Below are 53,306 nucleotides of genomic sequence, written 5' to 3'. Positions count from 1 at the left end.
GGACGACACCGCAGGGTGCCAGGACTGCGCCGCGAAGAGCTCGCACAGCTCGCCGGGGTCTCCGTCGCGTACTACACACGCCTCGAACAGGGCAACGGCCGCAACGTCTCCGCCGAGGTGCTCGACGCCATCGCGCGCGCCCTGCGGCTGACCGACGCCGAGCAGGCCCACCTGACGCGCCTCGCGAAGCCGAAGGCCCTCAAGAAGAAGCGGGCGACGCGCCAGCAGCACATGCGTCCCGCGCTCCAGCAGCTCCTCGACACCGTCGTGACCGTGCCCGCGTACGTGGTCGGCCGCCGCTCCGACATCCTCGGCTGGAACGCGCTCGCCGCGGCGCTCTTCGGCGACTGGGGCGAGCTCGCGCCCGCCGAGCGGAACTGGGCGCGCATCTGCTTCCTCGACCCGCGCTCGCGCGAGCTCTTCATGGACTGGGACAAGAAGGCGTCGGACATCGTCAGCTACCTCCGCATGGACGCGGGCTGCTACCCCAACGACCCGGAGCTGTCCTCCCTGGTCGGCGAACTCTCCGTGAAGAGCGAGGAGTTCAGGAGCCTGTGGGCCACGCACGACGTCCGCGAGAAGGGCCACGGCGTCAAGCGCCTGCGGCATCCGCTGGTGGGCGAACTGACGCTCTCGTTCGAGACGCTGCGGCTGCCGGACGACTGCGACCAGTCGCTGCTGATGTACCACGCGGAGCCGGACTCGGCGTCGGCGCAGGCGCTGCGGCTGCTCGCCAGCTGGGGCCGGGACGCGTCGTCGGTGGGCGCGGCGAGGAAGTGAACCGCCGGACAGGCCCGGGGAGGTCCGTGATTTCGCGGGGGGCGGAACCCCGCACGCTGCGCGGACGGCTGTCCCGCTCCTAGGCTGAGGAAGTGAGCAGCCAAGAGCGCCAGAAGGCGAACGAAGCCCGCGTCATCCACCTGCGCCCGCTCAAGGCGGCGCCGAACCCCGCACAGCCGGGCCGGTCCGGAGAGGCCAAGGAGCCCCTGTGGCGCGACGTCGTCGGAGACGTCCTGCGCACCGAGCGCCTCGCACAGGAGCGCACCCTCAAGGACGTGTCAGACGCCGCCCGGATCTCCATGCCCTACCTCTCCGAGGTGGAGCGCGGCCGCAAGGAGGCCTCGTCCGAGGTCCTCGCGGCCGCCGCCCAGGCACTCGGCCTCGGCCTGTCCGACGTGCTGTCCCTCGCCCAGACGCGCCTGGCCGGCCTTCCCCGCGCGAGGCCGGCCAGGGCGTCGTACCAGGCCGAAGTGCGCCTGGCCGCTTGACGGCGGGGCCCTGCCCGCCGCCGCTCAGGCCGCGACGGGCAGGGCGCGCCTGCTGAGCACCTGATCGGCGAGCCCGTACGCGACCGCCTCCTGCGCGGTGAACACCTTGTCGCGGTCCATGTCGGCGCGCAGCGTGGCGACGTCGTGGTGCGTGTGGTGGGCGAGGACCTCCTCGACCTGCGAGCGGATGCGGAGCATCTCCTTCGCCTCCAGGGCGAGGTCGGACACCGTGCCCTGCCGCCCGCGGCTCGCGGGCTGCCCGAGCAGCACGCGCGCGTGGTCGAGGACGAACCGCCGCCCCGGGTCGCCGCCGGCGAGCAGCACGGCGGCCGTCGACGCGGCCTGGCCGACGCAGAACGTCGAGATCGGCGCGGAGATGAAGCTCATGGTGTCGTAGATGGCCATGAGCGAAGTGAAGGAACCCCCCGGCGAGTTGATGTAGACGGCGACCTCGCGCTCGGGGGCGGAGGACTCGAGGTGCAGCAGCTGCGCGATGACGACGTTGGCGACGCCGTCGTCGATCTCGGTCCCAAGGAAGATGATCCGTTCCGACAGCAGTCGGCTGTAGACGTCGTACGCCCGCTCGCCCCCCTGCGGAGTGCGCTCGATGACGGTGGGAATGGTGTACTGACTCATTTCTGTCTCCCCCTCAGATCCCGAGCCCGATACGCCGCTTGCTGCCCGCGGGCCGGACGTCCTCCAGTGACGCGACCACGTGGTCGACCATCCCGTACTCCTTGGCCTGCTCGGCCGTGAACCAGCGGTCCCGGTCGCCGTCCCGCGAGATCGTCTCCTCGCTCTGCCCGGTGTGCTCGGCGGTGAGCCGCTCGATGGTCCGCTTCGTGAACTCCAGGTTCTCCGCCTGGATGGCGATGTCGGCGGTGGTGCCGCCGATGCCGGCGGACGGCTGGTGCATCATGATCCGCGCGTTGGGCAGCGCGAACCGCTTCCCCGCGGTGCCGACGCTGAGCAGGAACTGACCCATGCTGGCGGCGAATCCCATGGCGAGCGTGGCCACGTCGTTCGGGATGAGCCGCATGGTGTCGTAGATGGCGAGCCCCGCGGTCACGGACCCGCCCGGACTGTTGATGTAGAGGGAGATGTCGGTCTTCGAATCCTCCGCCGACAGCAACAGCATCTGCGCGCACACGCGGTTGGCGGACACCTCGTCGACCTGCGTCCCGAGGAACACGATCCGCTGGTTGAGCAGTTGCGCGGCGAGATGGTCGTCGAACCGCGACGGAGCGGTCTCCCCGTCCTCACCCCGCGGCCGCGCCCCCGAGTCCCAGCCGCTGTCGAGCCCTGTCATCGCGCCTCCTTGAAGTCCCGCGGCCGTCAAGACCGCGCCATGGCTTCACTGTTGCCCGACGCAGGCACGGCTGTCCGAAATCTCGGCCGACAGCAGATTCGCTGCGGGCAGAGGGGGCCCGGGGTGGGGGCGGCTCTTGAGGGGGCGGGCATTGTCAGTGGGCCTGAGTACGCTGCCGACGCGGTGCGCAGGGGCAGGTGAACGCCGTGCACGGGGTGGACGCGGGCAGGAGCCCGTGACGCGAGGGGAGAGACACATGATGATCGCCGTCATCGCGGCTGTCGCCGCTGTCGCCGCGGCGGCCATCGCGGCCTGGGCGACGCTCCGGGCCAGGAGGAAGCCCGCCGGCAGGCTCAGGGTGGACGTCATGGTGACCGACGCGTCAGCTGTCCTCACGGACCAGGAGGCCGGGGTGAGAGTCCTCGACGAGCTGGTCCCCGACCGCCCTGTCCTCGATGTGGCCGTGCACAACGACGGGGGCCAGAGCTGCCTCGTGCGCCGGCTGTCCTTGGAGGTGGAGGGGCTCGTCCACGTGCCGGCGCTGGACCCGCCCCTGGTGGTCGACCTGCCGGGCGGACCGCTCACCGAGCCGCTGCCCGTCCGGGAGCGCAGACTCGGTCCCAGCGGCTCCTACCGTTTCGGTTTCCCTTTGCGGGAGGGCCACCATGCGCGGGGCGTCAGCCAGCAGGTGGCGGCCGGCGAGGACGACAGGTTCCTGGTGTGCCTGGTGGCGCAGGAGGCGGTGCGGGGCCAGGACTTCTACCGGGTGACGCTCTCCCTCGACTGCGGCAGGACCAGGCGGGGGAGGAAGCGGCAACCGGTTACGTGGGGCCCGCTCGTGGTCGCGGCGCACGGCCTGCCGGACTTCGAGACGCCGGAGGCGGTCAGAGAGCGCCTGAACCGCATCACCGACCGCGCCCGGGAACTGGCGCCGGGCGGCGGCGACGGCGTATGCGTGATCTTCAACGCCATGGCCCATCCGCTGCGGACGGCGATGGAGGACTACGTCGCCTTGTACGAGGCCAAGCTGAAGCTCCTGGAAGCGGTGCTCGGGCAGTGCCGGGAGCACATGACGGACAGGACGCCGGTCGAGACCCGGCTCACCGCCATCGGGACCGCCCTCAGCGAGGTGCAGGGCCTGTACGGGCACGCCGCCACGCTCAGGGCCTCAGCGGGTCATCCCTGAGGCCGAGCGCGGCGGGCCCCAGCCGTACCGGAGCGGAATCGGACCCTCAGTCACCGGCAGGAGCGATCCCCGTCGGGCACGCCCGCCCCCAGTTCGTCTCCGACGGGGCGTCGAGCGTCGCGCCCGTGCCGCCGATGCCGCAGTAGCCGTCGGGGTTCTTGTCCAGGTACTGCTGGTGGTACGGCTCGGCCGGCCAGAACGGGCGGGGGTCGGCCGGGAGGACCGTCGTCGTGATCCTGTCGTAGCCGGCGGCCGTCAGGACCTGCTGGTAAGCCGCAAGGGACGCGGTCGCCGTCTCCTCCTGCGCGGGGGAGTGCGTGTAGATCGCCGAGCGGTACTGCGTGCCGACGTCGTTGCCCTGGCGGAAGCCCTGCGTGGGGTTGTGGGACTCCCAGAACAGCTTGAGGAGCTCGGCGTACGTGACCTTGGACGGGTCGAAGACGACGCGGACCGCCTCCGTGTGACCGGTCAGGCCGGAGCACACCTCTTCGTAGGAGGGGTTTTCCGTGAAGCCGCCCTGGTAGCCGACGTACGTCGTCCAGACGCCCTCGGTCTGCCAGAACTTGCGCTCCGCGCCCCAGAAGCAGCCGAGCGCGAAGTCCGCGGTCTCCAGACCGTCGGGGTAGGGGCCGAGCAGCGGGTTGCCGAGGACCGTGTGGCGGGAGGGGACCTCGAATTCCGGGGTGGCCCGGCCCTTCAGGGCCTGCTCGGGGGTGGGGAGCTCGGGCGTGCGGCCGAAGATCATGCGGGTCTCCTCGTGGGTGACAGGGGTCTACGGGGGCAACGTAGGGGCGGGGCGTCGCATTCCGGCCGGTCCCATTCAGGCCGGTCCCAGCGCTTCCGTCAGTGCGGGAGCGTCGCCGGGCTGCCGCCGTTCGCCTCGTAGCCCGCGACGGCCAGGGCGCGGTACACCGCGTAGTCCGAGGCGGGGTCCGCGGACAGGGTCCAGGGCAGCGCGCCGACGTGGCCGTCCACGTGCACCAGCTGGTTCATGGCCTCCGCCCAGCGCTCGCAGCGGACCAGGAAGAAGACCAGGAGGTGGCGGACGTGCGCCAGCATCGGGTCGTCCGCGCGCGCGGCGTGCACCGCGAACATCGCGCCCTCGACGGCCTTGGTGACGACCTCGCTCTCGTAGAACCCCCGCACGAGGTTGACCTCGGGCAGGTGCTCGTAGACCGCGAAGAGGGGGAGCGCCGCGAGCAGGGAGCCGCGGGGGGCGCGGGCGGCCGCGGCCTCCGCGAAGTCGTACGCGAGGTCGCGGGAGCCGTGCCACTTCTCGCACCAGTAGTGCAGCGCCGCCAGATGCGCGCCCATGTGCGCGGGCGCGCGGTCCAGGATCTTCAGCCACAGCTGCTCGAACTCCTCGCGGGGGTACGCGAGTCCGCGCGCGATGGAGAGCTCGATGATGTACGGCACCGGGTCGCCGGGGGAGAGCAGCGCGGCCTGCGCGCACGTCTCCTTCGCCTCCTCCAGGATGATCCGGAACTCGTCCGTCCCCTGCACCGCCGTGCGCCACGCCTGCTGGACGAGGAACTCCGCGTGCACCGCGGCGCCGCCCGCGTCCTTGGGCGCCTCGGCACGCCACACCCGCAGCCACTGCCCGCCCGGGTTGTCGCTGACCCCGCCGGGCCGCTGCTGGAGCTCCAGCGAGGCCGCGCCCGCGAAGGCCTGCACGCGCTGCCAGCGCCGCTCGCCGTGCGTCTCCGTGCCGACGAGGAGCTGCGAGGCGGCCTTCCACTCCTGTGTGCGCTGCACGAGGTCGAGCACTTCGAGGAGATCGGTGTCCGGTCCCGGCATGCGGATGTCCAGCTCCTCCTGGCGCAGGAAGCCGTAGTTCGCCGGGTCCGCGGCGTCCGGCGAGCCGGGGGCCACCTGCCGGATTCCGCCGCGCCTGCGCAGCAGTACGGGCCCCAGGACCGCACCGATCATGATCACCGCGAACAGGAACCAGAGAATCTCCATGACACAAGCGAACCAGACGCGTCGGACAATTGGCCAACCTGCCGGGACGTACCCGGACCGACCCGGCAGAAGGGCGCCCGCGCGGACTACGCTCAGGCCGCATGAGTGACTCGCACAGCACGCAGAGCTTCGAGACCGTGGCGATCCACGCGGGCAACACCGCCGACCCCCTCACCGGCGCCGTCGTCCCGCCCATCTACCAGGTCTCGACCTACAAGCAGGACGGCGTCGGGGGCCTGCGCGGCGGCTATGAGTACAGCCGCAGCGCCAACCCGACGAGGACCGCCCTCGAAGAGAACCTGGCCGCGCTGGAGGGCGGCCGGCGCGGACTCGCCTTCGCGTCCGGACTGGCGGCCGAGGACTGCCTGCTCCGCACGCTGCTCAGCCCGGGTGACCACGTCGTCATCCCCAACGACGCGTACGGCGGCACCTTCCGCCTGTTCGCCAAGGTCGTGTCGCGGTGGGGTGTGGAGTGGTCGGTGGCCGACACCTCCGACCCGGAGGCCGTGCGGGCCGCGCTGACCGACCGTACGAAGGCGATCTGGGTGGAGACCCCCTCCAACCCGCTGCTCGGCATCACGGACATCGCCGCCGTCGCGCAGATCGCCCGCGAGGCCGGCGTGCGCCTCGTCGTCGACAACACCTTCGCGAGCCCCTACCTCCAGCAGCCGCTGGCGCTCGGCGCGGACGTCGTCGTGCACTCCATGACGAAGTACATGGGCGGCCACTCGGACGTCGTCGGCGGCGCGCTCGTCGTCGACGACGCGGAGCTGGGTGAGGAGCTGGCGTACCACCAGAACGCGATGGGTGCCGTCGCCGGGCCGTTCGACGCCTGGCTGGTGCTGCGCGGCATCAAGACCCTCGCGGTCCGCATGGACCGGCACAGCGAGAACGCCACCAAGGTCACCGAGATGCTGACCCGGCACGCGCGCGTGAGCCGCGTTCTCTACCCGGGCCTTCCGGAGCACCCCGGTCACGAGATCGCCGCCAAGCAGATGCGGTCCTTCGGCGGCATGGTGTCGTTCCGGGTCGAGGGCGGCGAGGAGGCGGCCGTCGAGGTCTGCAACCGCGCCAAGCTGTTCACCCTCGGCGAGTCCCTCGGCGGCGTCGAGTCGCTGATCGAGCACCCGGGCCGCATGACGCACGCCTCGGTGGCGGGCTCGGCCCTGGAGGTCCCGGCGGACCTCGTGCGTCTCTCCGTGGGCATCGAGTCGGCGGACGACCTCATCGCCGACCTCCAGCAGGCGCTGGGCTAGAGCCCCGGCAGGCCCGCCGTCACCAGCGGGTCAGGGGTGGAGTCGTGTCCGACGGCGGCTCCACCCACGGCTGGGCGAGCGACGCCCACACGGCGAACGCGACCACGGCGGCGAACAACAGGGTCCACAGGACCCGTCGTGCCGCCCTGCGCCGCCGCAGGGCCCGCCCGCCCCGCCGTACCGCGTCGTCGTGGAGCTCGGGCGGCACGGCGGGCGTCGGGCCCTCCAGAAGGCGCCGGATCGCCTGCTCCTTGCGTTCGTACTGACTCATGAGGGCGCCGCCCCGATCGGCGCCCCGGCCGGCGCGGGACCGCGCGGCGGGTGCAGGACCGTCGCCGTCGCGCGGGCGCAGATCGCCGCGACCCGGTCGGCGGGCAGGCCGAGGAGCGCCGCCGTCTGCTCCTCGGCGACGCCCTCGTACACCCGCAGGACGAGAATCAGCCGCTCCTGGGGGCTGAGCCGGGCCAGGACCCCGCCGTGGCCGCGATGGCGGCGCCAGGCGGCGCGGCCGAAGCGGAGGGCGACCTGCTGGCGGGTGCGGTCGTACGGGTCCTCGCCGCGCAGCCGGTCCCACGACGCGTAGGTGTGCGCGAGGGCGGCGGTCAGCAGGGCACGCGCGCGTGGGTTGCCGTCCGGGGGTTCGGCGGTGAGCAGTGTCGCGGCATGCAGGAGCCGCCCTGCCGCGCCCGCGACGAACGCCTCGAACTCCCGGGCACGGCGGGCGTTCCGCAACGCCTGCCGCTCTCGCACCGCGCCTCCCGGCCGGAGGCCACGAGCAAGGGGCCTCCGGTCTCATATGAGGCCAGACGCGGGGCCGGGGTCAAGACTCCGGAGTGGCCGGAACTTCTCCCCCGGATGCAGGCTGCGACGTCTGCCGCGCCGAAAGGGCGGAATTGAAGCGTGTGAGGAGCGCGCAGAAGCTCTCGCGCTCCTCCGGGTCCCAGTCCTGCGTCAGCTCGGCCATCAGCTCGCGCCGCGAGGAGCGCACCTCGTCGAGCCTGGCCTGGCCGCGCGGAGAGAGCTGGAGCACCACGGCGCGGCCGTCCTCGGGGTGCGAGGTGCGCTTGACGAGCCCGGTGTCGACCAGCGGGGCGACCTGCCGTGTGACGGTCGAGGAGTCGATGCCCATGCTCGCCGCGAGCGCCTTGACGCCCATCGGCCCTTCCTTGTCGAGACGGTTGAGCAGCAGATACGCGGCGCGGTCCATGGAATTGCGGACCTGTCCTACGCCGCCGAGGCGTGTCTGCTCCGCACGGCGGGCGAAGACCGCCACCTGGTGCTGGAGGCTGTCCAGGAGGCCGGGGTCGCTGGCGGTCGTCATGTCCGGAGTTGTGGGCATGGCCGGGGGCTCACTTCATGCGAGGGCAGTGGGTTGGGGGACAGGGTACGCGGCCGCGGCGCGTACCGTACCTGCGCTGCGCAAACCCACGCACATAACGGTCTCGTCCCTTGGTCGTCGCAGGAGGACTCGGGCGCCGGCTGCAAGACTTGCCGTCATGAGCTACCGCACGCCTGACTCCTTGCCGACGGTCACCCTCGACGACGTGCGCGGCGCGCAGAAGATGCTCTCCGGAGTGGCCCGGATGACGGCGATGGAGGGCAGCAGGCACCTGTCCCACCTGGTCGGGGCGCCGGTGCACCTCAAGTGCGAGAACCTCCAGCGGACCGGGTCCTTCAAGCTCCGCGGCGCGTACGTGCGGATCGCGGGCCTGCTCCCCGAGGAGCGCGCCGCAGGTGTCGTCGCCGCGAGCGCGGGCAATCACGCGCAGGGCGTGGCGCTGGCCTCCTCGCTCCTCGGCGTGCGCTCCACGGTCTTCATGCCGGCCGGTGCGCCGCTGCCCAAGGTCGCGGCGACGCGGGACTACGGAGCGGAGGTGCGGCTGCACGGCCAGGTGGTCGACGAGACGCTGGCCGCCGCGCAGGAGTACGCGCGGGAGACGGGCGCCGTCTTCATTCACCCCTTCGATCACCCGGACATCATCGCGGGGCAGGGCACGGTCGGCCTGGAGGTCCTGGAGCAGTGCCCGGAGGTGCGCACCCTCGTCGTCGGTGTCGGGGGAGGCGGTCTCGCGGCGGGCGTCGCGGTCGCGGTGAAGGCGCTGCGCCCGGACGTGCAGGTGATCGGCGTGCAGGCGGCGGGGTCCGCGGCCTATCCGCCCTCGCTGGCCGCCGGGCACCCGGTGTCGGTCCAGAGCCCCGCGACGATGGCCGACGGAATCAAGGTCGGCCGCCCCGGCGACGTACCGTTCCAGCTGATCGAGGACCTGGTCGACGATGTCGTCACGGTCTCCGAGGACGAGCTCTCCAGTGCCCTGCTGCTGTGCCTGGAGCGGGCCAAGATGGTCGTGGAACCGGCCGGCGCCAGTCCGGTCGCGGCGCTCCTGAGCGACCCGAAGGCGTTCGAGGGGCCGGTGGTGGCGCTGCTGTCCGGTGGCAATGTGGACCCGCTCCTGATGCAGCGCATCCTGCGGCAGGGCATGGCGGCGGCCGGGCGCTACCTGTCGTTGCGGCTGCGCCTGACGGACCGTCCCGGTGCGCTGGCCACGCTCCTCGGCGTGCTGTCGGAGGTGGACGCCAACGTCCTCGACATCAGCCACGTGCGCACCGATCCCCGGCTCGGGATCACGGAGGCGGAGGTGGAGCTGCACCTGGAGACGAAGGGCCCCGAGCACTGTGCCGAGGTGGGGGCGGCGCTGCGGACGGCGGGGTACACGGTCATCGGCTGAGGTGCCGGCGCCCGTCGGATGACGCCTGCGGGAGCGGTCCGGGACCGTCTTTGGAAAATCAGGTGAGCCGACGCGATGTATCGCGTTAGGGTGTGGTCCGCGTCACCTGCCGCCGGGCGAGTGAAGTCCGGCAAATCTAAGCTTTCCGTAGGAAGTCACCGGAAGTAACCCACCCAGGGGAGAACCCACATGCCAGGCGCCATCTACGCCGAAGGTCTGGTGAAGACCTTCGGTGACGTACGGGCTCTGGACGGCGTCGATCTGGATGTCCCGGAAGGTACCGTGCTCGGCCTCCTGGGGCCGAACGGCGCGGGCAAGACCACGGCGGTCCGCTGCCTGACCACGCTGCTCACACCGGACAGCGGCAAGGCGGTCGTCGCGGGCATCGACGTCCTCAAGCACCCCAACGAAGTGCGGCGCTCGATCGGCCTCTCCGGCCAGTTCGCCGCCGTGGACGAGTATCTGACGGGCCGTGAGAACCTCCAGATGGTCGGCCAGCTCTACCAGATGCGGGCCAAGGAGGCGAAGGCCAGGGCGGGCGAACTGCTCGACCGGTTCAACCTCGCCGACGCCGCCGACCGCCCCTCCAAGACGTACTCGGGAGGCATGCGCCGCCGGCTCGACCTCGCCGCGGCGCTCGTCGTCTCGCCGCCCGTGATGTTCATGGACGAGCCGACCACCGGCCTCGACCCGCGCAACCGCCAGCAGCTGTGGGAGGTCATCCAGGAACTCGTCTCGGGGGGTACGACGCTGCTCCTCACCACCCAGTACCTCGAAGAGGCCGACCACCTGGCGCACGACATCTGCGTCGTCGACCACGGCCGCGTCATCGCCCGCGGCACCTCCGACCAGCTCAAGGCGCAGACCGGCGGCGAGCGCGTCGAGGTCGTGGTGCACGACCGCGAGCACATCGCCACCGCCTCCGAGGTGCTGCACGGCTTCGGCAAGGGCGAGGTCGCCGTCGCCGACCACACCCGCAAGCTGACGGTCCCCGTCGCGGGCGGCGCCAAGCTGCTCGCGGAGGTCATCCGCGAGCTGGACACCCGCGGCATCGAGATCGACGACATCGGCCTGCGCCGCCCGACCCTGGACGACGTCTTCATCTCCCTCACCGGACACGTCGCCGAGCTGGCCGACGAGGGCAACGGAAAGGAGACCGGCAAGTGAGCACCGTCACCGACGCCGTGCGCACGACGGCACCCCGGCCCGCAGGCGGCATCGGCCAGTCCGTCAGGGACTCCCTGGTCGTCGCCAAGCGCAACCTGATCCGGATGTCACGCATCCCGGAGATGGTCATCTTCGGCCTGATCCAGCCGATCATGTTCGTGGTGCTGTTCAGCTATGTGTTCGGCGGCTCCATGATGATCGGCAACAGCACCGATCCGGCGGACTACCGCAACTTCCTGATGGCCGGCATCTTCGCGCAGACCGTCACCTTCGCCACCGCGGGCGCGGGCGCCGGCATCGCCGACGACATGCACAAGGGCCTCATCGACCGCTTCCGGTCGCTGCCCATGGCGCGCGGCGCGGTCCTCACCGGCCGCACCATCGCCGACCTCGTACAGACCGCGCTGACCCTGCTGGTCCTCGCGATCGTGGCGCTCCTCGTCGGCTGGCGCATCCACGAGGGGATCGGCAAGGCCCTCGGCGCGTTCGGCCTGCTGCTCCTCCTCGGCTATGCCTTCACCTGGGTCGGCGCGCTCATCGGCCTCTCGGTCCGCACCCCGGAGGCGGCCACTTCGGGTGGCCTGATCTGGCTCTTCCCGGTCACGTTCATCTCGAACGCGTTCGTGGACTCCAGCAAGATGACGCCCTGGCTGCGGCACGTCGCCGACTGGAACCCCTTCAGCGCGACCGTCCAGGCCTGCCGCGAGCTCTTCGGCAACCCCGGGGTGTCCCCGTCCGACGCCTGGCCCATGCAGCACCCCGTCTGGGCCTCGGTGATCTACTCGGTCCTGATCATCCTGATCTTCCGCACCCTCTCGGTCCGCAAGTACCGCTCGGCGACGGCCTGATCGGACATGACGGAGCCCCCGGCACTCAGGGTGCCGGGGGCTCGGTCGTGGCCGGAGCTCCGAGAGAGCGCTAGGCCGCGTACGGCTTGGCCGCGAGGATCTTCACGGAGGCGAACTTGCCGTTCGGCAGTTCGTACTCCGCGTCCTCGCCGATCTTCTTGCCGTGCACGCCGGTGCCCAGCGGGGACTGCGGCGAGTACGTCTCGATGTCGCCGCTCGCGTACTCACGGGAGGCGAGAAGGAAGGTGAGGGTGTCGTCCTCGTCGCCGTCGAAGGCGATGGTGACGACCATGCCCGGCTCCACGACACCGTCGTCGGCCGGCGCCTCGCCGACCCGCGCGGTCTCCAGGAGCTGGGTCAGCTGGCGGACGCGGAGCTCCTGCTTGCCCTGCTCCTCCTTGGCCGCGTGGTACCCGCCGTTCTCCCGCAGGTCGCCCTCTTCGCGCGCCGCGGCGATCTTGGCCGCGATCTCGGTGCGCGCAGGACCAGACAGGTACTCCAGCTCGGCCCTGAGCTGGTTGTACGCCTCCTGGGTCAGCCAGGTGACGTTCTCGCTGGTCTGGGTCACAGGTGCTCCTCGTAGGTACTGGGAATACAAAGCATCGCCCTACCCAGAAGGATGTTCCTTCACGGGTGGGCGAAACCACGAGCCTAACAATTCAGGCGCCCAAGGGGGAGGACATAAGCCATCAGATTTGCGTCAACGCAGGTGGGCGCGGTAAACGCGGAAAACCCGGGCGACGTCAGTCGGAGTGGCAGCCCAGCAGCTCGACGCTGGTGGCCTTGCTTGTCGTACGCAGAGTGACGACCTGGTCGATACGGTCCGTGCGCTGGTCGAACCGGAAGTCCTTCCGGCCCACCTCTTCGCCGGACTCGGCCTGGGAGCGCAGGGTGCAGTAGCCCCGGGCGTCGGCGTCCTTGCGGACTTCCAGGTGGGCCTCGACGGCCGTGGCCGAGACGACGTCGAACTTGATGACCTCGCCGCTGACCTTCGTACCGTCGATGTAGTCGTAGCCGAACCAGCCGACGACGCCGAGCAGCAGTACGCCGAGCACCGAACCGACGATCTTCAGCTTGCGGTCCGCGGCCTCGTCGGCCGTGCGGGTGCGGCCGTACCGGCCTTCGGGAAGACCCTTGGAGGAGCCTTCGGAAGGCCCCTCGGGGAGCTTCGAGCCCACCGCCGCCATGATCGTCCTCCAGGAACAGGGGATGCCGGAATTTTCCGCCCCCCGGTTCCGTCACTATAGAAGCCGCCCGTTGCGCCGGATGACCGAGGGCGCCCAGAACCTGAGGATCGAGTCTTGACTGAGCAGTTGCGACTGATGGCCGTTCACGCCCACCCCGACGACGAGTCGAGCAAGGGCGCGGCCACCATGGCCAAGTACGTGTCCGAGGGGGTTGACGTGCATGTCGTGACCTGCACGGGCGGGGAGCGCGGCGACATCCTCAACCCCAAGCTCCAGGGTGACAAGTACATCCAGGAGAACATCCACGAGGTGCGCAGGAAGGAGATGGACGAGGCCCGCGAGATCCTCGGCGTCAAGCAGGACTGGCTCGGCTTCGTCGACTCGGGCCTGCCCGAGGGCGACCCGCTGCCGCCGCTGCCCGAGGGCTGCTTCGCCCTGGAGGACGTCGACAAGGCGGCCGGTGAGCTGGTCCGGCAGATCCGCTCCTTCCGCCCGCAGGTCATCACGACGTACGACGAGAACGGCGGCTATCCGCACCCCGACCACATCATGACCCACAAGATCACGATGGTGGCGTTCGACGGTGCGGCGGACGCCGAGAAGTACCCGGAGAGCGAGTACGGCCCGGTCTTCCAGCCGCAGAAGCTCTACTACAACCAGGGCTTCAACCGCCCCCGCACCGAGGCGCTGCACCAGGCGATGCTCGACCGCGGCCTGGAGTCGCCGTACGGGGACTGGCTGAAGCGCTGGGACGAGTTCGAGCGGGTCGAGCGCACGCTGACCACGCACGTTCCGTGTGCCGACTTCTTCGAGGTCCGTGACAGGGCGTTGATCGCGCACGCCACGCAGATCGACCCCGACGGCGGGTGGTTCCGGGTGCCGATGGAGATCCAGAAGAAGGTCTGGCCCACGGAGGAGTACGAGCTCGCGAAGTCGCTCGTCGATACTTCCCTCCCCGAGGACGACCTCTTTGCGGGCATCCGCGACAATGCCTAGCGTGAACGCACATCTGGCAATGACGCATCTCGTCCCTCTTGCCAAGGAGGTCGACGACGACAAGGTGACCCCGGGTGTTCTCGGCTTCATCGTCTTCGCGGTGATGGCTCTCGCCGTCTGGGGTCTGATGAAGTCGATGAGCAAGCACATGCGGAAGGTCGACTTCAAGGAACCCGCGGAGAAGGAGCCGGTCGGCGCGGCGGCGGGCGAGGACGCGGGGTCCTCGAAGCCGAAGTCCGACGGCGGGAAGTAGGCGCCCCGGCGGGCGGGCGCGTCGCGGTCGCCCTACTGGGACGGGCAGGCGTTGCCGGCCGCGGAGTTGAGGAGGCCGACGACGCTCACGGTGTTGCCGCACACATTGGCGGCCACGTCGACGGGCACCTGGATGACGTTGCCGCTGAGGACGCCGGGGGAGTTCGTCGACTTCCCCGTGGCGTCCGCGCCGGGGCCGGGGCCGGAGTCGGCGGTGGCGGTGGCGGCGCCCGCGCCGCCGATGACGGCGGCCGTGACGAGGGCGGCGACGGCGAGGATCGAGCGTGTGCGCATGGGGTGCCTCTCTGCGGTGAACGAACAGACACTGCGGTGAAGAACGGACCTCTCAGGTCTCACCGGTCCCATAGGCGGATAAAACGAGTGTGGGCCGTCTGTCGGAACAGAGCCCCCCGTCCGTGGGCACCGGCGGCGCCCGGTCCCCCGCGTCCGTAGTGATCACATAGGTGTCGCCAGGCGGTTTCTCCAGTGGCGAGGCGTAGGAAGCGTGCATAGAACGGGATACACGCCACCCACGCGCGGGGCGAGGACGTCCCGCTGAAATGGAGAAGAGAAGATGGCCGCTGAGTCATTCTCTGCCGCTGGGGATACTTCCGGGACCGGCGAACCTCTGCTTGCGACATCGGTCCACTGGGGCACCGCGCAGTTCGGCGCCCCACCTCGCGACCAGCCCGTCCCATGGCCGCAGACAGCAGACCCCACACCGGACCCGACACCGGACCCGACGGTCGACCCGGCCGTCGCCGGAGCCATCGGGATCGACACCCGCGTCGCTCCCCCGGAGGGGCCCGCGCACGACGCCGCCGCCGACGAAGCGGCCCCGGCAGAGGCGGTGCCGGAGGACGACGAGGGCGCGGTGGCGGAGCTCATACGCGTCGCCGTCGTGTCCAGGCCCCTGGACGACGTCGTCGACCTCGTCACCCTCCTGGAGCAGTCGCCCGCCGGCATGCCGACCGCCGCCTCGGTGCTCCGCCTGGCCGCCGTGGCCCGGTCCGTCGACGACGTGACCCGGCTGGTGGAGCTGCTGGGCCCGCCGGAGCACCCCGCCGAGAACATGGAACAGGCCATCCGGCACGCCGCCGAGGAGCGTCCCATCCCGGAGGTGAGCCGGCTCGTCCACCTGCTGTCCCGGCCCCCGCACGACCCGCACAACGGCGCCGAGGTGGTGCACGCCGCCGGTACGACCAGGTCCGTCGAGGAGCTGATGCAGCTGATCGGCAGCCTGAAGGAGTACAGGGACGCCGACGCCGAAGCCGATGCCGCGGCGGCCGCCGAAGCCGCGGCCACCGGAACCGCGGCCACCGGAACCGCGGCCGCCGGAACCGCGAACGCGGCGCTCACGCCGAACGGCGAAGCCGTCAGGCCCTCGCCCGCCGCGGCCACCGGTGCGGTTCCGCAGGCACAGGCGCAGGCGCAGGTGCAGGACAGGGCGCACCTCGTGTGGCTGCGCCGCGTGGCGGGCGTACTCCTGCTGCTCTGCGCGGCGGCTCATGCCCCGCTGAACTGGTCGGACGCGCCGAGCCTCGGTCTCCCCGCCGCGATCGGTGCGGCCGCCGTCTGCGCCCTGGCGGGCGTGGCACTGTGCCTGAGCCGGTCGCCGTTCGTGGCCGTGGTGGGCGCCCTGGCCGCGGGTGCGCTGACGATCGGCCACCTCGTGGACGGCCGCCTCGATTCCACGACCCTCGCCTACGTGCTGCGGCCCGGCGGGGTGGCGGCACCGCTCCCGGCCCTGTCGGCGGTGGCCGCGACGCTGACCGCACTGCTGGTCGTGGCACTCACGGTCGCCGCTCTCAGGGCCGTCGGCGGCAGGTACCCGGCACCGCGCCGGTAGACGGCACGCGACACACACAGCGCGCGACACACCGCACGCGACAGGAACGAAGGAAGGCCCCGCACCGGCGGGGCCTTCCTCGTGTCATGTGCCGACTGTCAGTCGGTCTTGCACTTGTTGTTGCTCGCCGGGTTGAGCAGTCCGAGGACGTCGACCGTGTTGCCGCAGAGGTTGAGACCGAGGTCGACCGGGACCTGGAGCGCGTTGCCGCTGAGGACGCCGGGGGAGTTGGCGACCTCGGCGTTGACCGGGTCCGGGTCGGCGGCGGCCGCGCCGGCACCGCCGAGCACGGTGGCGAAGGTGAGGGCGGCCGTGGTGAGGATGGTGCGAGTACGCATGGATACCTCTTCATAGGAGGAGAAGGCGGTCCCTGCGAGCGTCACCCCGGCCGGTGCCCGGCGACAGCGGTCATAGGCCGACAGTAGGAAAAATGCGCCCATTCGTGTCATTCAGTGCTTAGTCGGGCTGCGGTACGTCCACCCCCATCACCTCCCGCGCATGCCGGCTCGGCACCATGCCGAGCCGCCACGCCTGCCACCCCGTCTCCAGGTCGGCGCCCCGCTCCAGGAGCAGGCCGTACGCCTGGACGTACTCGGTGAGCTTGCCGTCACGGGTCGGATGGCCGGCCCGTGAGAGCTGGCTGAGCTCCTCCTGCGCGACCGCCGTGCCGATCTCCCAGCCGCCCGGCGACGCGTACGGCAGCAGGGTGCAGCGCAGGAAGCGGGCCCAGTCGCCGCCGCGCCGGTCGCCGTAGGAGGCGAAGAGCTCGATGGCCTCGTCGCAGAGGGCGAGCGCCTGCTGGCTGCGGTTGTTGCCCGCGTCGACGACCACCAGCTCCAGGCACGTCCAGGCCTCGCCGTGCGCGACACCGATGCGATGGAAGTCGGCGCGGGCGTCCACCAGGAGCTGGCGGGCGAAACCGGAGTTGCGCAGCGAGCCGGTCTGGGCGGCCCGCTGGTCGCGGGTGACGCGCGCCGAGTGGTGCCGCGCGCATGCCAGGCCGTACACGTCCCGCATCCGGGAGAACATCGTGCGGGCCCGCTCCAGGTCCCGGACCGCCTGGTCGAGGCTGCCGGTCTCCTCCAGGGCCTGGCCGAGGTAGTAAAGCGACCAGGCCTCGCCGCGCGCGTCGTCGTTGTCGCGGTGCCGGGACACCGCCTGGCGCAGCCCGTCGACGGCGGGCGAGGGGTCGCCGTCCACGAGGCGGGCCCGCGCCAGCTGTGTCATCGCCCAGGCCTCGCCGCGCGCATCGCGGGTGCGGCCGTACAGGTCGAGGGCGTCGCGCAGCTCGCTCTCCGCGCGCGGTACGTCCCCCATGCGCAGGCGGAGCTGGCCGAGCTGGAAGTGCGTCCAGGCCTCGCCGTGCACCGAGCCGCTGCCGCGGTGCAGGGCCAGCGCCGTCTCCAGCATGCCGAGGGCGTGCGCCAGGTGGGCGCGGTCCCGCTCGACGGCGGCGAGCGCGTGCAGCGTCCAGGCGCGGTCGCCGGCCAGCTCGTCGGCGGCCTGCAGATCGAGCGCCTCCGTCAGCCGGGCCGCGGCCTCCGTCAGGTTGCCCTGGTGGTGCAGGGTGATGCCGAGGGAGCCGAGGGCGCGGGCGGCGGCCGCGTCCTGGTGGGCCTCGAAGTACAGGTCGACGACGGAGTTCAGCGTCGTACGCGACTGGTCGAGCTCGCCGAGCTGGCGGGCCGCGATGCCCGTGCGCCACTGCACGCTGCGACCGAGCAGACCCTGGTCGATGGCCTGCGTGAGTTCGTTGATCTCGCCCAGGCGGTAGAGGTCGCCGCGCAGCAGGCAGTAGTCGCACAGGGCGCCCAGGAGGTTGAGCACGGCCTGCTGGTCGACGCCCTCCGCGTGGCGCAGGGCATCCGTGATGAACGTCGACTCGTCGTCGAGCCAGCGCAGGGCCGCGTCCAGGGAGGCGAAACCGTGCTGCCCAAACTGGTCGGCGCGTGTCGACGTCTTGCCGTCGACCAGGCGGATCACCGTGTCGGCCAGCTCTCCGTAGCTGGCGATGAGGCGTTCCTGCGCGGCGGTGCGTTCGGCGGGCTCCTCCTCGTCGAGGAGGCGGGCCCGGGCGAAGGAGCGCACGAGGTCGTGCAGGCGGTAGCGTCCTGCCGGGGCCGCGGTGCCCTCGCCGGTGCCGCTCCGGGGCCGGGGCCGGTCGACCAGGCCCGCGCGGGACAGCGCGGTCAGCTGCCGGGCCGCCGCCTGCTCGTCCGTGCCGAGCAGCGCCGCCGCGGCGGACGTGCCGAGTGAGGCGCGTCCGGCGAGCGCGAGGCGGCGCAGCAGCCGCCGGGCCGGCTCCGACTGGTCGGAGTAGCGCAGCCACAGGACGCGCTCGACCGGCGCGACCTTCTCGGCGGGACCGTACGCCGACAGATCGGAGGCCAGCCCGCGCGGTGTACGCGGACCGAGCGAGGAGCCCGCGGCGCGCAGGGCGAGCGGCAGCCCGCCGCACAACTCCCGTACGGCGTCGGCGGATTCGGCGTCGTAGGGCCCGGAGAGGTCTTCGGCGGATGCGCGGAGCAGCTCCTCGGTGGCCGCCTCGTCCAGCGCCTCGACCGGCAGCCGGTGCACCCAGGCGGGCAGGTCGTCGGGCAGCTCGAGCGGCTCACGGGTGGTGACCAGGACGAGGCTGTCCGAGCGCTCGGGGACCAGGGTGCGGACCTGCTCGGCGTCGCTGGCGTCGTCGAGCACGACCGTCACCGCGACGCCCGTCAGATACTGGTGGTAGAGCTCGCTGAGCCGCTTGAGCTGCTGCTCCTGCGAGGAGCGCTCGCGGAAGAGCAGCTGCTCCCGCGGGGCGCCCAATCGATTCAGCAGGTGCAGCAGGGCGTCGCGGGTGGACAGCGGGGACTCCTGCGGGTTGTCGCCGCGCAGGTCCACCACGCACGCGCCGCGGAACTGGTCCCGCAGATCGTGCGCGGCCCGCACCGCCAGCGAGGTCCGCCCCGAGCCCGGCACACCGTGCAGCATGACGACGGTGGGCCGGGTGTCCGTGCTGGCGCGCGCCGCGTGCACCCACTGGGCTATCCGCCCCAGCTCGGCCCTGCGGCCCACGAAGGGCGCGGCGGTCTCCGGGAGTTGGGTGAAGGACTGCTGCAGCACGTTGCGCCGCCGGGCCGCCGCGCTCTTGTCCGTGCCGCGCAGCTGGGGCGTCTGCTTCTTCGCCGTGTGCGCGCCGGTCGAGGCGGCGAGGACCCGCTGCTGGTCGAGGAAGGGCCGGATGCCGCGCACCTCGAGGGCTGTCAGCCACTGCAGCCGCAGCTGCTCGGGCCCGCCCGGCCTGCTGAGTTCGCCCGCGCGGCGGCTGGCCGCGGGGACGTGGGAGGCCGTCACCTTCACGACGGTCGCCGCCGCGCCGGCCACGGCGACGACCGCGCCGGTCCCGAGCGCCGTGCCGACACTCGTACCGAAGGACAGGTCGGAGACCCCGGCCGCGAGCGCCGCAACCACCGCCACCAGCAGGGGCGTTCCCGCGCCCTCGCGTGCGTACCGCTGCCCGAAGGTGAGCCGCCCGGCGTCCGCCTCGTCGAGCGCGCCGGTGTACGACGCGTACTCCTCGGCGGCCGTCTGCGCCATGGCGTCCAGCGCGCCGCGCGCACGCGAGAGCAGGACGCTCCCGTCGACGCGCCCGCCCGAACGCCGGACCTCTTCCTCCACGGCCCGTACCAACAGCCGCTCGGCCTCGGCCCGATGGCTGTCCCGCATATGGGTTCCCCCTCCGAGAGCAACAGTTGCCTGCGGTCACAAGTGTCCTGTGTACGGGGCGCGGGCGACAGGGCGTCCGCGGATCAGTGCCCCGGATGATCGGTGAGGGCTGAGACGGGCGACGGCGATGAAGGACCTGGCTGCCGGCGACCGCGTACGCCTCGACGACTTCCACGAGGGCAGGTCGGTCCAGGTCCTGCACATCGGCCCCTACAGCCAGGAGGGGCCGACGATCGCGCGGATGCACGACGAGTACATGCCCCAGCACGCACTCGAACCGCGTGGCGACCACCACGAGATCTACCTCTCCGACGCGCGACGCGTCGACCCGGCACGGCTGCGCACCATCCTGCGCCAGCCCGTCGAAGCCACTGGAGGCTGAGGCCCGGCCCGGCGGTGCGAGCCGGTCCGGGCCCGCGACGGCATCCGGGGCATCGGCCAGGCACTGTGAGAGGCTGGATCGCATGAACCGGTTGGCTGGTGTGACCTCGCCTTATCTGCTTCAGCATGCCGACAATCCCGTCGACTGGTGGCCCTGGACGCCGGAGGCGTTCGAGGAAGCGCGGCGGCGTGATGTCCCCGTGCTGCTGTCGGTCGGCTACTCGGCGTGCCACTGGTGCCACGTCATGGCGCACGAGTCCTTCGAGGACGCGTCGACGGCCGCGCTCATGAACGAGAAGTTCGTGAACATCAAGGTGGACCGCGAGGAGCGGCCCGACGTCGACGCCGTCTACATGGAGGCAGTGCAGGCCGCGACGGGCCAGGGCGGCTGGCCCATGACCGTCTTCCTCACCGCCGACGCCGAGCCCTTCTACTTCGGCACGTACTTCCCGCCGGAGCCGCGGCACGGCATGCCGTCCTTCCCGCAGGTCCTCGACGGCGTCCACCGGGCGTGGACGGACCGGCGCGGCGAGGTCGCCGAGGTCGCGGGCAAGATCGTGCGCGACCTGGGGGAGCGGCAGCTCACCCACGGCTCGGGCGAGAAGCCCGGCGAGGACGAGCTCGCGCAGGCGCTGCTCGGCCTGACCCGTGACTACGACGCGACGCACGGCGGCTTCGGCGGCGCCCCCAAGTTCCCGCCGTCCATGGCGGTCGAGTTCCTGCTGCGGCACTACGCTCGCACGGGCGCGGAGGGCGCGCTGCAGATGGCCGCCGACACGTGCGAGCGGATGGCGCGCGGCGGCATCTACGACCAGCTCGGCGGTGGCTTCGCCCGCTACTCCGTCGACCGCGAGTGGGTCGTGCCGCACTTCGAGAAGATGCTGTACGACAACGCGCTGCTGTGCCGCGCCTACGCCCACCTGTGGCGGGCCACCGGCTCGGAGCTCGCGCGCCGGGTCGCCCTGGAGACCGCGGACTTCATGGTCCGTGAACTCCGCACGAACGAGGGCGGTTTCGCGTCCGCGCTCGACGCGGACAGCGAGGACCCGGTGACGGGCGCGCATGTCGAGGGCGCGTACTACGTGTGGACGCCGGGGCAGCTGCGGGAGGTCCTCGGGGAGGCCGACGCGGAGCTGGCGATGAGCTGCTTCGGCGTGACGGAGGAGGGCACGTTCGAGGAGGGCGCGTCGGTTCTCCAACTCCCGGTCGTGGAAGGCCCGGTGGCGGACGCCTCCCGTCTCGCCTCCGTGCGGGAGCGGCTCCTCGCGGCGCGCGCCGAGCGGCCCGCGCCCGGCCGCGACGACAAGGTGGTCGCCGCCTGGAACGGCCTCGCGATCGCGGCGCTCGCGGAGGTCGGCGCGTACTTCGACCGGCCGGACCTGATCGCGGCCGCCGTCGGCGCGGGCGATCTCCTCGTACGTCTCCACATGGACCCGCGCGCACGGATCGCCCGGACCTCCAAGGACGGGCAGGCCGGCGCCAACGCGGGCGTGCTGGAGGACTACGCGGACGTCGCCGAGGGCTTCCTCGCGCTGGCCGCGGTGACCGGCGAGGGGGTCTGGCTGGAGTTCGCCGGGTTCCTCCTCGACCACGTCCTCGCGCAGTTCGTGGACGCGGAGAGCGGCGCGCTGTACGACACGGCGGCGGACGCGGAGCGGCTCATCCGGCGCCCGCAGGACCCCACGGACAACGCGGCGCCCTCCGGGTGGACTGCGGCCGCGGGCGCGCTGCTCTCCTACGCGGCCCACACAGGCGCCGAGCCGCACCGCACCGCCGCGGAGCGGGCACTGGGCATCGTCAAGGCGCTCGGCCCGCGCGTGCCGCGCTTCATCGGCCACGGTCTCGCGGTCGCGGAGGCGGCGCTCGACGGGCCGCGCGAGGTGGCCGTCGTCGGTGAGGTCCTCGGCGACCTGCACCGCACGGCCCTGCTCGGGACCGCGCCGGGAGCGGTCGTCGCGGCCGGCCCGGAGGGAAGCACCGAGCTCCCCCTGCTCGCAGACCGCCCCCTGGTCGACGGCCGCCCCGCGGCGTACGTCTGCCGCGGCTTCGTCTGCACCGCCCCGACGACGGACCCGGCGGAACTGGCGGGGCTGCTCTCCTAGACCGCGCTCGCCTCCGGGCCGCCATTACCCGCGAGGTAATCGTCCCGCCCCGTCCGCGCCGAGAAGATGGTGATCTTCCGGCGCCGGACGGGCGCGGGACGCAACGGAGAGAAGAGGCGAGACATGGCCGCCACACCCGCACCCACACCCGCACCCGCGGCCGTAGGTCGCGGCACCCGCGCCGTCGTCGAGGAGCTGCTGCGGCGGATCGGTGAGGGCGACCCCGAGCGGATCGCCGAGCTGTACGCCGAGCGGGGCGACTGGAAGCTGGACTGGCCGGAGTCCGAGCACGGCCGGGCGGCCACGCCGTGGATCAGGCACCGGTCCACGCGGGCCGACGCCGCCGCGCACTACCGCGAACTCGCCGAGCACCACGTGCCCGAAGAGGTGGCGACCGAGGTCGAGCGGATACTCGTGGACGGCGACGACGCCGTGGTGCTCGGCGAGATCCGTCAGACCGCCCGCCCCACGGGACGTGCCTACAGCGCGCGGTTCGCCCTGCACCTCACGGTCGACGGCGGCTTCGTCACCCGCCACCACGTCTACGAGGACAGCCTGGCGGTGGCCCGGGCGTTCGAACCGAACGGCACCGCCACCAGCGCCGGGTAGGGACCGTCTAGGGTCCCCGCACGGCCGGGTCGGGTAGTACGCCCGATGCGCCGGCCCGACGGCGAGGTCGGGACCGTGCGGCACGGCGAGGAGTGCCGGGTCGAGTCCGTGTGCCGGGAGGATCAGGCCCGTGCCGTCCTGGAGGCGGTGCGGGCGGTCCACCCGTACGAGGAGGCGGTCATCAACTTCCTGCCGCTGTACGAGCCGTGAACCGGCGGCCCGCGGCGCCGAACTCCTCCATCGCACGCTCCACGATGCCTTCAAGGCGGTCGTGGTGGGCGCCCCGCCAGAACACGCGGCCGCAGTCCCCGCACTGCGCGAAGACGTCGTACGTGCCGCGGGTGCCGCCCTCCAGGCGGTCCGCGACCTCCTCCTTCGTGGCCGAGCGGAGCGTGCCGTTGCAGGCGCTGCAGCGGGTCCAGGGGCGCAGCTCGGGGGCGAAGCGCCCGAGGACGTCCCGGAGTTGGTCGTCGGGGCGGTCGCTGTAGACGTACGCGCCCGCCCACAGCTCGCGGCGCCGCAGCAGCCCGCGGTCCCGGCTCAGCAGGACGCGCCGCTCGGCCGCCGAGCGCGCCGCGAGGGCCGGGTCGCCGATGTCCGTGCTCTCGTACGCCGCGTCGACGCCGAGGAGCCGCAAGCGGCGGGCCAGCGTGCCGAGATGGACGTCGAGGAGGAAACGGAGAGGGGCGCCCGGCACCGGCTGGGGGCGGGGCACCGCCCGCACGGTGACGGTCTCGCCCGCCGCGGGAACGTGCGCGGCCGCGGTCTCGCGGCCGTCCACCACGAGCGCGCCGACCTCCGTCAGCGGGACGCCGAGCGACTCGACGACGTGGCCGAGCGTGGACACCCCGTCCGTGACGGCCGCGGTGGGCCCGCCACGGCGTCCGTGCGGGACGAAAATCCCCAGCTCGGGGGCGAAACTGATGAGGATCTCCGGACCGTTCATGCCGTCAGGATGGCATGCCGGGCCGGGCGTCACCTGGGATTTTCCGCTCCCCCGAGCCCGTGCGCCAGCATGTCGAGGGTCCGGTCCACGAGGAGGGCCAGATCGTCCTTGTGGTCGTGCTCCGCCCAGTACGCGGCGGTCTCGGTGAGCGCGCCGATCAGCCCCATCGCGAAGGTCCGCACCTCCAGCTCGTCCGCGTCACGGCCGGTGCGCTCCGCGATGACGCGGCGCAGGATGCCGCCGGTGACCGACATGCTCTCCAGCATCCGGGAGCGCACGGCGGGCACCTCGATCATCAGCTTCGTGCGCAGCCGCGAGATCTCCGGCTCCTCCGCGTGGCCGAGGCCGACGGCCCGCCGCAGCACGTGCCGCAGGGACTCCACGATCGACTCGTCGGCGGGGCGCTCCCGCAACTCCCGCTCCAGGAGCGGGTCGAACTCGTCGGTGAGGACGATGTCCTCCTTGGTCGGGAAGTAGCGGAAGACGGTGGAGGGGGAGACCTCCGCGGCCTCCGCGATCTGCTCGACCGTCGTCGCCTCGTACCCCTGTTCCCTGATCAGCCGGTACGTCGCCTCACGGATCGCGAGGCGGGTCTTGAGCTTCTTGCGCTCACGGAGGCCCGGCTGGGGGGCGCCCGAGGGGGCGGAGATACGTGCGGCCGTCATGACGTCATTGTCGGGCATCGGCCCCGGTCCTCGGCAGGAGCGCGGCGACGCACAGCGCGGTCAATAGGGCGGCGACACCGCTGACCAGCAGGACGAGGCCCATGCCGTGGAGGTACGCGGCGTTCGCGGACTCGACGAGCCCCGGCGCCCCGGCCCGTTCCGCGATGCCGTGCGCGGCGACCACCGAGTCACCGGCGGCGTCGGCGGCCGGACCCGGCAGGCCCCCGGTGTCGAGGCGGTCGGCGTACGCCCCGGCGAGGAGCGAGCCGAGCAGCGCGATCCCGAGAGCGCTGCCCACCTGGCGTACCGTCATCAGGAGCCCCGAGCCGGAGCCCGCGCGCTCCACGGGCAGCGCGCCGAGCGCCGAGTCCATGGACGGCACGATCGCGAAGCCGAAGCCGAGACCGGCCACCGAGAGCCACAGCGCGGTGAAGCCGTAGCCGCTGTCGACGTCGGTGCGGCTGCCGAGGATCGCGGCGAAGGCGAGGGCCACGAGCCCGCCGCTGATCACCGCCCGCGCCCCGAAGCGCCGCACGACGGGTTCCGCGCCCTTCGCGGCGACGAGCAGTCCGCCCATCATCGGCAGCATCCGCACGCCGGTGCCGAAGGCGTCGTTGCCGAGGACGGCCTGGAGGTACTGCGGCAGCACGAACATCAGGCCCGACAGCACGAACATCACCAGCGTCGCCGCCATCGTGTTCAGGAAGAAGGCGCGGTCGCGCAGCAGCGACATGTCGAGCATGGGCCGCGCCATCCGGCGCTCCCGCAGCACGAGCGCGGCGATGAGGAGAGCGGCGCCGGCGAGCATCGCGACGACCAGCGGGTCGCCCCAGCCGCGCCCCGGCGCCTCGATGACGCCGTAGATGAGCGCGCCGAGGCCGGCGGCGGTCAGGGCGGTGGAGACGACGTCGACCTTGGGGGCGGCGGGGTCGCTGGTCTCGGGGAGCAGGAACAGGCAGGCGGTGAGGCCGATCGCGACCATCGGGACGTTGATCAGGAAGATCGAGCCCCACCAGAAGTGGTCGAGCAGCCAGCCGCCGACGATCGGCCCGAGGGGTGCGCCGAGCGCGGCGGCGGCCGAGACGATGCCGACGGCCTTGGTCCGTTCGCCGGGTCCGAAGAGGGCGGGCAGCACGGCCATGGCGAGCGGCATGACGAGGGCGGCGCCCAAGCCCATGACGGCACGGGCCACGACGACCAGGGAGACGTCGTCGACGAGCGTGCCGATCAGCGAGCCGGCCAGGAAGATCCCGAGCCCGGTCATCAGCATCCTGCGCCGTCCGAACCGGTCGCCGAGCAGCCCGGCGGGCAGCATCAGGGCGGCGAAGACGACCACGTACGCGTCCGCCATCCACTGTTGCTCGCCGGTGCTCGCGCCGAGCTGCTCGGCCATCGTCGGCAGCGCGACGTTGAGGATCGTCATGTCGAAGCCGAGCACGAGCATGCTCGCGACCAGGGCGGCGAGGGCCCACCAGCGGCGGGGGTCCTGCCGTATGGCGGCAGGCGGGTCAGTGAAAGTCACCATGAAATGAGAGTAGCTCTCAAAAGATTGACGCTGTCAATATTAGCTACCGAAACCGAAACCGAAACCGGCACCGGCACCGAAACCGGCACCGGCACCGGCACCGGCACCGAAACCGGCACCGGCACCGGCACCGGCACCGAAACCGGCACCGGCACCGGCACCGGCACCGGCGCCGGCACCGGCATGAAAAAAGTGGCCGCGACTCGGAAGTCGCGGCCACTGAAGTGGAAGGGGGAAGCGTCAGCCGTGCTGGTAGGCCACCAGCGAGATGCCCACGTAGTGCACGACGAAGGCCGCCAGGGTCAGCGAGTGGAAGACCTCGTGGAAGCCGAAGAAGCGGGGGGAGGGGTTCGGGCGCTTGATGCCGTAGATCACGCCGCCCACGCTGTAGAGCACGCCGCCGACGATGACCAGGACGAGCACCGCGACGCCACCCGTGCGCATGAAGTCCGGCAGGAAGAAGACCGCGGCCCAGCCCATCGCGATGTAGCAGGGGGTGTAGAGCCAGCGCGGGGCGCCGACCCAGAAGACCCGGAAGGCGATGCCGGCGACGGCCGCCCCCCAGATGCCCCAGAGCAGCCACTGTCCCTTCCCGTCGGGGAGGAGCAGCATCGTCAGCGGGGTGTAGGTGCCCGCGATGATCAGGAAGATGTTGGAGTGGTCGAGCCTGCGCAGGACGGCGTCGGCTCTCGGGCCCCAGTTGCCCCGGTGGTAGAGCGCGCTCACGCCGAACAGCAGAGACGCGGTCAGGGCGAAGATGCCGCAGGCGAGCCGGCCGCGGGGGGAGTCCGCGAGCGCGGTGAGCACCAGGCCCGCGACCACCACCGCGGGGAACATGCCCGCGTGCAGCCAGCCGCGCATCTTGGGCTTCACGGGGAGCGGCATGGAGTCCGGGGACGGAACGAGTGAGGGGTTGTCCGAGCTGTTGTCCGAGGGGGTGTCCGCGGGCTGCGGGATCGCTTCGGGGACATGAGCGGTCATGTGTCGCATCGTACCTACGGGCCCGTAAGTCCGGAATCAGGCGAGGGTTCCGGGCCAGTGGAGGGGGCGGTTTCGCGCCAGAAGGGGCGGACGGAACCGCGCCCTCGCACCCGTACCCGTACAAGTGGCGATGCTCACGCCGCTCAGGTGTGAAGCCCTCTGGACAGATGGGCGTGCACGTCGGATGATCAAATGAGTGCGGTCGGCACCGGATGAGCGCCAAAGTTCGTACACGTGAAGCGTCCGGGTCGCAGCCCCCACGGGGCATACATCCTGAAAACCCCTCGATTAGGAGCAATCGTGGCGCGCGACATCGCGGCTCCCCTTCAGGCAGCGCCCCAGGGCACTGCCCCGACCAACCACCGGGAGCTCGTCTCCTGGGTCAACGAGATCGCCGAACTGACGCAGCCCGACCGCGTGGTCTGGTGCGACGGGTCCGAAGCCGAGTACGAGCGCCTGTGCGAGGAGCTCGTCGCCAAGGGCACCTTCAAGAAGCTCGACCCGACTCTGCGCCCGAACTCGTACTACGCGGCCTCCGACCCGACCGACGTCGCGCGCGTCGAGGACCGCACCTTCATCTGCTCCGAGAAGGAGGAGGACGCGGGCCCGACCAACCACTGGAAGGCCCCCGCGGAGATGCGGGAGATCTTCCGCGGCAAGGACGAGCGGGGCGGCGTTTTCCGCGGCTCCATGCGCGGCCGCACCATGTACGTCGTGCCCTTCTGCATGGGCCCGGTCGGCTCACCGCTGTCCGCGATCGGCGTCGAGATCACCGACTCGGCGTACGTCGCCGTCTCCATGCGCACGATGACCCGGATGGGTCAGCACGTCCTGGACGAGCTCGGCGAGGACGGCTTCTTCGTGAAGGCCGTGCACACCCTGGGCGCCCCGCTCCAGGAGGGCGAGGCCGACGTGCCGTGGCCCTGCAACTCCACGAAGTACATCTCGCACTTCCCCGAGGACCGCGAGATCTGGTCGTACGGCTCGGGCTACGGCGGCAACGCCCTGCTCGGCAAGAAGTGCTACGCCCTGCGCATCGCCTCCGTCATGGCCCGCGACGAGGGCTGGCTGGCCGAGCACATGCTCATCCTCAAGCTCACCCCGCCGCAGGGCGAGAGCAAGTACGTCGCCGCCGCCTTCCCGTCCGCCTGCGGCAAGACGAACCTCGCCATGCTGGAGCCCACGATCTCCGGCTGGACCGTCGAGACCATCGGCGACGACATCGCCTGGATGCGGTTCGGCGAGGACGGCCGGCTCTACGCGATCAACCCCGAGGCCGGCTTCTTCGGCGTCGCGCCCGGCACCGGCGAGCACACCAACGCCAACGCGATGAAGACGCTGTGGGGCAACTCCGTCTTCACGAACGTGGCGCTCACCGACGACGGCGACGTCTGGTGGGAGGGCATGACGGAGGAGACGCCCGCCCACCTCACCGACTGGAAGGGCAACGACTGGACGCCGGATTCCGGCGTGCCCGCCGCGCACCCGAACGCCCGCTTCACCACGCCCGCCTCGCAGTGCCCGATCATCGCGCCCGAGTGGGAGGACCCCAAGGGCGTGCCGATCTCGGCGATCCTCTTCGGCGGCCGCCGCGCCTCGGCCGTCCCGCTGGTCACCGAGTCCTTCGACTGGCAGCACGGCGTGTTCCTCGGCGCGAACGTGGCGAGCGAGAAGACCGCCGCGGCCGAGGGCAAGGTCGGTGAGCTGCGCCGCGACCCGTTCGCCATGCTGCCGTTCTGCGGCTACAACATGGGCGACTACATGGCCCACTGGGTCAAGGTCGGCGCGGACAAGCCCGACCAGTCGAAGCTCCCGAAGATCTACTACGTCAACTGGTTCCGGAAGAACGCGGACGGCAAGTTCGTGTGGCCCGGATTCGGTGAGAACTCCCGCGTCCTGAAGTGGATCGTCGAGCGCCTCGACGGCAGGGCCGAGGGCGTCGAGACCCCCATCGGCATCCTGCCGACGGTCGACTCGCTGGACACCGACGGCCTCGACCTGGCCAAGGACGACCTGGAGTTCCTGCTCACGGTCGACAAGGAGGTCTGGCGCGAGGAGGCCTCGCTGGTCCCCGAGCACCTCAACACCTTCGGTGACCACACCCCCAAGGAGCTGTGGGACGAGTACCGCGCGCTGGTGAAGCGTCTCGGCTGACCTCGGCCGTTCGGTTTTCGGCCGGGCCCCCGCACAACGGCGTGCGGGGGCCCGGCCGTTGTGACACGCCCTCATCTCGAACACCTTGCCTTCACACTCCCCTCACATGCTTCAATGACCCCTCACGGGGGCCCGGTAACTGTCATGGGCCGTCAAACAAGCCTGTGGGGGGCACAGTTGAAGAAGCAGCAGAGGTTAAGACGTGTGACGGGCGCCGCGCTCGCGGTGACGCTCGGCGCGGGGGGCCTGGCCGCGGCGGGCACACCCGCCGCATACGCCGCCACCGCGTCGGACCGGGTCGTGAAGCTGCCGATCTCCTCGTACTCGGCGATCGCCGTGGACTCCGCGCACGAGCGGGTCTACGTGTCGGACAACAACCGCGGCAGATACGACAACAGAGGCGTCATCGCCGTCTACGACTTCCAGGGCCACGCGGTCACCACGCTGCCCACGGACACCCGGGTGTCCGGGCTCGCGCTGAGCGAGGACGGCGGCACGCTGTACGCCGCCGAGCGCGCCAGGATCGTGAAGTACGACAGCGTGACGCTCAAGACGACCGGTGCCACCAACGTCTACGAGGAGGCCTGCGGCCGCGAACTGGCCGTCTCCGGCGGCAAGGCGTGGTGGACGACCCAGCCCGCCGCCTACGTGTCCGAGTGCACCGACGCGAGGAGCGACCTGGACGCCCTGGTCGGCGGCGCCCTCCAGCGGACCGGCTGGAACGCGAAGGGCCGGCTCGACCTGGAGGCCGCGCCCGGCGACGCGAAGCGGTTCTTCATGGGGCAGGAGGCCAGTGCGGCGGAGCCCGACCCGTTCCTCGCCTCCTTCGACGCGTCGGGCGACAATCCCGTACGCGACGCCGCGCGCCGTTTCGCCGACGCCGAGGGCAAGGGCGCGCTGCAGCTGAAGGACCTCGCGGTCAGCGCCGACGGCAAGCGGGTGGCGGTCGCGGACGCCGCGTACGGCACCAGGCTGCTGAACGCCGACGACCTCTCCGACGCCGCCACGGCCTACCAGGCGCTGCCCGAGGGGGCCAAGGGCTCCGCCGTGGCGTTCGGCGGCGACGGCACGTACGTGGCGCGCGGCGCGGCCGCCTCCGGGAGCACCGCCGACCTGCTGGTGCAGCCCGCCGATCCGGCGGACGGCGTGACGCCGTTCGAGTTCGCCTTCGAGGGGCCGCTCGACGGCGACCGCGTCGTGCCGCGCGGTCTCGACTGGTCGAAGGACGGGAAGCGGCTGTTCGCCGTCACGACCAACGCGGCGGGCAACGAGTACTGGATGCACATCATCCAGCCGCCCGCCGCCCAGTACGACTCCCGCTTCACGGGCACCCTCACCACCGCGCCCTCGAAGCCCGTCGTCGGTGAACCCCTCGGCATCCGCGGCAGGCTGGAGCTCGACGGCCCCGCGCCGGCCGAACCGGTGAAGGTCGCCGCGGTCCGCAAGGACGCCGACGGCACGCAGGAGGTGGCGGCCGCCAAGGTAGCGGCCGACGGCAGCTTCACCGTCCTCGACGTGCCGGACCGGCTCGGCGAGGCGACGTACACGCTGCGGTTCCTCGGTGACATCACGCACCGTCCCGCCGAGGACGTGACGGTCACGGTGGACGTGGCCAAGGCCCCGACGACGGTCGAGCTGACCGCGCCCGCCGAGGCGACCCGCGCCGACGGCGTCGAGATCACCGGCAGGCTGACCGGGCAGGGGCGCGCGCTGCCGGCCGGGATCGACCTGAAGGTGACGCGGACCGACCGGTTCGGCACGACGGGTGAGCTGACGGCCGCGCCGGTCGCGGCCGACGGCACGTTCAGGATCAGGGACCTGCCCGGCAAGCGGGGCAGGACGCTCTACACGGTCAGCTACGAGGGCGACGCGCTGCACGAGGGCTCGTCCGCGGGGGCAACCGTCAAGATCACCGCCTAGGCGGCCGGCACCCCCAGCTGTCGCCAGGGTGGGTGGCACCCGGTCCGCGGCCTCCCCGGCCGCGGACCGGGGCCGATCAGGGGGCGCCGACCAGACGCGAGGCGTCCGCGTGGGCGTCCATGCGTCCGGCGGCCAGGATCGCCGCCGCGGTGTCGGCGCGGGAGGCCGCCACGACCAGGGCGCGGCCCGCGAGGGCGTGGGCGCGCCGGTGCAGGGCGGACAGGTGGGGCTCGGTCGAGGCCGCGGCGGCGGACCGGGGCGGGAGCACACCGCCGCGCAGGCGCGCCACCTGGTACGCCAGCTGTTCGGCGGCGTCGTCCAGTTCGGCGGACGGGGTCAGGGCGCGCAGCTCGTCGGTGACGGCGAGCAGGGCGGCGAGGTGCCCGGCGAGCTGGATGTCCAGCTCCTCCTCGCGGGAGCGGTGCGGGTAGCTCGCGTCGTCGGCCATCGAGTGGACCGACTTGGTGCGGATCGGCTCATACATGGGACGGCCTCCAAACGGTTGCTTGAAAGCCATCCTAGCTTAGATCCTGTCTAAAGTTGAGTCGCGGCCAGCAGTGGACTGTCACGAGCGTGGTCAGGCCTGGCTGTAGCCGTCCAGGAACGTGCCGATCCGGGTGACCGCCTCCGCGAGGTCCGTCGCCGTCGGCAGCGTCACGACGCGGAAGTGATCGGGCTCCGGCCAGTTGAAACCCGTGCCGTGCACGACCATGATCTTCTCGGCGCGCAGCAGGTCGAGGACCATCTGCCGGTCGTCCTTGATCTTGAAGACCTTCGGGTCGAGCCGCGGGAAGAGATAGAGCGACCCCTTCGGCTTCACACAGCTCACGCCGGGGATCTGCGTCAGCAGCTCGTACGCGGTGTCGCGCTGCTCGATGAGCCGGCCGCCCGGCAGTACGAGGTCGTTGATCGTCTGTCGTCCGCTCAGCGCCGCGACGACACCGTGCTGGCCCGGCATGTTCGCGCAGAGGCGCATGTTGGCGAGGATCGTCAGGCCCTCGATGTACGAGGAGGCGTGCGCCTTCGGGCCCGAGATCGCCATCCAGCCGACGCGGTAGCCCGCCACGCGGTACGCCTTCGACATGCCGTTGAAGGTGAGGGTCAGCAGGTCGGGGGCGATGGCGGCGGTCGGCGTGTGCGTCGCGCCGTCGTAGAGGATCTTGTCGTAGATCTCGTCCGAGCAGACCAGGAGGTTGTGGCGGCGCGCGATGTCGGTGAGGCCGCGCAGCATCGCCTCGTCGTAGACGGCGCCGGTGGGGTTGTTCGGGTTGATGATCACGAGCGCCTTGGTGCGGTCGGTGATCTTGCGCTCGATGTCGGTGAGGTCCGGCATCCAGTCCGACTGCTCGTCGCAGCGGTAGTGCACGGCGGTGCCGCCGGACAGGGAGACGGCCGCGGTCCACAGCGGGTAGTCCGGCGCCGGTACGAGGACCTCGTCGCCGTCGTCCAGTAGGCCCTGCATGGCCATCACGATGAGCTCGGAGACGCCGTTGCCGATGAAGACGTGCTCGACGTCGGTCTCGATGCCCAGGGTCTGGTTGTGCATGACGACCGCGCGGCGGGCGGCCAGGAGGCCCTTCGCGTCGCCGTAGCCATGCGCGTCGCCGACGTTGCGGAGGATGTCCTCCAGGATCTCGGGCGGGCACTCGAAGCCGAAGGCCGCGGGGTTGCCGGTGTTCAGCTTGAGGATGCGGTGCCCGGCCGCCTCCAGCCGCATCGCCTCCTCGAGCACCGGGCCCCGGATCTCGTAACAGACGTTGGAGAGCTTCGTCGACTGGATGACCTGCATGTCCGCGAGCTTAAGGCCGGGCAGAGCGGGCCGCTTCGTGTTTTCGGACACAAGAGGGGCGTGAGGGGGCGCTGGGGGAGTGTTCTCTCAGCGGTCGGTTGTGTCCGTTCGCGGTCTTGTCCTCGCGCCCGGGTACCTCAACAATGCGCATGACAAAACCGAAAGAACTTCGGTCACTTAGTCATTCAGAGGGGACCCCCACATGAAGAAGCCTCTCGTCGGTGCGTGCTTCGCCGCTCTGATCCTCGGAGCGACGGCGGCACCAGCGGCGGCCGTCGGCAACGAACCGCCTGCCGAACCGAAGGCCGAGGCCAAGGCCGTCAACTTCGCGGGAACGGTGGCGCTCAGCAACTGCTCCGGCTCCGTGGTCCGCGTACCCGCCTCGCAGCCCGGCGACCCGGCGCTCGTCCTGTCCAACGGGCACTGCCTGGAGGGCGGCTTCCCGGCACCCGGCCAGGTCATCGTCAACAAGGCGTCGTCCCGCAGCTTCACCCTGCTCAACGCCTCCGGAGGCAACGCGGGGACGGTCCGGGCCAGCAAGATCGCGTACGGCACGATGACCGACACGGACATGTCGCTCTACCAACTCACCAGCACCTACCGGGACATCGAGAGCCGGTACGGGATCAAGGCGCTGGAGCTGAACGCGGCACGTCCCGAGCAGGGGCGCGCGATCACCGTCGCGTCCGGCTACTGGAAGAGGCTGTACAAGTGCAACATCGACGGCTTCGCCTACCGCCTCAAGGAGGGGAGCTGGACCTGGAAGGACTCGGTCCGCTACACCCCCGCCTGCCAGACGATCGGCGGCACCTCGGGCTCCCCGGTGATCGATGACGCGACCGGCAAGGTCGTCGCCGTCAACAACACCGGCAACGAGAGCGGCGGCAGGTGCACGGACAACAACCCGTGCGAGGTCGACGAGAACGGCAAGGTCACGGTCCGCGAGGGCATCAACTACGCCCAGCAGACCTACTGGATCGTGCCCTGCGTCGGCGCGGGCAACAAGATCGACCTGAACCGCGCGGGCTGTCAGCTGCCGAAGCCCGCCGGGGTCAAGCAGCGGTAACCGCGGCCGGACATGGGGAGCGGGTGCTGTCCGGGACCCAGTGCCGGGGCCCGGACGGCACCCGCTCCCGTGCGTCAGGCCCTCACGCGGCCGGTGCCAGCTCGGCCCTGCCGAACAGCAGGGCGTAGCCGGACGGCAGCAGGCACAGCAGGCGGTCGACGAGCTCCTTGTCGACCGCCTGCGCCAGGGCGGTGAGGACGGAGCTGACGTCCCATCGGGCGGTGGCGGGCGTGGCGCCCTCCAGGCGCAGCGCCACGCTCTCGACGAACTCCGCGGCCGTGAGGGGCCGCCTGACGGGCACCTGGTCCGCGACCAGCCTCGCCCCCTCAGGGGGCAACTGCCGTGCCAGATCGACGCGTTCGTCCCCGACGACGTGGCCGCCGAGGGCGGCCAGGACGACGCGTGTCACACGCTCCGCCTCCACCTCGTCGGCGTACCGGCCGGATTCCCTCACCGTCTCGATGAGTTCACTCCACCTCATCGTGCCCTGCTCCTCCGTTCGTCGTTGCGTCGTCGCATCGGGTCGTCGTGTCAGCCGTCGATCTGCCTGCGGTCGCTGCCGCCGCTGATGTGGATCTTCCGCGGCTTGGCCCGCTCGGCCACCGGGATGCGGAGCGTGAGGACTCCCGCCTCGTACGAGGCGTCGATCCGCTCCGTGTCCAGGGTGTCTCCGAGGAACAGCTGGCGCGCGTAGCTGCCGGTGGCCCGCTCGGCCGCGATCATCTCCACGCCCTCGGGGGCGGGGGAGCGGCGCTCGGCCCGCACGTTCAGCACGTGGCGTTCGACGTCCAGGTCGATCGACTCGGGGTCGACGCCCGGAAGGTCGAAGTGGACCACGAAGTCGTCGCCCTCGCGGTAGGCGTCCATCTGCATCCCCGCGGGGCGGGCGCTGCTGAAGACCTGCTGGGCGAGCCGGTCGAACTCGCGGAACGGGTCGGTACGCATGAGCATCACGGGTCACTCCTCTCCTCTGGTGCTGGGTGCGATGCCCTACGGTTTTCTATATAGCCCGGAGGAGGAAAATTGACAAGCCCCGACTCAGGTCCTGAGCCGGGGCTTGATGGAGTGGTGGCGGCGGGCGTCAGTGGTCGGAGTAGCTGAGGTCTCCCACGGTCCAGGCGCTCACGTCCTGGAGGGCGATGCGGTACATCCCGCCGGTCTCGGGCAGCCCCACGCTGCCCTGGAGAATCCGGGCGAGGTGGAAGTGCAGGTGGGTGGGCGGCGCGGTGTCCCGGGGCGGGCCGGACTCCGCCTCTGGTGTCACGAACACGGAGGCGAAGGGGCTCAGCTGGGCGGAGTCTTTCAGGACCTCGGCGACACGCCGCCGCCACAGGGCTTCGGGGGCCAGTCGTCCGGTGATGACGGCGCCGGCGACGACCACGGTGAGGGACATCTGATTGCTGTGCTCGGACTCCACCAGGGTGGCGATGTCAACGAGCAGCTCGTCAGGCTTCGACATGACTGATCAGCCTACCGATGCGGAGGGGCGCGCGGGGCCCGGATACCTCCCCATCCACTTGCGAAAAACTATCGCGGCTGCGATAGACATGCGGAACTCCCGTTGTTAGAGTTCCTGATACAGAGACACGAAGACCCGAATGAAGACATGGCGAGACGCGCGGCACTCAGGCCGGCGGATGGTGTGAAACCCCTCGGGGCCTGGTGCCGTACGGCATCAGGCCCCTCGACGCGTTCCAGAAGAGGTGCAAATGCCCCCAGAAAACCCCTCGCACGGCAACGACCGGTTCGATGACGACGACTACCCCGCCTACACGATGGGCCGGGCCGCCGAGATGATCGGCGCCACGCCCGGTTTCCTCCGTGCCGTCGGCGACGCCCGCCTGATCGCGCCGCTGCGGTCCGAGGGCGGCCACCGCCGCTACTCCCGCTATCAGCTGCGGGTCGCCGCGCGCGCCCGTGAGCTCGTCGACCAGGGCACGCCGATCGAGGCGGCCTGCCGCATCGTCATCCTCGAGGACCAGCTGGAGGACGCGCTGCGCATCAACGAAGAGCTGCGCCGTCCCACCGCGGGATCCGAGGGGGCGCCCGCGTCCTGAGCTCGTCGCCCACGAAACGCTGCACCTCACGCTGCCACATATCTGTGGTGGCAAATGCAGAATTTCGCGTGATGCGCGATGAGGGTTTATCAGTCGACCGGCGGAGCGATATCGAAAACCCTGCGCCCGGGTCCGTCCCGTGCTACTGTCGTTATCAGTTGCAGTTGTGGTTTCCAGAGACTCCAAGTGCTCCGTCGGCTTTATGTGCCGGTTGGGGCACTTTGTATTGCCGGTCATTTCCGGACGGGGTAATCATCGCGGCGACGCGGAGTCCGCACAGTGTGGGCTCCTGGGCAATGCCCCGAAGGAGATATGACATGGCTACTGGCACCGTGAAGTGGTTCAACGCGGAAAAGGGCTTCGGCTTCATCGAGCAGGAGGGCGGCGGCGCCGACGTCTTCGCTCACTACTCGAACATCGCCACCCAGGGCTTCCGCGAGCTGCAGGAGGGCCAGAAGGTGACCTTCGACGTCACGCAGGGCCAGAAGGGCCCGCAGGCCGAGAACATCGTTCCCGCCTGACGCTGACGCGCACTTCGTGGCTGGGGCCCGCACCTTGGGTGCGGGCCCCAGCCCGTTGCGTTTCCGGGGAAAAATCCCTGGTCGATCCATGGTTTGAGGTTTGAAGTGGTCGGCACCCGGTAATCCGCCGTACGGTGCGTCGCTTTTCTCCGGCCGGACCCGGAATTGAATTCCCGGCGGCCGGCACTGTTTTTCATTTACTCCGGCCGTTCCAGCGATTCTCGGCACCGGTCGGTGCCCCGCGAGAATTCCTCGACACGCGCCGCATCGAGGAAGGTTCGCAGGTTTACATGAACCGCTCAACTCGCACGAACGGCCGACGCTCCAAGGCTCCCGGGCGCCGCCCCGCCGCACTCCAGGGCGAGTTCGCGCCGCCCGTCACCGTCACCCCGGCCCTGCCGCCCGTCGAGGACTTCGCCGCGCTCGGCCTGTCCGACGGCGTGCTGAAGACCCTCACCGGACTCGGCGTCACCACCCCCTTCCCGATCCAGGCGGCCACGCTGCCGAACTCCCTCGCGGGCCGGGACGTCCTCGGCCGCGGGCGCACCGGATCGGGCAAGACCCTCGCCTTCGGCCTCGCGGTGCTCCACCGCACCGCAGGGCAGCGCGCCGAACCGCGCCGCCCGCTCGCCCTCATCCTCGTCCCCACCCGCGAGCTCGCCCAGCAGGTCACGGACGCCCTCACGCCGTACGCCAAATCGGTGAAGCTGCGCATGGCCACCGTGGTCGGCGGCATGTCGATCGGACGGCAGGCCGGCGCGCTGCGCGCCGGGGCCGAGGTCGTCGTCGCCACACCGGGACGGCTCAAGGACCTCATCGAGCGGCGCGACTGCCGCCTGGACCAGGTCGCCGTCACCGTGCTCGACGAGGCCGACCAGATGGCCGACATGGGCTTCCTGCCCCAGGTCACCGAGCTCCTCGACCAGGTGCGGCCGGGCGGTCAGCGGATGCTGTTCTCGGCCACCCTGGACCGCAACGTCGACCTCCTGGTGCGCCGCTACCTGAGCGACCCCGTCGTCCACTCGGTCGACCCGTCGGCGGGCGCGGTCACGACGATGGAGCACCACGTGCTGCACGTCCACGGCGCCGACAAGTACGCCACCACCACGGAGATCGCCGCCCGCGACGGCCGGGTGATCCTCTTCCTGGACACCAAGCACGCCGTCGACCGGCTCACCACGCACCTGCTGAGCAGCGGCGTGCGCGCGGCGGCCCTGCACGGCGGCAAGTCCCAGCCCCAGCGCACCCGCACCCTCGCCCAGTTCAAGGCCGGCCAGGTCACCGCGCTCGTCGCCACGAACGTCGCGGCACGCGGCATCCACGTCGACGACCTAGACCTCGTCGTCAACGTCGATCCGCCCGCCGACCACAAGGACTACCTGCACCGCGGCGGCCGCACCGCCCGCGCAGGCGGCTCGGGCAGCGTCGTCACCCTGGTCACCTCGGCGCAGCGGCGCGACATGAACCGGCTGATGGCCGCGGCAGGAATCAAGCCGCACACCGCGCAAGTCGCCTCCGGGGAAGCCGAGTTGGCGCGCATCACCGGTGCTCAGGCGCCCTCGGGCACCCCGGTGACCATCGCGGCACCGCCGAGGGCGGCCTCCGAGCGCGGCGGCTCCTCATCCCGCGGCCGCCGCCCCCGCGACGGCCGCGCCCGCCGCGCCTACGCCGCCCGCACACGGAGCGACTCCGCCGCCTGAACCCCGGACCAGGCCGACCCCGGCCCGGAGCCCCGTCCCGCCCCATCGGCCTTCCCGGCCCTCTCCTCTGTGAGGCACCATGCGCTGTGTCATCGCCCGCTTCCCCTTCGACCTCTTCAAGAGTGAGGTGGAGGCGGTCATGAAGGGCGTCAAGCCCGAACCCGTCACCGGTGAGTCCGTGATCATCAGCCGCCGCCACTACCCCGTCAAGCAGGTGGGGGAAGTGATCACCCGGCAGGACCGCCGTGACTTCTCGGCCCGCGAGGTGACCAGGGCGCTGACCAACCTCGGCTTCACCTGCCGGGCCGCCCCCGCCCCCGTCGCCCCCGAGCCCGTCGAGACGGCCTGGCCCACGTCCGTCGTCTAGTCACCTTGCCGCGCCCCCGCCTCCGCCCCCGTCTCCGGGCCCGGAGACGGGGGCGCGGCGCGGGACGGTGGCCTCGTCGCGAGTGCCGCCGTGCCCGGCAGCCAGCCGAGGAGCAGGCCCCACAGGGCGCCGAACAGGACGCCGGTCAGGGTCAGCAGCAGCCAGCCCAGGGCGCCCGCCTCGACCATGCGGGCCGCGACCATGCCCCGCCACGCGCCCGCCACCGCCGCGCCCGCGACCAGCGCCGTCCAGCCCGCGAGCAGACGGCGGCCCCTGCCCGCGCCGGGGCACAGGCGCAGATGGCGGCGCATCCGTGCGGTGGCCACCGCGAGCAGGAGCAGGGCGGCGAAGTTCTCGCACAGCTGCCAGGACCAGTCCGTCGCGCCCAGCGGTGTCGCCCGCAGACCCGGCAGCGCGAACGGCACGCCGAGCGCGGTCGGCACGACCGACAGGCCCGCCCGCACCGTGAACGCGGTGACCAGGGTGGTGCTGCCGTGTGCCAGGACGAGCAGTAGACAGACGCAGGCCACCACGGCCGTGGCATCCGTCCGCGTCCGCAACGCGTCGATCGTCGTCCGCATGGCGCGCCACGGTAGGCCGCGCCGGCCGCCACGGACAGGCCCGGCCGAAGAATCGGCCGAAGAAAAGTGAACAATGCTCAGGTCTGTTGCGGCGGGGTCTGTCCGATCTACCATCCCGGCCATGAAGTCCCCGGCTGCGTGGCGCACTTGGGCGGTGGGAGCGGTCGTGCTCGCCGTCGCGGCCGCGCTGCTGGTCGCCGTCGGGCCGGAGGGCGCGGGCGCCGGGCGGGCCGGCACCGCGAGAGGCCACCGGTGGATCACCGACCGGCAGGGGCGCGCGCTGGTCCTGCGCGGCCTGTCCACGGCGGGCGACGCCAAGCAGACGGCCGACGGCATGCCGTGGATCGAGGAGAAGGACGTCGCACGCGAACACCGCGCGCTGGGCACGAACTTCGTCCGCTTCCTCCTCCAGTGGCGCAAGGTCGAGCCGGCTCCGGGGACGTACGACAGGACGTATCTGAAGCGGGTCGCCGAGCGGGTGCGGTGGTACGGCGAGCGGGGCTACCACGTCCTGCTCGACATGCACCAGGACCTGTACGGCCCGGGGACCGGCGGCAACGGCGCCCCGCGATGGGCCACGGAGACGGACGGGCACACCTCCGCCCCCACCGACCCCTGGGAACTCGGCTATGCCGAGCCCGGGACCGTCCGCGCCTTCGACCGTTTCTGGGGGACGGTCGAAGGCGGCGGACGTGATCTGCGCAAGCACTACGTCGGCGCCCTGCGCGAGGTGGCCGGGCACTTCGCCGACGACGACACCGTCATCGGATACGACCTGATGAACGAGCCGTGGGGCGGCAGTGTGCAGGGCCCCGCCTTCGAGTCGGGGCCGCTCGCCCGGCTCTACCAGGACGGCATCGACGCCATCCGCACCGTCGACCGCGACCACTGGCTCTTCGTCGAACCGTCCGCCATCGGCTCCAACTGGGGCTTCGCCACCGGGCTCCCGCGCCTGGACGACCCGCGCGGCGACGGCGACGAGGCGCGCATCGCGTACGCGCCCCACCTCTACCCCCTCCCCATGGACCTCGGCGGCGGCTACACCGGCGATACCAAGGGGCGCGTCGACGCGTCCCTGCGGGCCTGGCGCGAGCAGACGGAGAAGACCGCGCGGCGGCTCGGGGCGCCCGTGGTCATCGGGGAGTTCGGACTCGACGTGGGACTGCCGGGCGCCATGGAGTACGTCGAGAAGGTGCAGCGGATGGCCGACGAGATGGGGGCGGGCTTCGCGTACTGGTCCAACGATCCCGGGTCCTGGGCGCCTTGGGACGCGGAGATGAAGCCGACCGTGCTGCTGCCCGTACTCGACCGCCCCTACCCGAGGGCCGTGGCGGGCGATCCGGTCTCCTACCGCTGGGACGAGGCGGAGAAGACGCTGACGGTGAGCTGGCGGGGCGTGGCGGGCGTGCGGGGCGGCACGGAGGTGTACCTGCCCGAGCGGCACTTCCCGGAGGGCGGCAGGACCGAGGGAGGGGGCAGGCAGGAGTGGAACCCCAAGTCCCGCACTCTCACGCTGAGTTCGGGCCCGGGCGCCCACTCTGTCCGCATCACACCACGTGGGTGAAATGGAAGAGTTCCCACCTCTTGTCCGTCTGCACAGGGCCCCCAAGAATGCCCGTGACAATCGCACGACAGGCGTACGTCACAAGGGGGGCTCCACAGATGGGAAAGAAGAGCAAAGCGGTCGCGGGCGGACTGCTCGCCCTCGCGCTGGCAGGGTCCGGCGCGGCACCCGCGTTCGCGGACCACACCCGCTCGGCCGAGCCGACCCAGCCCACCCGGTCCACCGAGCAGGCGCGGAGCAAGGCCGAGGCGGTCGACTTCGCCGGCACGGTGGCACTCAGCAACTGTTCCGGCTCCGTCGTCCGCACGCCCCAGTCGAGGCCGGGCGACCCGGCGCTCGTCCTCACCAACGGCCACTGCCTGGAGACCGGTTTCCCCGCCGCCGGTGAGGTCGTCGTCGACCAGCCGTCCACCCGCACCTTCAAGCTGCTCGACGCGAAGGCGAACGACGTCGCCACGCTCCAGGCGTCCAAGGTGTCCTACGCGACCATGACGGACACCGACATCACGCTCTACCAACTCACCAGCAGCTACCGCGACATCACCAAGAAGTACGGCATCGAGCCGCTGGAGCTGGAGGACGACCACCCGGTGAAGGGGCGGGCCGTGACGGTCGTCTCCGGGTACTGGAAGAAGACCTACAGCTGCGCCATCGACGGGTTCGTGTACCGCATGAAGGAGGGCGAGTGGACCTGGAAGGACTCCGTCCGCTACACCCCGGCCTGCCAGACCATAGGCGGCACGTCCGGCTCGCCGGTGATCGACCACAAGACCGGCAAGGTCACCGCGGTCAACAACACGGGCAACGAGGACGGCGAGCGCTGCACCATCAACAACCCCTGTGAGATCGACAGGAAGGGCAACGTGACCGTCCGCAAGGGCACCAACTACGCCCAGCAGACGTACGGGATCGTGCCGTGCGTCGGCAAGGGCAGCAAGATCGACCTGGACCGCAAGGGGTGCAGGCTGCCCGAACCGGCCACCACGAGGTGACCGGCCGGTCGGACTGACGCGTCACGGCGTCACGGCGTCACGGCGTCACGGCGTCAGGGCATCACGTCGTCAGGGCGTCCGGCGTACGGCTCGTCCCGCGAGGACGTCCGTGCGCCGGCCGTCCCGCATCACGAACCGGCCGTCGATCAGGACGTGCGGAACGCCGATGGGGAGCGTGCGGGGCGCCTCGAAGGTGGACCCGGCCGCGACCGTCTCCGGGTCGAACAGGACGAGATCGGCGCGATAGCCCTCGCGGACGACGCCCCGGTCGGGGAGCCGGAGGCGGGCGGCGGGCCGCGAGGTGAGGTGGGCGACGGTCTCCTCCAGCGACATGACGCCCAACTCCCGTGCGTAGCGCCCGAGATACTGCGGGAACGTGCCGTACGCGCGCGGGTGCGGCTTGAAGCCCTGAAGGATGCCGTCGCTGCCGCCCGTGTGCACGCGGTGCCGCATGATCGCCCGCACGTTCTCCTCGTGGCCGACGTGCTGGAGGATCGTCGAACCGAGGTTGTCGTCGATGAGCAGACGGCGTGCGGTGACCCAGGGCTCCTCGCCGCGCTGGGCGGCGGACCGGGCGATCGTCTTGCCGACACAGGAGGCCAGACCGGGGTCGGAGACACCGGATACCTCGATGGTGTCCCACTCGATGGGCACGCCGTGACAGCCGTCGGCGCCGATGACCTCCATGTGGTGGCGGATCTTCTCGGCGGTCGCGTCGTCCCGGAGCCGGGCGAGGATCGCGTCGGGCCCGCCCTCACTCGCCCAGCTCGGCAGCATCGCGACGAGCGTCGTGCAGCCGGGGGTGTAGGGGTACGTGTCGAGGGTGATGTCGGCTCCGTCGGCGAGGGCGTCGTCGAGGAGGGCCAGCAGGTCCGGTGCCTTGCCCTTGTTCACACCGAAGTTCATGGTGGCGTGGGCCAGGTGCAGGGGGCAGTGCGCGGTCCGGGTGAGGTTCACCATCTCCTCGTACGCCTGGAGCGCGCCGGCGCCGTAGCTGCGGTGATGGGGGCAGTAGTAGCCCTTGTGGGCAGCCACCACCTTGCAGAGCTCGGTGAGCTCGGAGTCGTCGGCGTACATGCCGGGGGTGTACGTGAGGCCGGAGGACATGCCGACGGCGCCCTCCGCCATCCCCTCGGCGACGAGCTGCTTCATGCGGTCCAGCTCGGCGGGGGTCGCCGGGCGGTCGTCCCAGCCCAGCGCGTACATGCGGACGGTGCCCTGGGGGATGAGGTACGCGGCGTTCACCGCGATTCCCCGGCCGCCGTGGGCGCTGTCCAGAGCGTCCAGGTACCCGCCGACCGTGTGCCACGTGAAGTCGATGTCGCCGCCGTCGCCGTTCCAGCCGGTGATGGCCTGGCGGACGTGGGCGAGCGTGCGGTCGTCGACGGGGGCGTAGGACAGTCCGTCCTGTCCGATGACCTCCAGGGTCACGCCCTGGGCGGCCTTCGCGGTGTGGTCCGGGTCCCTGAGGAGGGCGAGGTCGCTGTGGGCGTGCATGTCGATGAAGCCGGGTGACAGGGCGAGGCCCTGGGCGTCGAGGGTGGCCCGCCCGGTCGGGCGGGGGCCCGTCGTCTCCCCCTCCCGGTGGATCGTGGTGATCCTGCCCTCGTCCACCCCGACGTCGGCTCGGTAGGAGGCACCTCCGGTGCCGTCTATGACACGTGCGTCCCGAATCACCAGGTCCATGGGGCGCCTTTCCTCTGCGTTCGGCTGCGGCGGCTGCGGCTGCGGCGGCTGCTTGGCGGTACACCCGGCCTCCGGCCGGATCTTTCTGTCCCCACCCGCACCACCCGTGCGACTCTCGTCGCCGGGTGCGGGTGGCCCTTGTGGGGCACGCCCACCGTCGGCGGCGAACGGGCGGGTGGGGGGCAGGCTCCTACTCCCGCTCTGCGGTGCGGGGCAAACGGGTGGGTGGGTGGGAGGTGTCCGCCGCGGAGCGGCGGGTCAGGGGCGCCCCCCCACCGGCCGGAGGGAACCCAGGGCCGTGTCCGCCGCGGAGCGGCGGGTCAGTCCACCCCCCGAGACCCCCCGGTCAGAAAAACGTTCGGACGTAGTCCGAGACCGTCCCGTCCCCCTCCACCACCGGAATCAGCTGCCACTTGTCGAACGCCGTGCACGGGTGCGAGAGGCCCATGCCGAGCCAGTCGCCCACGGCCAGCTCCGCCTCCGGTGTCGTCCGCAGCCATCCGTGCTGGTCGGAGAGGCCGGTGACCGTGATTCCGGTGGCGGGTCGCTCCATGCCGCCCCGGCGGACGACCTGCGCCTCGGGCAGGTCCAGGTCGTACGCCGCGTCACGCTTCCCCGCGTTGGTGAACGCCTGTTCGGCCGAGGGCCGTGACACCACCTGTGCCCAGAGGCGGAACGCGGGCTCCAGCGCGCCTTCCTCCGGGACCCGGTTGAAGGGCGTGAGGTGCCGGTAGTGACCGTCGTCGTGCGAGACGTACGCGCCGGAGCGCAGCAACTTCAGTACGGGCTGCGACAGTTCCGGGATCTCGGCGAAGACGGACGCCACCGCGTCGAACCACGCGCTGCCGCCCGCGCTGACCACGACCTCCGGCAGGTCGGTGAACCGCCCGGCCTTGTCGAACTCGACGAGCAGCGCGACGAGGCGGCGCAGCCACGCCGTGACGGTTTCGGTCGACGCCTCCGGGACCTCGCCCTCGTACCCGGCGACGCCCACGAGCCGCAGCGTGTCCGCGGCGGCGACGGCGTTGGCGATCTCGAAGCACTCCGCCTCGGTCCGCACGCCCGTGCGCGCCCCGTCGCCCGCGGCCAGCTCCACCACCACGTCCACGGGCCTGCTCGCGCCCGCCTCGCCGAGCGCGGCGTGCATCAGCTCGACTCCGCGCAGGGAGTCGACGTAGCAGATGAAGCGGAAGGAGGGGTCGGAGTCCAGCTCGCCGGCCAGCCACCGCAGGGCCGCCGCGTCGACGAGTTCGTTGGCGAGGAAGATCCGGGAGGTGCCGAACGCCCGTGCCACGCGCACCTGGTGGGGCACGGCGAGCGTGATGCCCCACGCGCCGCGTTCCATCTGGCGGGCGAAGAGCTGCGGGGCCATCGACGTCTTGCCGTGCGGCGCGAAGGCGAGGCCGTGGCGTTCGGCGTACGTCTCCATGAGGGCGAGGTTGTGCTCCAGGCGCTCGGCGGAGAGCGCGAGGACGGGGGTGGTGAAGCCGCCCGTGAAGAGGTTCCTGCGCTGGGCCGCGAGCTCGCCGACGGTGAGCCCCTCCGCGTCCGGCGGCAGTCCCTTGAAGCGGTGGTCGACCCGCTCGTCAGCGAGCGCAGCCAGCGGGTCGGCGGGACGGTCGACGGCGGTGTCGAGGGCGGTGTCGACGGCGTTGTCGGCGGCCATGGGCGCCTCCTCCAGGAGTGCGTTCAAGAGCGCGTTGCAGTATTTGCAACGGTCATTGCGTATGTCGCTTACTGCTGTCTAACATCCGAGCCAACGCCGGGTCAACGGATCCGGAGAGCCGGCTGAGGGGTTGAAAGAACGTGACCGCACAGGCAGCAGTGGACGTCGTGGCGCTCGGCGAGTCCATGGTGACCTTCCTGCCCGCGCGGCCCGGCCGCCTCGCCGACGTGCCCTCCTTCGACCGCGGGATCGGCGGCGCCGAGTCCAATGTCGCCTGTGCGCTCGCCGCCGCCGGGCACACCGCCCGCTGGGTCAGTCGCGTCGGCGCCGACGGCTTCGGCGACCACCTCGTCGAGACGATCGCCCGCTACGGAGTCGACACCTCCGCCGTCGGCCGCGACCCGCACCGCCCCACCGGCATCTACTTCCGCACCGCCGACGACCGCGACACCGACGCCCACGAGGTCGTCTACTACCGCGCGGGCTCCGCCGCCTCCGCCATGTCGCCGGGCTCCGTGGACGAGGACGCCCTCGCCGCGGGCCGCATCCTGCACCTGTCGGGCATCACACCCGCACTCTCCGCCGACTGTCTGCGTCTCGTACGCCACCTCTGTGCCCGGCGCGCCGACCGCGGCCCGCTCGTCTCCTTCGACGTCAACCACCGCCCGGGGCTGTGGAAGGACGCGACGGAGGGGCCCGGAGTCCTCCTCGACCTCGCGCGCGGCGCCGACCTCGTCTTCGTCGGCGAGGACGAGGCCGCGACGGCCTGGGGCGTGAGGGGAGGACCGGACGCGATCCGTGCCGCCCTGCCCGAGCCGGCCACCCTCGTCGTCAAGCAGGGCAGCCGCGGCGCGACCGTCTTCCGGCACGGCGAGGACCCCGTCTTCCAGGCCGCCCTGCGCGTCGACGTCGTCGCGCCCGTCGGCGCGGGCGACGCCTTCGCCGCCGGGTTCCTCTCCGCCACCCTGCGCGGCCTGTCCGCCGCGCACCGACTGCGTCACGGCCATCTGATGGCCGCCGCCGCACTCACCGTCCCCGGTGATCTCGCACCGCCCCCCGCCCGCGCACACGCCGACCGCCTCGCCGCCCTGGACGACGCCGCCTGGGAGACACTTCGTCTCGGCCCCGGCTGGACGGAGCACGTCCCGGAGGAAACCGAGGCCGAGGAGGAGGTACGTACCCCATGAGCCAGACCGTCGACCGTGCCCTGTCGATCCTGCCGCTGCTCGCCGAGGGCCCCGCCGACCTGGGCCAGGTCGCCGACCGGCTCGGTGTCCACAAGTCCACGGCGCTCAGGCTGCTGCGCACCCTCCTCGAACACGGCCTGGTCTTCCGCCAGTCCGACCAGCGCTACCGCCTCGGCGCGCGCCTCTTCGCGCTCGCCCAGGAGGCCGTCGAGAACCTCGACGTGCGGGAGATCGCCCACCCCCACCTCCTCGCCCTCAACGAGAAGTGCGGCCACACGGTCCACCTCGCCGTGTACGAGGAGCAGGAAGTCGTCTACATCGACAAGGTCGAGAGCCGCTATCCGGTGCGGATGTACTCCCGTATCGGCAAGCCGGTGGCCATCACCGTCGCCGCCGTGGCGAAACTGCTGCTCTCCGACATCCCGGAGGCCGAGCGCCGCGCGATCGCGGAGAAGCTCGACTACCCCACCTACACGTCCCGTTCGACGCCGAACGCCGCCGCGTTCCTCAAGGAGCTGGCGGCCGTGCGCGAACAGGGCTGGGCCACCGACCTCGGTGGCCACGAGGAGTCCATCAACTGCATCGGGGCCCCCATCCGCGGTGCGGACGGGCGAGTCGTCGCCGCCATGTCGGTCTCCGCGCCGAACGTCGTCGTCACCGCCGAGGAACTCCTCACGCTGCTCCCGCTGGTCCGCCGCACCGCGGAGGCCATCAGCCGGGAGTACTCCGGCGCTGTGCCCGAACCGAAGAACACCCCTCTCAAGGAAGCCTGATCAGCGAATGACCGACAAGATCGCCCTCACCCCGGCCACCCACACCACCCCGCCCGCGAAGTTCTCCCACGGCGTGAAGAAGGGCAACATCCTTCAGGTCGCCGGTCAGGTCGGCTTCCTCCCCGCCGAGGAGGGCAAGGCCCCCACCCCCGCGGGCCCGACCCTGCGCGAGCAGACCCTCCAGACGTTCGCCAACGTCAAGGCGATCCTCGAAGAGGGCGGCGCCACCTGGGACGACGTGATGATGATGCGCGTCTACCTCACCGACGTGGACCACTTCGCGGAGATGAACGAGATCTACAACGCGTACTTCGAGGAGCAGGGCCTCAAGGCCCCCGCCTCGGCGCGCACCACGGTCTACGTGGGCCTGCCCAAGGGGCTGCTCATCGAGATCGACGCGCTCGCCGTCCTGGGCTGACCAGCCCGGCACCCTGAGCACCCCGCAAGCCGTACGTCTTCACGGCGCGGTGCCCTCCCCCGAGGCGCCGCGCCGTGATCCCCCCTGCCCTGAAAGCTTCATGCACTTACGAGGTCAAAGATGTCCCCGTCCCCCTCCGCCGCTCTCGCGGCCGCCGCCCCCGCCGAGGCGCCACCCCACACCGGTGGCCTCCTCGCCCTGATCGACGGCACCGCCGGTCTGCTGACCGTCGCCGCGCTCGGCATCCTGCTGCTGCTCTTCCTGATCATCAAGGTCAGGCTGCAGCCGTTCGTGGCGCTCCTCGCGGTCTCCATAGCCGTCGGCCTCTCGGCCGGACTCTCCGTCACCGAACTCTTCGGTACCGTCCAGAAGTCCGACGCCGTCTCGGTCATCGAGTCCGGCATGGGCGGCATCCTCGGGCATGTGGCGATCATCATCGGCCTCGGCACGATGCTCGGCGCGATCCTGGAGGTTTCCGGCGGCGCCGAGGTGCTCGCCTCCCGCCTGCTCGGCCTCTTCGGCGAGAAGCGCGCCCCCCTGGCCATGGGCCTGACGGGTCTGATCTTCGGCATCCCCGTCTTCTTCGACGTCGGCATCTTCGTCCTCGCGCCGATCGTGTACGCCGCCGCCAAGCGCAGCGGCAAGTCGATCCTCCTCTACTGCCTCCCCCTGCTCGCGGGTCTCTCCATGACCCACGCGTTCCTGCCCCCGCACCCCGGCCCGGTGGCCGCCGCCGGCCTGCTGAAGGTGGACCTCGGCTGGGTCATCCTGATGGGCATCGTCTGCGGCATCCCCGCCGTGCTCGCCGCCTGGGTGTTCTCCGCGTGGGTCGGCAAGCGCATCTTCGTGCCCGTGCCGCAGGACATGGTCGAGGCCGCGGAGGAGGCGAAGGCGGCGGTCGTCGCCGAGCAGCGTGCGGCGGGTGTCGAGCCCCGCGAGAAGCCGGTGCCGCTGGGCATCGTCTTCGCGATCATCGGAACGCCGCTGTTCCTGATCCTGCTGGCCACCTTCTCGTCGATCGCCTTCGACCCCTCGACGTTCCGGTCGGTCATCGAGTTCTTCGGCAGCCCGTTCGTGGCCCTGACGATCGCGCTCCTGATGGCGTACTACCTGCTGGGCATCCGGCGCGGCTGGTCCCGGAAATCCCTCGAAACGGTGTCGACCGCGTCCCTCAAGCCGGTCGGCAACATCCTGCTCGTGGTCGGCGCCGGCGGGATCTTCGGCGCGGTCCTCAAGGCGAGCGGCGTGGCCGGCGCCCTCTCGGACACCTTCCAGGACGTGGGCCTGCCCATCATCGTCCTCTCCTACCTGCTCTCCCTGGTCCTGCGCGTCGCCCAGGGCTCGGCGACGGTCGCGATCGTGACGACGGCGGGCATCGTGGCCCCGCTCCTCGCCGAGGGCGACCACTCGCAGGCGTTCGTCGCCCTGGTCATCATGGCGATCTCGGCGGGCTCGATCTTCGCCTCGCACGTGAACGACGGCGGCTTCTGGATGGTGGCGAAGTACTTCGGTATCAGCGAGCGGGACACGCTGAAGACGTGGACGGTACTGGAGTCGGTGCTGTCGGTGGCGGGCTTCGCGGTGGCGGCGCTGGTCAGCCTCTTCGTGTAGCGCGTACGTGGCTGGGGGGCGTCCGGCAGTGCTGCCGGACGCCCCCATTGTTCGCGGTGCCCGCTAGAGCAGGTGGTCGGCCTTGCCCGCCTTGATGTCCTGGATGAGGGTGCGGAGGGCTTCGTGGGTGTCGGTGAGGTAGTGGTCCTCTTGCCCGGCGATGGCGATGTAGGCGTTGCCGTCGGCGTCGGTGCCTATGCGGAAGCAGTTGTTGCCCTCGCCGCAGAAGGGGTCTTCCCAGTTGATGCCGGTCACGATGTGGCTCCTAGAGGTCACGGGCGATGCCGCTCGCAGTGAGCGTTACAGGAGGTGGTCGGCCTTGCCCGCCTTGATGTCCTGGATGAGGGTGCGGAGGGCTTCGTGGGTGTCGGTGAGGTAGTGGTCCTCTTGTCCGGCGATGGCGATGTAGGCGTTGCCGTCGGCGTCGGTGCCTATGCGGAAGCAGTTGTTGCCCTCCCCGCAGAAGGGGTCTTCCCAGTTGATGCCGGTCACGATGTGGCTCCTAGAGGTCACGGGCGATGCCGCTCGCGATGAGCGTTACAGGAGGTGGTCGGCCTTGCCTGCTTTGATGTCGTGGATGAGGGTGCGGAGGGCTTCGTGGGTGTCGGTGAGGTAGTGGTCCTCTTGCCCGGCGATGGCGATGTAGGCGTTGCCGGTGAGGTCGGTGCCGAGGCGGAAGCAGCTGGCACCCTCGCCGCAGAAGGGGTCTTCCCACGTGATCTCGGACATGCGGTGGCTCCTCAGAGATTGCTGATGATGTCGCGGATGAAATCGCGCGATGCCCCGGGCGGCAGGGCGATGCGCTCCATCCAGTCCAGATGGGCCCGGTACTTGGACAACTGGGCTTCACCTCCGAGGAATTCCGGCCCGTGGGAGCTGTCGACCTGGACAGTGTCAAGCTGCGGTGCGGGTCCTTCGAGGTAGTTGACCGTCTGCCCGGCGCCTGGGAAAGTGCCCGCCGCGAACGGAATGACGAGGATCCTCAGGTTCGGACGCTCGGACGCGGTGAGCAGGTGGTCGAGCTGCCCCCGGGCCACCGCACGCCCGCCGAACTGCATCCGCAGGGCAGCCTCGTGGACGATCGCAATGTACTCCGGCGGGTCTTCGCCCTCCAGGACCTTCTGCCGCTCCACCCTGTAGGCCAGCCGGAGGGCGGTTTCGTGTTCGGGCAACGGCGGAAGCACCGCGCGGAACAGCTCCAGAGCGTGGTCGCTGGTCTGGAGCAGGCCAGGGATGTGTGCGGTGTGCGCTGTCCGCATACGTACGGCGTACGACTCAAGCTCGGCGATGTCCAGGAGACCCTGGGAGAGGGAGCCCCGGTAACGCTCCCACCAGCCGCGCCCGTTGGCCCCGGCCATGGTTACGAGCGCGTCGATGTACGCCGCGTCGGAGCAGTCGCAGTTGCACGCCAGCGTGCGAAGACGCTCCGCGCTGATGGTGCGGATCCCCGTCTCTATGTTCGAGATCTTCGCGCGGTCCAGGCCGAGTAGCCCCGCCGCGTGCTCAGCTGACATTCCAGCGGCCACCCGCATCTTGCGCAGCTCGCTGCCCAACCGCTTCTGGCGCTCGCTGGGCGTCGTCCTCGGTGGCATGGCGTTCCCTTCGTGATGTTCGTCAGCAGTCTGCCGCCCGAGGGCTCCATCTGACCACGGTTGGGTTCAATTTCTGGGATCAGGTGGCACAGTAACCAAAATCTGTCCTACGTTCAGTAACGCACAAGCTACGCACGGCAGTTGGCAGTGCATCGCGCGGGGCTGTCCTCGTCCTCCTTCCCTGGGAGGGGCGGGCCCGCGTCAGGGAGACGAGCCACCGACGGCCGGGGTCAGTCAGTTCAGCGCTCAACGCCAGCCCATTCCACGGGAGTCACCATGACCATGACGCCAGCCGTCACCGCTTGCCCCGCCAAGGGCGACGCCTCCGCCCCCACACCCGACACCCTCGCGTACAGCCTCACCCTGCCCTCGGCCCTCACGTCCCCCACGGTTGCCCGCGCCCTCACCCGAACCGTGCTCACCGCACATGGGCTGGCCGCACTGCTGGATCCGGCGACACAGGCCGTGGCCGAACTGACGGCCGCGGCCTGCACGTTCAACGCGACGGCGGAGGTGTACCTCTCTCTCCGCTTCCGCGAGGGCACGCTCCGCGTCATCGCCTACGACAGCCACCCCCGCCACACACACCCCCGCCTCGCCGAGGCCTGCGACGCCCGCCGCCGGGCGGCCCTGCGGCTGCTCGCCCGCGTGGCGCGGGCCTGCGAGGGCGACTGGGGCTTCGGTGAGGCACGGGAACCAGGCGGCGGCACGCGGATGTGGGCGACGGTGCCGTACGGCGGGGGAGTGGCGTACGGGACGCACGGCTGAGGGAGGGGTGCGGGGCGGGGACTTCGGTGGGGCTGTGTCTGCCGTCCCTGCACCGCACGTTGACTTTGACCCGGACGGCCAGGGGTGGGGCGGCGGACTTCTCTGCTCGGGTCATCACCTTTCGCTGCCGGGTGCGGACCGGTCCAACGTGAGCCGACGCTACGGTCGAGGCGCCGCCCCGGCTTCGCCGCTCGGGTCATCGGCTCTCGCCGCCGGGTGCGGACCGGCCCAACGGGGCGTGCCCGGCGTGGTCTGGGTGCCGTCGCGCAGTGGGGGCCTCCGGTCGGGCACCTGCTTTGGGAAAGTTGTGAATGGGATGGGCGCGCGCCCCTGCCACGCCCCGCGCGCCGTCACAGACAGCCGCTCAGGAGCGGGGTTGGGGTGCGGCGGGGCCGCTGGTGGGGGGGCGTATTGGCCGTTCGGGGGGGCGTGCGGCATACGCATTCGCAACTTTCCCAAAGTAGGTCCCCGGGCGGCGGCCTCTCCCTCCCGGCCTCGCCCTTTCGGCCTGGCGACGCATTGCATGTGAATGGGGGCGCGCGGCCTCCCGGTTCACTACTTTTCCAAAGTAGGTGCCCGGCTGCCGGGCTGGACGGGTGGCGGGCGCTGGGTTTTGTCGGCGCATCGTTCGTGAGGGCCGCCGCCCACGTTGGGCCGGTCCGCACCCGGCAGCGAAAGCCGATGGCCCGAGCGGCGAGGCCGTGGCCGCCTCGACGGTGACGTCCAGGCACGCTGGGCCGGTCCGCACCCGGCGACGAAAGGGGAGGGCCCCACTCAGAGTTTCCGTCGGCCCCGGTGACCGACAACGACACCGGCCCACCGAAGCCTCCGGGGACTCCGGTGGGCCGTAAGGGTCAGGCCGTGCAGTACTGCTGCTCCTTGCCGATCGACCGGTACATGCAGTCCGAGTTCTCCAGGAGTTGCAGGACCGCGTCGCGGTTACGGGACGTCTCCCGCTCGATCACCTCGTCGGGTGGGTAGAAGCCGCCACCGCCGGCGGACGACGGGTACATCTCGAAGGTGTAGCTGAAGATCTTCTGGTTGCCCCACAGCCAGTCGTTGATCGACCCGTCGGTGATGTAGAGGTCGCTGGACTGCTGGGGGGTGTAGCCGTTGCTCGCGGCCATCTTCCTGCCGATCGCGGCGTGCGCGTCGCGGTCGTCCTGGGTGAGGCCGGGGCCGGTGTCGCTGTACGTGTAGCCGTACGGCCACAGGACCAGTTCGCTGTACGTGTGGAAGTCGATGGAGGCCTTGATCTGCTGCTTGCCTCCGACGACGCGGCTGCGGACGAAGTCGGAGACGACCTTCACCTCGGGGGCCGACTCGGCGCTCGGGCCGCGGTAGGTCTCGGAGCCCGTGGAGCCGGACGAGCCGCCGCAGCAGCCCCAGCGGTAGGCCCAGTTGCGGTTCATGTCGGTGCCGACGTTCGACGAACCGGCGTTCGGCTGACGGTTCTTGCGCCAGCTGCGGTAGGAGCCGGTCGCGATGTCGTACTCGCCGCCGTCCGGGTTCAGGTCGGGCACGATCCAGATCTCGCGCTCGTCGACCATCTTCTTGATCCGGGCGTCGGTGGCGTAGTCGTCGCCCAGTTCGCGCAGCAGGTAGAGCGCCATCTCCACCGTGAGGTGCTCGCGCGCGTGCTGGTGGTGGGTGAAGAGGACCTCGGGCTCGGCCTCGTCGGTGCCGACGTTGTCGCTGATCTTGATGGCGACGATGTCCCTGCCCGAGTAGCTCTTGCCGATGACCTTCTTGCTGAACAGGTCCGGGTGGGCCGCGATGCGCTGGTTGATCTCCGCGTTCATCTCGGCGTAGTTGTGGTACCTCGCGTCGGCGGGCGGGAAGTCCTTGGCCTCCACCGCCTGTCCGTTCGTGCGCTTCGGCGGCCCGGCCAGGGGCTTGAGCTCGTAGCCGGCCTCGCGGAGCGCCGCGGCTTCGGCGGCGTCCGCCGAGACGACCACCGCGCGGGCG

The 53,306-nt window shown here is 71.2% G+C and carries 58 protein-coding genes (1 of these 58 running past the window's edge); 28 read left to right on the top strand and 30 right to left on the bottom strand.

The window, feature by feature from the left end:
- Together AB0N81_RS35585 and AB0N81_RS35580 are read left to right on the top strand one after the other, a co-directional pair.
- Positions 1-780, top strand: partial view of a helix-turn-helix transcriptional regulator gene (locus AB0N81_RS35585; RefSeq protein WP_365365879.1) — the 3' portion only. It extends 132 nt beyond the left edge of the window; the window shows 780 of its 912 coding nt (coding positions 133-912); the start codon falls outside the window, past its left edge; its stop codon occupies positions 778-780.
- A gap of 140 nt (positions 781-920) precedes the next feature.
- Positions 921-1,268, top strand: a complete 348-nt coding sequence (locus tag AB0N81_RS35580) for a helix-turn-helix transcriptional regulator (RefSeq protein ID WP_365365980.1) — start codon at positions 921-923, stop codon at positions 1,266-1,268.
- A gap of 24 nt (positions 1,269-1,292) precedes the next feature.
- Here AB0N81_RS35580 and AB0N81_RS35575 read toward each other — a convergent pair whose 3' ends face one another.
- Both AB0N81_RS35575 and AB0N81_RS35570 read right to left on the bottom strand, forming a co-directional pair.
- A complete protein-coding gene (locus AB0N81_RS35575) occupies positions 1,293-1,904 on the bottom strand; it encodes an ATP-dependent Clp protease proteolytic subunit (protein WP_365365877.1) in 612 nt (203 codons plus the stop codon).
- A gap of 13 nt (positions 1,905-1,917) precedes the next feature.
- The gene (locus AB0N81_RS35570; protein WP_365365875.1) at positions 1,918-2,577 is read right to left on the bottom strand and encodes an ATP-dependent Clp protease proteolytic subunit; all 660 of its coding nucleotides are present in this window, start codon (positions 2,575-2,577) and stop codon (positions 1,918-1,920) included.
- A gap of 256 nt (positions 2,578-2,833) precedes the next feature.
- On the opposite strand from AB0N81_RS35570, the gene AB0N81_RS35565 reads away from it, so the two are divergent.
- Positions 2,834-3,763, top strand: a complete 930-nt coding sequence (locus tag AB0N81_RS35565; RefSeq protein WP_365365873.1) for a hypothetical protein — start codon at positions 2,834-2,836, stop codon at positions 3,761-3,763.
- 46 nt (positions 3,764-3,809) lie between these two features.
- Here AB0N81_RS35565 and msrA read toward each other — a convergent pair whose 3' ends face one another.
- Together msrA and AB0N81_RS35555 are read right to left on the bottom strand one after the other, a co-directional pair.
- Positions 3,810-4,508, bottom strand: coding sequence for a peptide-methionine (S)-S-oxide reductase MsrA (gene msrA, locus AB0N81_RS35560; RefSeq protein WP_365365871.1), 699 nt, complete (start codon positions 4,506-4,508; stop codon positions 3,810-3,812).
- 98 nt (positions 4,509-4,606) lie between these two features.
- A complete protein-coding gene (locus AB0N81_RS35555) occupies positions 4,607-5,725 on the bottom strand; it encodes a hypothetical protein (RefSeq protein ID WP_365365869.1) in 1,119 nt (372 codons plus the stop codon).
- A gap of 101 nt (positions 5,726-5,826) precedes the next feature.
- Here AB0N81_RS35555 and AB0N81_RS35550 point away from each other — a divergent pair, with 101 nt between their 5' ends.
- Positions 5,827-6,981: a cystathionine gamma-synthase gene (locus tag AB0N81_RS35550; RefSeq protein ID WP_365365867.1), complete on the top strand. Its 1,155-nt coding sequence runs from the start codon at positions 5,827-5,829 to the stop codon at positions 6,979-6,981.
- A 19-nt stretch (positions 6,982-7,000) separates the two neighbouring features.
- On the opposite strand, the gene AB0N81_RS35545 is transcribed toward AB0N81_RS35550, so the two are convergent.
- The 3 genes from AB0N81_RS35545 to AB0N81_RS35535 all read right to left on the bottom strand — a co-directional run bounded on the left by AB0N81_RS35545 (position 7,001) and on the right by AB0N81_RS35535 (position 8,320).
- Complete coding sequence (locus tag AB0N81_RS35545) at positions 7,001-7,252, bottom strand: hypothetical protein (RefSeq protein WP_365365865.1); 252 nt, start codon at positions 7,250-7,252, stop codon at positions 7,001-7,003.
- Positions 7,249-7,731: a sigma factor-like helix-turn-helix DNA-binding protein gene (locus AB0N81_RS35540; RefSeq protein WP_365365863.1), complete on the bottom strand. Its 483-nt coding sequence runs from the start codon at positions 7,729-7,731 to the stop codon at positions 7,249-7,251. Before AB0N81_RS35540 ends, AB0N81_RS35545 begins: the two co-directional genes overlap by 4 nt.
- A gap of 70 nt (positions 7,732-7,801) precedes the next feature.
- Positions 7,802-8,320 (bottom strand): MarR family transcriptional regulator, encoded by a 519-nt coding sequence (locus tag AB0N81_RS35535; RefSeq protein ID WP_365365861.1) that lies wholly within the window; start codon positions 8,318-8,320, stop codon positions 7,802-7,804.
- 157 nt (positions 8,321-8,477) lie between these two features.
- Here AB0N81_RS35535 and ilvA point away from each other — a divergent pair, with 157 nt between their 5' ends.
- From ilvA to AB0N81_RS35520, 3 genes are all read left to right on the top strand, one after another.
- A complete protein-coding gene (gene ilvA, locus AB0N81_RS35530; protein ID WP_365365859.1) occupies positions 8,478-9,707 on the top strand; it encodes a threonine ammonia-lyase in 1,230 nt (409 codons plus the stop codon).
- Positions 9,708-9,896: 189 nt separating this feature from the next.
- Positions 9,897-10,874 (top strand): ATP-binding cassette domain-containing protein, encoded by a 978-nt coding sequence (locus tag AB0N81_RS35525; protein WP_365365857.1) that lies wholly within the window; start codon positions 9,897-9,899, stop codon positions 10,872-10,874.
- A complete protein-coding gene (locus AB0N81_RS35520; protein ID WP_365365855.1) occupies positions 10,871-11,722 on the top strand; it encodes an ABC transporter permease in 852 nt (283 codons plus the stop codon). The genes AB0N81_RS35525 and AB0N81_RS35520 overlap by 4 nt, the downstream gene beginning before the upstream one ends.
- Before the next feature lie 70 nt (positions 11,723-11,792).
- On the opposite strand, the gene greA is transcribed toward AB0N81_RS35520, so the two are convergent.
- Positions 11,793-12,290 carry a transcription elongation factor GreA gene (gene greA, locus AB0N81_RS35515; protein WP_365365853.1) on the bottom strand — a complete coding sequence of 166 codons (498 nt, stop codon included), beginning with the start codon at positions 12,288-12,290 and terminating at the stop codon, positions 11,793-11,795.
- Between the two features lie 175 nt (positions 12,291-12,465).
- The gene (locus AB0N81_RS35510; RefSeq protein ID WP_365365851.1) at positions 12,466-12,909 is read right to left on the bottom strand and encodes a DUF4307 domain-containing protein; all 444 of its coding nucleotides are present in this window, start codon (positions 12,907-12,909) and stop codon (positions 12,466-12,468) included.
- A gap of 114 nt (positions 12,910-13,023) precedes the next feature.
- Here AB0N81_RS35510 and mca point away from each other — a divergent pair, with 114 nt between their 5' ends.
- On the top strand, positions 13,024-13,905 hold the full coding sequence (gene mca / locus AB0N81_RS35505; RefSeq protein ID WP_365365849.1) for a mycothiol conjugate amidase Mca: 882 nt from the start codon (positions 13,024-13,026) through the stop codon (positions 13,903-13,905).
- Positions 13,898-14,158 (top strand): hypothetical protein, encoded by a 261-nt coding sequence (locus AB0N81_RS35500; RefSeq protein WP_365365846.1) that lies wholly within the window; start codon positions 13,898-13,900, stop codon positions 14,156-14,158. Before mca ends, AB0N81_RS35500 begins: the two co-directional genes overlap by 8 nt.
- A gap of 32 nt (positions 14,159-14,190) precedes the next feature.
- Here the strand turns inward: AB0N81_RS35500 and AB0N81_RS35495 are convergent, their stop codons facing one another.
- Entirely contained in the window at positions 14,191-14,451 is a 261-nt protein-coding gene (locus tag AB0N81_RS35495; RefSeq protein WP_365365844.1) for a chaplin, read from the bottom strand.
- Positions 14,452-14,731: 280 nt separating this feature from the next.
- Between AB0N81_RS35495 and AB0N81_RS35490 the strand changes: the two genes are divergently transcribed.
- Positions 14,732-16,006: a hypothetical protein gene (locus AB0N81_RS35490; protein WP_365365843.1), complete on the top strand. Its 1,275-nt coding sequence runs from the start codon at positions 14,732-14,734 to the stop codon at positions 16,004-16,006.
- Between the two features lie 98 nt (positions 16,007-16,104).
- Here AB0N81_RS35490 and AB0N81_RS35485 read toward each other — a convergent pair whose 3' ends face one another.
- Entirely contained in the window at positions 16,105-16,344 is a 240-nt protein-coding gene (locus AB0N81_RS35485) for a chaplin (RefSeq protein ID WP_365365841.1), read from the bottom strand.
- Positions 16,345-16,462: 118 nt separating this feature from the next.
- Entirely contained in the window at positions 16,463-19,717 is a 3,255-nt protein-coding gene (locus AB0N81_RS35480; protein WP_365365839.1) for a tetratricopeptide repeat protein, read from the bottom strand.
- 127 nt (positions 19,718-19,844) lie between these two features.
- Between AB0N81_RS35480 and AB0N81_RS35475 the strand changes: the two genes are divergently transcribed.
- From AB0N81_RS35475 to AB0N81_RS35460, 4 genes are all read left to right on the top strand, one after another.
- The gene (locus tag AB0N81_RS35475) at positions 19,845-20,099 is read left to right on the top strand and encodes a GyrI-like domain-containing protein (RefSeq protein WP_365365837.1); all 255 of its coding nucleotides are present in this window, start codon (positions 19,845-19,847) and stop codon (positions 20,097-20,099) included.
- Positions 20,100-20,181: 82 nt separating this feature from the next.
- Positions 20,182-22,200: a thioredoxin domain-containing protein gene (locus AB0N81_RS35470; RefSeq protein WP_365365835.1), complete on the top strand. Its 2,019-nt coding sequence runs from the start codon at positions 20,182-20,184 to the stop codon at positions 22,198-22,200.
- A 123-nt stretch (positions 22,201-22,323) separates the two neighbouring features.
- Positions 22,324-22,809, top strand: a complete 486-nt coding sequence (locus AB0N81_RS35465) for a nuclear transport factor 2 family protein (protein ID WP_365365833.1) — start codon at positions 22,324-22,326, stop codon at positions 22,807-22,809.
- A 45-nt stretch (positions 22,810-22,854) separates the two neighbouring features.
- Positions 22,855-23,019: a hypothetical protein gene (locus AB0N81_RS35460; RefSeq protein WP_365365831.1), complete on the top strand. Its 165-nt coding sequence runs from the start codon at positions 22,855-22,857 to the stop codon at positions 23,017-23,019.
- On the opposite strand, the gene AB0N81_RS35455 is transcribed toward AB0N81_RS35460, so the two are convergent.
- From AB0N81_RS35455 to AB0N81_RS35435, 5 genes are read right to left on the bottom strand one after another with little or no spacing between them, the layout of a single operon-like run.
- Positions 22,991-23,755, bottom strand: coding sequence for a Mut7-C RNAse domain-containing protein (locus AB0N81_RS35455; RefSeq protein WP_365365829.1), 765 nt, complete (start codon positions 23,753-23,755; stop codon positions 22,991-22,993). The genes AB0N81_RS35460 and AB0N81_RS35455 overlap by 29 nt on opposite strands.
- A 29-nt stretch (positions 23,756-23,784) precedes the next feature.
- Positions 23,785-24,420: a TetR family transcriptional regulator gene (locus AB0N81_RS35450; protein WP_365365827.1), complete on the bottom strand. Its 636-nt coding sequence runs from the start codon at positions 24,418-24,420 to the stop codon at positions 23,785-23,787.
- Positions 24,421-24,424: 4 nt separating this feature from the next.
- Positions 24,425-25,945, bottom strand: coding sequence for an MFS transporter (locus AB0N81_RS35445; RefSeq protein WP_365365825.1), 1,521 nt, complete (start codon positions 25,943-25,945; stop codon positions 24,425-24,427).
- The gene (locus AB0N81_RS35440) at positions 25,939-26,130 is read right to left on the bottom strand and encodes a hypothetical protein (RefSeq protein WP_365365823.1); all 192 of its coding nucleotides are present in this window, start codon (positions 26,128-26,130) and stop codon (positions 25,939-25,941) included. Before AB0N81_RS35440 ends, AB0N81_RS35445 begins: the two co-directional genes overlap by 7 nt.
- 55 nt (positions 26,131-26,185) lie before the next feature.
- Positions 26,186-26,926, bottom strand: coding sequence for a hemolysin III family protein (locus tag AB0N81_RS35435; protein WP_365365821.1), 741 nt, complete (start codon positions 26,924-26,926; stop codon positions 26,186-26,188).
- Between the two features lie 300 nt (positions 26,927-27,226).
- Between AB0N81_RS35435 and AB0N81_RS35430 the strand changes: the two genes are divergently transcribed.
- Both AB0N81_RS35430 and AB0N81_RS35425 read left to right on the top strand, forming a co-directional pair.
- Positions 27,227-29,080: a phosphoenolpyruvate carboxykinase (GTP) gene (locus tag AB0N81_RS35430; protein WP_365365819.1), complete on the top strand. Its 1,854-nt coding sequence runs from the start codon at positions 27,227-27,229 to the stop codon at positions 29,078-29,080.
- Positions 29,081-29,284: 204 nt separating this feature from the next.
- A complete protein-coding gene (locus tag AB0N81_RS35425; protein WP_365365817.1) occupies positions 29,285-31,000 on the top strand; it encodes an Ig-like domain repeat protein in 1,716 nt (571 codons plus the stop codon).
- Between the two features lie 76 nt (positions 31,001-31,076).
- Here the strand turns inward: AB0N81_RS35425 and AB0N81_RS35420 are convergent, their stop codons facing one another.
- Together AB0N81_RS35420 and AB0N81_RS35415 are read right to left on the bottom strand one after the other, a co-directional pair.
- Positions 31,077-31,484, bottom strand: a complete 408-nt coding sequence (locus tag AB0N81_RS35420; protein ID WP_365365815.1) for a hypothetical protein — start codon at positions 31,482-31,484, stop codon at positions 31,077-31,079.
- Between the two features lie 93 nt (positions 31,485-31,577).
- On the bottom strand, positions 31,578-32,789 hold the full coding sequence (locus AB0N81_RS35415) for a pyridoxal phosphate-dependent aminotransferase (protein ID WP_365365813.1): 1,212 nt from the start codon (positions 32,787-32,789) through the stop codon (positions 31,578-31,580).
- Between the two features lie 202 nt (positions 32,790-32,991).
- On the opposite strand from AB0N81_RS35415, the gene AB0N81_RS35410 reads away from it, so the two are divergent.
- Positions 32,992-33,855, top strand: coding sequence for a serine protease (locus tag AB0N81_RS35410; RefSeq protein ID WP_365365811.1), 864 nt, complete (start codon positions 32,992-32,994; stop codon positions 33,853-33,855).
- 82 nt (positions 33,856-33,937) lie between these two features.
- On the opposite strand, the gene AB0N81_RS35405 is transcribed toward AB0N81_RS35410, so the two are convergent.
- The 3 genes from AB0N81_RS35405 to AB0N81_RS35395 form a co-directional block, all read right to left on the bottom strand.
- Positions 33,938-34,336: a DUF2267 domain-containing protein gene (locus AB0N81_RS35405; RefSeq protein WP_365365809.1), complete on the bottom strand. Its 399-nt coding sequence runs from the start codon at positions 34,334-34,336 to the stop codon at positions 33,938-33,940.
- Positions 34,337-34,386: 50 nt separating this feature from the next.
- Positions 34,387-34,806 carry an Hsp20/alpha crystallin family protein gene (locus AB0N81_RS35400; protein WP_365365807.1) on the bottom strand — a complete coding sequence of 140 codons (420 nt, stop codon included), beginning with the start codon at positions 34,804-34,806 and terminating at the stop codon, positions 34,387-34,389.
- A gap of 130 nt (positions 34,807-34,936) precedes the next feature.
- Positions 34,937-35,314: a hypothetical protein gene (locus tag AB0N81_RS35395; protein WP_365365805.1), complete on the bottom strand. Its 378-nt coding sequence runs from the start codon at positions 35,312-35,314 to the stop codon at positions 34,937-34,939.
- Positions 35,315-35,564: 250 nt separating this feature from the next.
- On the opposite strand from AB0N81_RS35395, the gene AB0N81_RS35390 reads away from it, so the two are divergent.
- The 4 genes from AB0N81_RS35390 to AB0N81_RS35375 all read left to right on the top strand — a co-directional run bounded on the left by AB0N81_RS35390 (position 35,565) and on the right by AB0N81_RS35375 (position 38,500).
- Positions 35,565-35,912, top strand: a complete 348-nt coding sequence (locus AB0N81_RS35390) for a MerR family transcriptional regulator (protein WP_365365803.1) — start codon at positions 35,565-35,567, stop codon at positions 35,910-35,912.
- A gap of 317 nt (positions 35,913-36,229) precedes the next feature.
- Complete coding sequence (locus tag AB0N81_RS35385; protein ID WP_030788646.1) at positions 36,230-36,433, top strand: cold-shock protein; 204 nt, start codon at positions 36,230-36,232, stop codon at positions 36,431-36,433.
- 290 nt (positions 36,434-36,723) lie between these two features.
- Positions 36,724-38,133, top strand: a complete 1,410-nt coding sequence (locus tag AB0N81_RS35380) for a DEAD/DEAH box helicase (RefSeq protein WP_365365801.1) — start codon at positions 36,724-36,726, stop codon at positions 38,131-38,133.
- Between the two features lie 79 nt (positions 38,134-38,212).
- Entirely contained in the window at positions 38,213-38,500 is a 288-nt protein-coding gene (locus AB0N81_RS35375; RefSeq protein ID WP_365365799.1) for an SCO5918 family protein, read from the top strand.
- Here AB0N81_RS35375 and AB0N81_RS35370 read toward each other — a convergent pair.
- Positions 38,497-39,081 (bottom strand): hypothetical protein, encoded by a 585-nt coding sequence (locus AB0N81_RS35370; RefSeq protein WP_365365797.1) that lies wholly within the window; start codon positions 39,079-39,081, stop codon positions 38,497-38,499. The genes AB0N81_RS35375 and AB0N81_RS35370 overlap by 4 nt on opposite strands.
- Before the next feature lie 121 nt (positions 39,082-39,202).
- On the opposite strand from AB0N81_RS35370, the gene AB0N81_RS35365 reads away from it, so the two are divergent.
- Entirely contained in the window at positions 39,203-40,645 is a 1,443-nt protein-coding gene (locus AB0N81_RS35365; protein ID WP_365365795.1) for a cellulase family glycosylhydrolase, read from the top strand.
- Positions 40,646-40,743: 98 nt separating this feature from the next.
- Positions 40,744-41,637 (top strand): serine protease, encoded by an 894-nt coding sequence (locus tag AB0N81_RS35360; RefSeq protein WP_365365793.1) that lies wholly within the window; start codon positions 40,744-40,746, stop codon positions 41,635-41,637.
- Between the two features lie 69 nt (positions 41,638-41,706).
- On the opposite strand, the gene AB0N81_RS35355 is transcribed toward AB0N81_RS35360, so the two are convergent.
- Both AB0N81_RS35355 and AB0N81_RS35350 read right to left on the bottom strand, forming a co-directional pair.
- The gene (locus AB0N81_RS35355; protein WP_365365791.1) at positions 41,707-43,323 is read right to left on the bottom strand and encodes a D-aminoacylase; all 1,617 of its coding nucleotides are present in this window, start codon (positions 43,321-43,323) and stop codon (positions 41,707-41,709) included.
- Positions 43,324-43,669: 346 nt separating this feature from the next.
- Positions 43,670-44,989, bottom strand: a complete 1,320-nt coding sequence (locus tag AB0N81_RS35350; RefSeq protein WP_365365789.1) for an amino acid deaminase — start codon at positions 44,987-44,989, stop codon at positions 43,670-43,672.
- A 140-nt stretch (positions 44,990-45,129) separates the two neighbouring features.
- Between AB0N81_RS35350 and AB0N81_RS35345 the strand changes: the two genes are divergently transcribed.
- The 4 genes from AB0N81_RS35345 (at position 45,130) to AB0N81_RS35330 (ending at position 48,978) form a co-directional block, all read left to right on the top strand.
- Positions 45,130-46,176 carry a sugar kinase gene (locus AB0N81_RS35345; RefSeq protein ID WP_365365787.1) on the top strand — a complete coding sequence of 349 codons (1,047 nt, stop codon included), beginning with the start codon at positions 45,130-45,132 and terminating at the stop codon, positions 46,174-46,176.
- Entirely contained in the window at positions 46,173-46,949 is a 777-nt protein-coding gene (locus AB0N81_RS35340; RefSeq protein ID WP_365365785.1) for an IclR family transcriptional regulator, read from the top strand. The genes AB0N81_RS35345 and AB0N81_RS35340 overlap by 4 nt, the downstream gene beginning before the upstream one ends.
- A gap of 7 nt (positions 46,950-46,956) precedes the next feature.
- Positions 46,957-47,367: a RidA family protein gene (locus AB0N81_RS35335; RefSeq protein ID WP_365365783.1), complete on the top strand. Its 411-nt coding sequence runs from the start codon at positions 46,957-46,959 to the stop codon at positions 47,365-47,367.
- A gap of 120 nt (positions 47,368-47,487) precedes the next feature.
- Positions 47,488-48,978 (top strand): gluconate:H+ symporter, encoded by a 1,491-nt coding sequence (locus tag AB0N81_RS35330; RefSeq protein ID WP_365365781.1) that lies wholly within the window; start codon positions 47,488-47,490, stop codon positions 48,976-48,978.
- Positions 48,979-49,041: 63 nt separating this feature from the next.
- On the opposite strand, the gene AB0N81_RS35325 is transcribed toward AB0N81_RS35330, so the two are convergent.
- From AB0N81_RS35325 to AB0N81_RS35310, 4 genes are read right to left on the bottom strand one after another with little or no spacing between them, the layout of a single operon-like run.
- Positions 49,042-49,233, bottom strand: a complete 192-nt coding sequence (locus AB0N81_RS35325) for a hypothetical protein (RefSeq protein WP_365365779.1) — start codon at positions 49,231-49,233, stop codon at positions 49,042-49,044.
- Between the two features lie 45 nt (positions 49,234-49,278).
- On the bottom strand, positions 49,279-49,470 hold the full coding sequence (locus AB0N81_RS35320) for a hypothetical protein (protein WP_365365779.1): 192 nt from the start codon (positions 49,468-49,470) through the stop codon (positions 49,279-49,281).
- 45 nt (positions 49,471-49,515) lie between these two features.
- Complete coding sequence (locus tag AB0N81_RS35315) at positions 49,516-49,707, bottom strand: hypothetical protein (RefSeq protein WP_365365777.1); 192 nt, start codon at positions 49,705-49,707, stop codon at positions 49,516-49,518.
- An 11-nt stretch (positions 49,708-49,718) separates the two neighbouring features.
- A complete protein-coding gene (locus tag AB0N81_RS35310) occupies positions 49,719-50,570 on the bottom strand; it encodes a helix-turn-helix transcriptional regulator (protein WP_365365775.1) in 852 nt (283 codons plus the stop codon).
- A 276-nt stretch (positions 50,571-50,846) separates the two neighbouring features.
- On the opposite strand from AB0N81_RS35310, the gene AB0N81_RS35305 reads away from it, so the two are divergent.
- A complete protein-coding gene (locus AB0N81_RS35305; protein WP_365365773.1) occupies positions 50,847-51,338 on the top strand; it encodes an ATP-binding protein in 492 nt (163 codons plus the stop codon).
- Positions 51,339-52,192: 854 nt separating this feature from the next.
- On the opposite strand, the gene AB0N81_RS35300 is transcribed toward AB0N81_RS35305, so the two are convergent.
- Positions 52,193-53,306: M14 family metallopeptidase (locus tag AB0N81_RS35300; RefSeq protein ID WP_365365771.1), on the bottom strand; the 1,114-nt coding region annotated here is incomplete at its 5' end.

This window comes from Streptomyces sp. NPDC093510 (genome assembly GCF_040683555.1).
Lineage (GTDB): Bacteria > Actinomycetota > Actinomycetes > Streptomycetales > Streptomycetaceae > Streptomyces.
This window is presented reverse-complemented; position numbering and strand designations above follow the sequence as displayed.

Excerpts from the sequence above, each read along its gene's own strand:
- AB0N81_RS35435 (WP_365365821.1), bottom strand. The coding sequence starts at position 26,926 with ATGACCGCTCATGTCCCCGAAGCGATCCCGCAGCCCGCGGACACCCCC.
- AB0N81_RS35445 (WP_365365825.1), bottom strand. The coding sequence starts at position 25,945 with ATGGTGACTTTCACTGACCCGCCTGCCGCCATACGGCAGGACCCCCGC.
- AB0N81_RS35490 (WP_365365843.1), top strand. The coding sequence starts at position 14,732 with ATGGCCGCTGAGTCATTCTCTGCCGCTGGGGATACTTCCGGGACCGGC.
- AB0N81_RS35340 (WP_365365785.1), top strand. The coding sequence starts at position 46,173 with ATGAGCCAGACCGTCGACCGTGCCCTGTCGATCCTGCCGCTGCTCGCC.
- AB0N81_RS35570 (WP_365365875.1), bottom strand. The coding sequence starts at position 2,577 with ATGACAGGGCTCGACAGCGGCTGGGACTCGGGGGCGCGGCCGCGGGGT.
- AB0N81_RS35370 (WP_365365797.1), bottom strand. The coding sequence starts at position 39,081 with ATGCGGACGACGATCGACGCGTTGCGGACGCGGACGGATGCCACGGCC.
- ilvA (WP_365365859.1), top strand. The coding sequence starts at position 8,478 with ATGAGCTACCGCACGCCTGACTCCTTGCCGACGGTCACCCTCGACGAC.
- AB0N81_RS35550 (WP_365365867.1), top strand. The coding sequence starts at position 5,827 with ATGAGTGACTCGCACAGCACGCAGAGCTTCGAGACCGTGGCGATCCAC.
- AB0N81_RS35385 (WP_030788646.1), top strand. The coding sequence starts at position 36,230 with ATGGCTACTGGCACCGTGAAGTGGTTCAACGCGGAAAAGGGCTTCGGC.
- AB0N81_RS35415 (WP_365365813.1), bottom strand. The coding sequence starts at position 32,789 with ATGCAGGTCATCCAGTCGACGAAGCTCTCCAACGTCTGTTACGAGATC.
- AB0N81_RS35455 (WP_365365829.1), bottom strand. The coding sequence starts at position 23,755 with ATGAACGGTCCGGAGATCCTCATCAGTTTCGCCCCCGAGCTGGGGATT.
- AB0N81_RS35335 (WP_365365783.1), top strand. The coding sequence starts at position 46,957 with ATGACCGACAAGATCGCCCTCACCCCGGCCACCCACACCACCCCGCCC.
- AB0N81_RS35375 (WP_365365799.1), top strand. The coding sequence starts at position 38,213 with ATGCGCTGTGTCATCGCCCGCTTCCCCTTCGACCTCTTCAAGAGTGAG.
- AB0N81_RS35440 (WP_365365823.1), bottom strand. The coding sequence starts at position 26,130 with ATGCCGGTGCCGGCGCCGGTGCCGGTGCCGGTGCCGGTGCCGGTTTCG.
- AB0N81_RS35395 (WP_365365805.1), bottom strand. The coding sequence starts at position 35,314 with ATGTCGAAGCCTGACGAGCTGCTCGTTGACATCGCCACCCTGGTGGAG.
- AB0N81_RS35535 (WP_365365861.1), bottom strand. The coding sequence starts at position 8,320 with ATGCCCACAACTCCGGACATGACGACCGCCAGCGACCCCGGCCTCCTG.
- AB0N81_RS35510 (WP_365365851.1), bottom strand. The coding sequence starts at position 12,909 with ATGGCGGCGGTGGGCTCGAAGCTCCCCGAGGGGCCTTCCGAAGGCTCC.
- AB0N81_RS35485 (WP_365365841.1), bottom strand. The coding sequence starts at position 16,344 with ATGCGTACTCGCACCATCCTCACCACGGCCGCCCTCACCTTCGCCACC.
- AB0N81_RS35400 (WP_365365807.1), bottom strand. The coding sequence starts at position 34,806 with ATGCTCATGCGTACCGACCCGTTCCGCGAGTTCGACCGGCTCGCCCAG.
- AB0N81_RS35365 (WP_365365795.1), top strand. The coding sequence starts at position 39,203 with ATGAAGTCCCCGGCTGCGTGGCGCACTTGGGCGGTGGGAGCGGTCGTG.
- AB0N81_RS35420 (WP_365365815.1), bottom strand. The coding sequence starts at position 31,484 with ATGTATGAGCCGATCCGCACCAAGTCGGTCCACTCGATGGCCGACGAC.
- AB0N81_RS35350 (WP_365365789.1), bottom strand. The coding sequence starts at position 44,989 with ATGGCCGCCGACAACGCCGTCGACACCGCCCTCGACACCGCCGTCGAC.
- AB0N81_RS35470 (WP_365365835.1), top strand. The coding sequence starts at position 20,182 with ATGAACCGGTTGGCTGGTGTGACCTCGCCTTATCTGCTTCAGCATGCC.
- AB0N81_RS35450 (WP_365365827.1), bottom strand. The coding sequence starts at position 24,420 with ATGACGGCCGCACGTATCTCCGCCCCCTCGGGCGCCCCCCAGCCGGGC.
- AB0N81_RS35360 (WP_365365793.1), top strand. The coding sequence starts at position 40,744 with ATGGGAAAGAAGAGCAAAGCGGTCGCGGGCGGACTGCTCGCCCTCGCG.
- AB0N81_RS35465 (WP_365365833.1), top strand. The coding sequence starts at position 22,324 with ATGGCCGCCACACCCGCACCCACACCCGCACCCGCGGCCGTAGGTCGC.
- AB0N81_RS35565 (WP_365365873.1), top strand. The coding sequence starts at position 2,834 with ATGATGATCGCCGTCATCGCGGCTGTCGCCGCTGTCGCCGCGGCGGCC.
- AB0N81_RS35495 (WP_365365844.1), bottom strand. The coding sequence starts at position 14,451 with ATGCGCACACGCTCGATCCTCGCCGTCGCCGCCCTCGTCACGGCCGCC.
- AB0N81_RS35355 (WP_365365791.1), bottom strand. The coding sequence starts at position 43,323 with ATGGACCTGGTGATTCGGGACGCACGTGTCATAGACGGCACCGGAGGT.
- AB0N81_RS35410 (WP_365365811.1), top strand. The coding sequence starts at position 32,992 with ATGAAGAAGCCTCTCGTCGGTGCGTGCTTCGCCGCTCTGATCCTCGGA.
- AB0N81_RS35500 (WP_365365846.1), top strand. The coding sequence starts at position 13,898 with ATGCCTAGCGTGAACGCACATCTGGCAATGACGCATCTCGTCCCTCTT.
- AB0N81_RS35555 (WP_365365869.1), bottom strand. The coding sequence starts at position 5,725 with ATGGAGATTCTCTGGTTCCTGTTCGCGGTGATCATGATCGGTGCGGTC.
- AB0N81_RS35575 (WP_365365877.1), bottom strand. The coding sequence starts at position 1,904 with ATGAGTCAGTACACCATTCCCACCGTCATCGAGCGCACTCCGCAGGGG.
- AB0N81_RS35310 (WP_365365775.1), bottom strand. The coding sequence starts at position 50,570 with ATGCCACCGAGGACGACGCCCAGCGAGCGCCAGAAGCGGTTGGGCAGC.
- msrA (WP_365365871.1), bottom strand. The coding sequence starts at position 4,508 with ATGATCTTCGGCCGCACGCCCGAGCTCCCCACCCCCGAGCAGGCCCTG.
- AB0N81_RS35480 (WP_365365839.1), bottom strand. The coding sequence starts at position 19,717 with ATGCGGGACAGCCATCGGGCCGAGGCCGAGCGGCTGTTGGTACGGGCC.
- AB0N81_RS35475 (WP_365365837.1), top strand. The coding sequence starts at position 19,845 with ATGAAGGACCTGGCTGCCGGCGACCGCGTACGCCTCGACGACTTCCAC.
- AB0N81_RS35460 (WP_365365831.1), top strand. The coding sequence starts at position 22,855 with ATGCGCCGGCCCGACGGCGAGGTCGGGACCGTGCGGCACGGCGAGGAG.
- AB0N81_RS35380 (WP_365365801.1), top strand. The coding sequence starts at position 36,724 with ATGAACCGCTCAACTCGCACGAACGGCCGACGCTCCAAGGCTCCCGGG.
- AB0N81_RS35405 (WP_365365809.1), bottom strand. The coding sequence starts at position 34,336 with ATGAGGTGGAGTGAACTCATCGAGACGGTGAGGGAATCCGGCCGGTAC.
- AB0N81_RS35330 (WP_365365781.1), top strand. The coding sequence starts at position 47,488 with ATGTCCCCGTCCCCCTCCGCCGCTCTCGCGGCCGCCGCCCCCGCCGAG.
- AB0N81_RS35390 (WP_365365803.1), top strand. The coding sequence starts at position 35,565 with ATGCCCCCAGAAAACCCCTCGCACGGCAACGACCGGTTCGATGACGAC.
- AB0N81_RS35545 (WP_365365865.1), bottom strand. The coding sequence starts at position 7,252 with ATGAGTCAGTACGAACGCAAGGAGCAGGCGATCCGGCGCCTTCTGGAG.
- AB0N81_RS35315 (WP_365365777.1), bottom strand. The coding sequence starts at position 49,707 with ATGTCCGAGATCACGTGGGAAGACCCCTTCTGCGGCGAGGGTGCCAGC.
- AB0N81_RS35525 (WP_365365857.1), top strand. The coding sequence starts at position 9,897 with ATGCCAGGCGCCATCTACGCCGAAGGTCTGGTGAAGACCTTCGGTGAC.
- AB0N81_RS35305 (WP_365365773.1), top strand. The coding sequence starts at position 50,847 with ATGACCATGACGCCAGCCGTCACCGCTTGCCCCGCCAAGGGCGACGCC.